Below are 57,671 nucleotides of genomic sequence, written 5' to 3'. Positions count from 1 at the left end.
CGGAAAGTAATCTTCCTTGGTGCGGGTATCGGAAAGATCCTGTGCCCAGCGCATAAAATGCGCGACGGAACGTTGCGGCCGGTAGCAATCGAATATCTTTAGTTTCATTCCCTGCTCAGCAACCCTGGCGGCTACGTTTTGTAAAGCCTGCCCTGCTTGTCTCTGCAAGATACATTTAGGGGCCAGGTACCCTTCTACGGGCATTCCGACAAAGTTATTGTCGGTATAGTAGCGAATATCATAAATGGCCTCAGGCAACACCTGGTTCATATCCATAAAATCATCAGGCATCGGCTCACAAGCTGCATAAAATGAGGTAATCAGCGTCACACCAGCAAATACTTTTTGCATCACACACCTATCCAGAACATGCCTACCAGAATATAGGCCACCAATGTCAGCGCACCACTAAACAGAGCATAAGGTAACTGCGTTTTAACGTGCTCAAGTAAGTCACAACCAGAGGCCAGACTGCTCACGGCAGTGGTATCGGAAATGGGCGAGCAATGATCACCAAAAACCCCGCCGCCAAGTATCGCGGCCATCACCAGTGACGGGGGCAGGCCAAGATTGAGCACCATTGGCATGCCAATCGGAATCAGGATGGCAAAGGTGCCCCAGGAGGTACCCGTCGTGAAGGAAATCAGTGCCCCGGCCAGAAACAGCAACGCCGGAATAATAAACAGCGGGAGTGATTCGGCAACAATGCCAGAGATGAAATCACCGGTACCCAATGCTCTTAAGCTGCCCCCCAGCGCCAGTGAGAACAGCAGAATAGCCACTAAAGGCAACAATTCACTCATGCCTTCAAAACCCACTTTAACCAGTTCTTTATGCTCAAATCGTTTCGAACCAATCATCATAAAATAAGCCAGCATACAGGCCAGAGTGGTGGCATAGAGCACCGACTTGGAACCATCCCCATCGGTAAGATTGCCATTCCCTGTCCAGTACATGAAACCGAGCATACCAATAACCATTGTCATCAATGGCAACACCATGTAGCGGGCTTTGGAAGCCTTATAATCTATCTCAGTATGACTGGCAGATTTGCTCAATGCCCGCTCTGACTCCTTCATCGGCCCGAAGACTTTACCGGTAATAATGGTAAACAACACAATAGCCAGGGTAATCAGGGCATAAAAGTTCAGCGCTATGGTTCCCACCAGGATAGACACCGCCGTTTGTTCGGTAGGATAAGTACCGAGCAAACCCAGTACATAAGCCCCCCAACCATTGAGCAGAATCAGAATACAGATAGGTGCACTGGTACTGTCTATGACATAGGCAAGGCGGGCCCTGCTCATTTTAAACTTGTCATACAGACCCCGTGATAAAATACCAGCGGTCAGTACACTCAGATTTGACTCAATAAAGACCACCACACCGGTGAAAAAAGACAACAAACCAACCTGGCGCTGGTTCCTGGCAACCCCTTTGTTAATCATTTTTTCGACTAACGCGGTAACGCCGCCTGAATGGCGCATATAGGCGAGCAGCGCTCCTACCATCAGTGAAAACACCAGCAGGCGTGTATTACCCGGTGAACTGAGAACTGAAATGATGCGCTCAACAGTCTGAAACGGGCTCTGTAAAACAGACACCGTCAGCCCGCTCTGACCTTGCAGCATCAGCAACAATTCAGAGCTGAACAGCGCGACAAGCAAAGCGAGGATCACCTCTTTTCGCCAGAAGACAACGATAATAGCCAGTGCGGGGGGAAGGAGCGTTAACCAGTCAGACAAGGGACACCTTTATTGTTATTAATCATTTACGGGTGATAATTATCATCAGAGACGTTCAGAACACCTTCTGCCCGGCTATCATCCGCAGAGTAAAGATTTTATATTCCATTAATCTAACATTTTTTCAATATAATATTCGAGTCAATCTCTGCCACTGGGATGAAAATCGCCCGCATGCCATCGATCAACTGGCCGGTTTGATATCCTCGAGACGATATTTGTCGATCAATGAGTACAGCGTAGGTCTGGTAATACCGAGCAACTCTGACGTGCGGGACATATTCTGACCAGCCAGGTGCCAGGCCTGACGAATGGCTTTACTCTCTGCTTCCTCACGCACCTCACGCAAATTCAGAGTTTGCATACCCACTTCACTATCATCGGAAAAAAGCCCCAGATCATCGGTCTGAATAACATTGCCTTCGGCCATAATCACCGCTGATTTAAGCTTGTTCTGCAGCTCACGAATATTGCCCGGCCAACGATGTTTGAGCATGGCATCGATAGCCGCTTCACTGAAACTCTTAACTTTAGAGTTATATTCTTCCTTGTAATCACTCAGAAAGGTTCTGGCTAAAAGAATAACATCGCTGCCCCGATCACGGAGCGGCGGAATATGAATAGTGATTTCACTGACCCGGTAATACAAATCCTCCCGGAAAGTTTGTTCCTGAACCATTGTTGAGAGGTCTCTGTGTGTGGCACAGATAACTCGCACATCAACCGGTATTTCATTGCGCCCGCCGACCCGCTCAACAACGCGTTCCTGCAAAAACCGCAACATCTTAGCCTGTAAGCCAATCGGCATATCACCAATTTCATCCAGGAATAAGGTTCCTCCCTGAGCAGTCTCTATCTTACCCGGAGTAGTTTTGTTCGCCCCGGTAAAAGCACCTTTCTCATAACCAAAGAGTTCACTCTCCAGCAGGTTTTCGGGGATAGATGCGCAGTTTATTGCCACAAACGGTTTATTACGACGGCCACTGTGATCGTGGATTGAACGAGCGAAAACCTCTTTACCTGTGCCACTCTCACCTAACAACAAGGCACTGATATCAGTCTGAGCAATTTTTTCCGCACGCCGGCTGGCCTGCTGAATACTGTCGCTATTGCCAATTATCTTACCCATGGCAGGCTGTGACTGGGCGAGCTGACGGTTCTCCAGTTCCAGGTTGTAAAGGTTCAGCGCCCGGCTGACCAGGATTTTGATCGTATCGGAGTCTATGGGTTTCTGATAGAAATCATAGGCTCCTATCTCAACCGCCTTCAGGGCATTTTCCTTGTCATTGTTGCCGGTTACGACGATAACTTTAGTCTGTGGGGCAATGCTGAGGATCTCTGTAAGTGCCTGCAATCCCTCTGAGGCATTGGCCGGATCCGGTGGCAAACCAAGATCCAGAGTCACCACTTTTGGTTCAAAGCGCCTGAGTTGGGTGATGGCAGACTGGCGATCATCAGCAAAAATCACTTCATACCCACTGAAGCTCCACTTCAGTTGCTTCTGAATTCCCATGTCATCGTCAACAACCAATATTTTTTCCATAACTGCACTTTCCTGTTGTTTTTCTTTTGTAGGGGAAAACCCGGCTACCAGATTATCATGTAACTCAAACTGCGCGAGTGATTCTTCTATGCTGGCTTTGCGCCATCGTCACGGGTGCAGCAAGTCTGGGAACAACAATAACCTGCGTTTCAGCATCCATCCCGTAAAGTCCCCAACATAGCTCCACTCAGGCGTTCAATGCCAATAACCTGTCAGTCATCACCATGACTATAATGGCAGATACAGGCTAAACAAAGCACCTTCACCTTCGCTACTGCTCACCTCAAGGCGGCCACCTAATTTCTCGATATAATTTTTCGCATCATAAGCCCCAATCCCCATCCCGGCATTACCTTTAGTGGTATCAAATGGCTTAAACAACCGATTAGCGATAAAATCAATACTCATACCACAACCATTATCCTCAATTTCTATCAGCGCAAAACCTGATTCCTGAGCCATCCCCACCCTAACGGTTACCTGACCATCATCCGCAGTCGCCTGCTGAGCATTACTGATTAAGTGATATAAGACATTGCTGAGCTTTTCTCCATCCACAGACAAACTGACCTCAGCCAGTGTTTGAATCTCCGGAGTCGGTTTGTACTGGTGGCATCGCTCGCTGATAACCTTATCAGTGAGTTCCACCAGGTCGATTGTTTTAGTCGGACTGGGCTGTGGCTCCTTTTTCTCTGTCAATTGCCGCAGCATTCTGTCCATCCGTGTTTTTGTATGATGCAATGTTTCGAAAGTATCCTCAATAAATTCAGGATTATCTTTATGTTGCTCGGCATTACAGAGAATGAGATCGATCTGAGCTAACACGTTTTTCAGATCATGGAGCACAAAAGCCGACATGCGATTAAATGCGGCAAACTGGGCGTTTTCAGCCAACTCCTGCGCGGCTTCGTAGTGGAACAGGTAATTAGCTACCTGAGCCGTCACGGCACTCAGGTAGTCTCTTAATTCCCAGTCAAGACGAACACGCTCGGCCAGACTGGTATGCAGTAATGCCATCCCCCACAACTTGTCATCCTGATAAATCGGAACCACCAACTGGAAATTGCACTGATTTAATATCGCATGGTTAATTTTCAGGCCCTCGTACAAAAAGGGTTTGTAACGCAGCTCTTCTATATCCACTAACCAGTGTTTGTGTTCTAAGAAAGGCTGTAATTGACTGAGCACGTCGCTCTCTACATTGGTGAGTTCCCGCTCTTCGGTACTGCTTACCACATCCAGTCTGGAGCCATTACATTTAAGTAAAAATCCACGGTCATAATTAATCGCCTGTAAAAAACAGCGAAGGCCTTTTTCAAATACCTTTGGCAGACTTTTCTCACTGGCATTGAGGCTCTCAGAAAGTTTAAGCCACTCTTCCCGATAATCGTATTTATTAGCGAAAAAGTGTTTAGTAATGAATACTTTAACCCTGGCACGAACGCTGTTCGATAACAACAACACGGCTAACAGTGTCAGCGACAAAAACAGTAGTACCAGTTGTACCGGGCCACTCCAGTCACCGCCCAGATAGCGTATGGCATAACCGGCCACCGCCATAACAAAAAGGTAGCCGCCAGCAGCCAGCAACAACGTACTGTGCAGCACGACATCTCGGGAGATAAAAATTTCTATTCCCCAGTGTTTAATCCTACGTATACCCACCACTAAAGCAGGCAACAACAAAGCATAGATATACCCCCGGGCTGACCAATACATGGGGTCCATCTGATTGACCATAGTGGCATCAGCAAACATGACAAAATCGTACAGACTGGTGGCCCCCAGGTAGATAACCAGAGGCTTGTAGTGCCAGCGTTGTTCACCTGACTGACGATAAAGGGTTTCGAGCAGAACAAGCACAACAAGGGCAATAACCGTGTGCAGTAAGAACTGCCATTTAAGGAGCACAGAAAACCATGGAAGCAGCAGTGCGAGCATTGGCAGAACAATCACCAGCATCGTCACCGGTTGTGTAATCAGCCCGCGAAACCGGGTCAACTCCCGCTTCAGTACTGAGCAGGTAAACAATAACCAGAGCAGGCCTTTGAGACTTTCCGCCTGCATCATCCATGCTGGCTGAATCATCTCCAATGCGAACGCCAGATTAGCCAGCGCCCACACCATATTAACGAATACAGCCAACATCAGCAGGCGTTTGGCCAGGCCAGGTTTTTTAACCGTAAAAAGTAACAGTAAAAGCAGCAGATTCCCTGCTAAAGTCAGCGCGTATCCGGCAGCAAACATCAGTATTTTCCCTCAGTTCTGGTCATGCCGTATAATGAAAGGCATAATAGCACAGTGAATTAGTCGAAAAATTTTACATTACCCATAAATAAAGATTTTCACAATGACATAAACCCTTTATTTTCATAAGGATAGATGTTTGGTCCGCTTTTTGCTTAACTAACGATAGTAAGTAAAATCTGACCGGTCATCGGTAAATATATTGGAAGTACATTATGGCAGAACAACAGAAGCAGTCGCAGAACGTTACCTCACAAAATGTGGGCAGCAGTCGCCGTAACTTTATCAAGGGAGTGGCGGTAAGCTCCGCGCTGATTACCACAATCACCAGCAAACCTGTTTGGGCCAGTCAGTGCTCAATTTCAGGTAACCTTTCGGGAAATGCATCTCATCACGATGAGAATGAAGTTTGTACTTTCTCCGCCTACAGCCCCGGCGGCTGGCTTAAAGGCAGAGCCGCTGGCTCAGGCCCCAATGCGAATCTCTGGGTTTATACCGGTGTTAGCAAATCAACATTAGTGAGCAGTATATTTCCAAACACTGATTTTACAGGCTCTATTGCAGAAGCCTTAACCGGCGGTCCTCATGGGTGGGAACGTCAGAGTGTTTGTGCCTGGCTGAATGCGGCGCTGTGGCAAACTGCAATGAATGAGTGTCAGAGTGATCCAAATTGTCAAATCGTTAACGATCTTGCTCCCGGCTTTTATTTCCCTATGACAACTGCACAAGTCGCGGGCGTCTACGCACGTGGAAAAGATGAGCTGATGATGACCGATTGGGAATCCGCTCAGAATATTGAATAAACGTGGTATTGAAACTATCTCATCAGTTTGCATACCGGCCCCTTCCAGAAGGGGCCGCGGTTTTTAATAACCTGGCCAGTACAACTCAGCTTATTGGTAAACCTTTCGACACGCTGTTAGCAATTTTAGCTGAATCTCGTGAATCGAATCGCCTTGTTAAAAAAGCTGACATATTAGCTGCGCTGTCTGTCGAACAGCCTCAGTTAGACGAATTCATTGAACAGGCAGTAGAACTGGGTATTATAGAAGTATCAACTATCACCCCTGCACAGTAAGCACCAGCAGATTGAGAGCATTAACTTGTATAATCACCGTCTTGCCATAGGTCCTTTCTCTTTTTCTCTGTCTACCAATATCCGTTCTGTAAGTCAGCAAATAGAACAGCTCTATGCTCATCACCTTTGTCACCCATGCCCTTCATATGTTGACTTCAATGTAAGAGTAAAAACCCCTCTGAGTCACCGGCGCTGGTTTCGCCCGCAAGTTGAATTTTTTATGGATGAAATCAATCCGTTTAAGCCACTTCCCAGGGATCAGGCCTACCCTATGCTGGAGTGGGGTATGAACTGGTGTATTGCCAACCATGCTCATCACTACTTAATCGAGCATGCCGGAGTAATAGAAAAAAACGGGCGGGTTATCATGATGCCTGCCACTCAGGGATCCGGAAAAAGTACACTGACCGCTGCAATGATGTTATCCGGGTGGCGGTTATTTTCAGATGAACTGGCACTACTGTCTTTGCAAGGCAATGAAGTAATACCGTTGGCACGCCCCATAAATATCAAAAATGATGCCATTGATATACTTCAGTCTCACTTTAGCCAGGCAGAATTCGGCGATATAGCCCACGACACACTCAAGGGTACTGTAGCGCTTATGAAGCCGGGCCAGGAAAGTGTTGCCAACATGCACCAAAAAGCACCTCTGCATTGTATCGTTTTTCCAACGTACAAGGCAGGTAGTGAAGCAAGGTTGTCTCCGTTGTCATCACTGGATAGCTTTCAACGGCTCATTGATAACAGCTTTAATTACAATGTGCTTGGAGCCGAAGGCTTTCATAAAGTAGCTGATATCTTACAATCTGTTCCCAGTTATGAGTTTGAGTACAGCCGGTTTGAAGATGCCAGCGACACCCTTGATAAACTGGTAGAAGATGCATGAGTCTGCTACTTGATACACTGAAAGCCCCCCACATTGTCGAAAATTTTAACGATGCTGACTGGCAGATACTTCTCAGCCAGGCCCGTATGGCAAATCTAATCGGACGACTGGCTTACAGGCTTTTTGACACTGAGAAAAGCAAAGACATACCAGAGTTTGTGCACTGGCAATTAATTTCAGCCCAGAAAGTCGCACTGCGGCAGATTCAGCAAGCCAGATGTGAGCTGTCTTCTCTGAGCAAACTACTGGATCAGCGCTGTCAACGATGGGTTTTGCTTAAAGGGGCTGCGTACATTGCCCGGGGACTGAGTGTTGCCGACGGCCGAAGTTTTTCTGACATCGATATCCTGGTGGATAAAACCAGTATCAAACGAGTAGAATTCAGCTTACTTGGTGAAGGCTGGCAGCGCACTCAGATTGACGATTACGATGATCGTTATTACCGGCAATGGATGCATGAAATCCCCCCTCTTAAACACAGTGAAAATCGCACAGTGCTTGATGTTCACCATAATATATTACCCCTGACCAACAGAGATTGTCCTGAACCAGAACGTTTTGAGACACAACGGGTTGAACTGGAAGATATCGGGACATTGTTAACACTAACGGCGGAAGACCTTGTCATTCACAGCGCCTGTCACCTGTTCACCGAGAGTGAATTTCATAACGGACTGAGAGATCTGTCCGATCTGGATATGCTGTTCCGGCATTTCAGCACTGCAAACGACCATTTCGTTGAAAGTGTCATCAGCAGGGCAGGCAAGTTAGGCCTCAGGGGATATGTGGATTTGGCTCTGTATTACTGCCAAAAGCTGCTTGATACACCGATAAATAAACAACAGCGCCCTCCAGGCGCTGTTCTGAACTTTGCTTTTCGGCATATATTCACTCCCAACCACAAGAGCTCTCGAACCTGGAAACGCCATATCGCCGCAACCATTTTGTACTGGCGCGGCCATCTGTTGCGTATGCCACTCAGACTTTTAATCCCGCATCTGATGAGAAAGTCATTTGCACGGTTACAACAAGAGAAACCCGTTTAATCGTTAAGTTCACTGAGTAACTTACGTAAATGCTCAACCGGAATAGCGTAGGATATACCGCTAGGCGCTGACAGCGCAGATTCTTTGCTTTGCGTCACAAAAACCTTATTGATAATCGCCACAACTTCACCCGTTGTAACATCATAGACAGGACTCCCGCTGTTTCCCGGGTATGCGGTAGCGTCCAGCTGATAAACGAGAAAAGGTTCCTTCATTCTCTTAATCATCTCAATACTCAGCTGTTGTGCGTTTGCACTAGGAGTTACCACTGGTGTGCTGGCCGCAATAAATCCTCTGTGTGTAGCAGGATACAAACCCAACACTGCACCGATTGGAAACCCGGTAAAGGCAATCTCTCTGCCATCCGGTAAACGTTTTGTCGGGGCCAGTTTAAATGGCTTAATCTGCTTTTTAACCCGCAACACGGCCAGATCATGGGCCGGGTTTGTAATCACAATGTCAGCTTCTAATACTTCAGGCCGCTCGCCCTGCCCGACAAAGACGACCCGCTTTTGCATAGACTCAGTATCCAGGGCACGCTCCACCACATGAAAGTTTGTAACAATATGCCTGCCATCGCCTACTGCAAATCCGGTACCCTGGAGAGTGTTTTTAGGTGCGCCCAGAGGATCGTGTACACCGATCCCCACTACCGATTCTTTTATTTCAGAGACGACAGCTTCAAAGCTTTGAGCTGATACAGGGCCAGCGAACATACTGAGCACCACCAGAGAAATAATTCTGAACATGGCAAATTTCCTTTTCTGACAAATAATTAAGTACGGGGCTAATTACCCGGAAGAAAAGTATCGCCTCTAATAAGCTGAACAACAACAATAGAATGAACATATCTGAAGGCGCTCCACCATTAGTGTACGCAATACAACTTTACGATGTCTGATTCTTTAACACTCTTGTTTTCCTCAACTTAACTTTTTCATATTTTTCATGCACTTAAAAAGTGGCAGGGTAATTGCTTTATCTATCCCGACGGGTGTAATGAAGTAACCCCAAAACAAACGAATTGACATGATTTCGAGGATTGAAACAATGAATAAATTACTTTTAAACAGTTTGGCAGGCGCGGCAATGGTCGCATCATCCGTCGCCAGTGCATCTATGGTCATCACATGGGATTATACAGTATCCAGTGATTGGACAGGGGCTAACTTTTCTGCCGGTAACGGCGACCAAGTGCAAAATGCCAGTGAAATCAGCTGGGGTGCAACGGGTGGTGACCACAATGACTCGGGCGCTGCCGCCGCTGACAGTCGCAGTGCTCTGGTGATTACAGATTCTCCATTTACCAGCACGGTAGATACCAACATGGGTAATGCACAGTCGTCTACTCTGACGCATTATAACAATGCTATCAGTGCTAATTATGCAACGCTTATCGATGCTACGCTGGAAACCAGCCTGACATTGACCCCCAATACCCCGGCCGGTTTAGCGTTGCCCACATTTACTACTGATTTCGTTATTGCATTTGAAGAGACAACAAATACCGCTCCCTGTGGTTTTGATGTTGATACTGTTTGCGATGACATTTTCACAATCGAGTTAGGTGATCTGATACAGTCTTTTGAATACGACGGCTTTATTTACACTGTATCTATCGGCTCAGCCGGTTTGGGCCCAATGGATGCAGCCACCTGTGCAGTCGTTGATAAAGATCCAGGTTGCGTCGGTTTCACTACTCCTGAAGGTCAGGCGACTCCTGCAAACTTCTTCTTCAACATCACCGCTCAGGAAATTCCAGAGCCAGCTTCTATTGCTGTTTTGGGTATGGGCCTGCTGATGTTAGGTGCGAGACGTTTCCGTAAGTAAACAACCCGCATCATAAGTGTTTAAAAAGTGCGGCCCATGGGTCGCACTTTTTGTTTGTATCTGAAAACATTTCCCGAAGATTTCCCATGACTGAATTTCTGCGCAGTACCGTGCATTTCTTTATTCAACCGCTCAACCTTTTCTTCACCCTGATCATCATTTCGCTACTGTTAAAGTTTTTATGCAAAGCCAGCAGGGCATGTTGGATGATTTCTTTTTTTGCATTCGCATTTATACTCTGGTGCAGTCTGCCGGTTACCAGCAATATAATGCTCAAACCTATTGAACGCAGCTACCCTGTCGTACAGGCCGGGGCTTCTGTATTGAAGCAGGCAGATGCCATTTTAGTACTGGGTTGTCGTCACTATGAAGATGCGTCCCTGCCTTTTGCGGACAGATGGCATCGTTGCTCATTGCTCAGAAACCTCCAGGCCATTCAGATTCACAGATATCATGAAAAACCTATTTATGTTTCAGGTGGCATACTGAAATACAGGAAAAACTCAGAAGCCAGCGCCAATGAAGCATTCTTCCTCGCCATGGGTATCTCGCCAACTGATATTATCAGCGTACCTTCTGGAACAAACACCGAAGAGGAAGCTATAGCGCTGAGCCCCTTTCTTAAAGGTAAAACGGTGGCACTGGTCACCTCTGCCAGCCACCAGATAAGAGCAAAATATTATCTGAATCAACAACACATCTCAGTCATTCCTGTACCTGTAGAGTTTCTCAGCACAACAGGAACAGATTGGGGATGGCCGAGTACCCTGGGCCTTGAACGCAGCCACAGGGCATTTTACGAATGGGCCGGTCTTACATACCAATATCTGAGCCAGTTGGCGGAATAGCAACTGGTATCATTTGCAGGTCCCCAACCTTTACGCAAATTGTTCTACTCCCTTGTACTTATCGGAAGATAAACCATAATTACCTGATTAATAAGATTATTTATAAGATTAATGATGACGAGTAATGCCAATCATCTTCCACAGGAAATCATTCCGATATTCTCTGGCGGTGGCACCAGATTACCAACGCATATTGGGATCCTGGCCGCTCTGAAAGATCTTGATATAGGCTTTAAGCACCTGGTAGGGGTATCAGGGGGCTCAATTGTTTCAGCACTGTACAGCACGGGTATGCCGCTGACAGAAATACACCAATTAGCACTGGATACAAACTTCAGACAATTCAGAGGTTTTTCTCTGATACGTTTACTCAGGGATGGGGGACTGAGCTCCGGAGATAAGTTTGAGCGATGGATGGATACACACCTTAAAGGAAAAACCTTCGAACAATTGGAAGTTGATCTGCATATTGTCGCGACCGATGTAAATGGCGGGGGGCCCGTCATTTTTAATCGGGACAACTCTCCCACCATGCGTGTGTCGAAGGCAGTAAGATTCTCTATGTCAATTCCACTGATATTCAGCTTCAAATCATATAAAGATCATTTACTGGTTGATGGAGCAATCCTCTCAGAAGACGCTCTCTTTCGGGATTGGGCTGGTGATGGCACACCATCAGTTTGCTTCAGGTTGAAGAGTGATAATCAATACAAGCCATTGATGAAACGCTCATGGGTTCCTTTAACTCAGTATATTCTGCTGTTAATACGTACCTTTATGACAGCCCTTTCAAGAGAATATGTTAATGCCAGCTACTGGCACAATACTGTGGTCATTAATACCGGTACACTGTCTGCCGTTGACTTCGATATGACGCCAGAACAAAAAAACACCTTGTTCGAAGTTGGCTACGAAACGGCAAAAAACATACTTCCAACCAAAATATCACCATTACTAAAAGTAAAAAACGCTTAACCATAAGTCTGTCATGCGTATTTTGTTCAGGCCGATGTCACAGTGTCAATCACACCATCTAAAACACACAAAAGTAGTTAAAAGGCTCGTTTATATCCGAAGAAACATCAACGTATGCCGCCCATCATTCAGATGCACTTCGTCGTTGCCGTCCAGGTCTTTGAGAATCTGGCTACGCTAACAATTACAACCAGAACATTTACAGCACCTGATGACAGGTTAGTCCAGAGGAATCCGTCGCTTTCGCCCCATAAAGGTACTCAAACTGTCCGGAAAGCGACGGTGCCGCAAGAGTGGTTGCCACAATACGACGTTAAGATAAACACGAATATTTGTGCTAAAACCTTATACAAATATCATTCTGGCGTTTTTTTAAATCTTTTTGATCAGCATCTTAACTAACCGTGTAGTAAGGCTATCAAACGAACGTAAAATAACCGAACAGACGAATTTCAGGTTTATTTGTGCATATCACGACTATTTCAGCAAATTTGTACAAATACCCTTGACGCACAGACAGGCTGGCATAAGATTTGAAGACCACTGGGAAAAGATAAGTATTAATGCCACCTATTAATTTAAGGAAAGCGACCAAAATGCCTCTGATAGGGCCAGTAGCCAGGGTTGCATTAAAATTCTTCGCCAACCGGGAAGCTGGCAATATTTCCGCGCATTTTGCTAAGTATCTTCGTCCTCGTTATGCGGGCACTCAGGAGTTAAGAGAAACATCATTCAGAATGCGTCATCAGGTGTATTGTGAAGAACTGAAATTTGAGCCTGAGAGAGCTTCGGGTATGGAAACCGACGACTTCGACCCCCACTCGCACCACTGCGTTATAGAACATAAGCCCAGCGGAAATTTTGCAGGTACGGTACGTATTGTCTACTCGGGCTCCGGGAATGAACTGCTGCCAATTGAAAAATATTGTGCCGAAGCCATCAGCTTAGCGGAACACGCGCCGTGGGATTTTCCTCGTGGTGAGATTTGTGAGATTTCTCGATTGGCAGTCCCCGATCAGTTCAGACGCCGTCAAATGGATAAATTTAAAGGTGCCGCTACAGGTGTCATCAATGAAGATAGCTATTCGGAAGCAGAGCTACGTTGTTTTCCTTTTATCGCAGTTGGCCTTTATATGGCGGCGGCATCTATCGCCCTTGAGCAGGGTATTAATCATTGTTTTGTGATGATGGAACCCAGACTGGCCAGAAGCTTGCGGTTGGTTGGCATTCCGTTTAAACAAATAGGCCCTGTTGTGGATTACCATGGCGAACGTGCGCCCTATTATATCAACCGACAAGTGCTTCTTGACAGCCTGCCTCCGGGTTTTAAAAAGCTACTGAAGTACGTTAAGGATGAAATTTCATCACAATTAGGTAATGCTCCCATCAATGCTTCAAAAGATCCAAAGAGCAAAGCATCGAATGTCGGAAAGGCTACCTCCTCTGTTAATTTTGCAATTTAAGCCTTCTTACCATGACAGATATTTACCAGCAGCTAGTGCAAGCAGGAATTATTTCTGAGGAAAGAATTCTCCATTCCGAGCAGGCAACGTCTGCTTACGGGAAAACCACATTTTCGCAACCCATCCATCTGGATGCAGCTGTAAAAGTCGTCAATAGCAATGAAGTCAGCAAGCTGATAAAACTTGCAAATACCCTAAGCTTTCACCTCTACCCGGTCAGTTCATCGAAAAACTGGGGCTATGGCTCGGTTTCTGACTTTGCTACTGACAATCCCAAAGTTGTCCTTGATCTCAGCCTCATGAACCAGATCTACCCCACTGACAAGGAGCTGGGACTTATTACAATTGAGCCCGGGGTGACGCAACAACAACTTTATGATTATCTGGAACAGCACCACTGGTCTTACATGACACCGGTAACCGGTGCCGGTCCAAACTGCAGCATCGTTGCCAATGCATTGGAGCGAGGTTATGGCATTACTCCACGAACAGATCATTTTGAGGCAGTCACCGCATTAAAGGCAGTTCTTCCACACCCTGAACTATGTGAACAACAATACCACTCTCCCATATCATCACTGGATCACAGTGATACAGATTTTATTGACAAGACCTATAAATGGAAACTTGGCCCCTACCTCGATGGTCTGATGACGCAAAGCAATCTTGGCGTCGTCACGCAGATGACTATCCGTCTCGGAAGAAAACCAAAAGCCTTTACGGCCTTCTATCTACGCTGCTTTGATGAAGATAATTTTGCTCCATTAACTCAGGGGATTCGCGACATACTCAGAGACTTAGAGGGGATTGTCGGCTCTATAAACCTGATGGATAAAAGGCGTCTTGTATCAATGGTGGCCGATAATCCCAATGGCACCGCTCACCAGGTCATGACAGACCAACAGGTCAATACATTAGCCAGACAAAATAATGTGCCAAACTGGTTAATAGTAGGGTCTGTATATGGGGAGCCCGGAGTGGTCAAAGCCGCTAAGAAGGTCATTCGGTCAAGATTAAAAGGATTGGGACAGTTACTTTACTCAGACAGCCTATTACTCAATATAGCCAGACAGGTAACAGATCGGGTGAGTATTGGCCCACTGAAAGATATTAAAAAGCAACTTAGCTCACTCGAGCTAGGTATGCAGATCATGCTCGGCCAACCTAATCAGGTTGCATTGCCCCTCGCCTACTGGCGCACTGGCAAGGTGGAACCAGGCAAATCATTACTGCCTGATCAGGATGGATGCGGACTTCTGTGGTATGCCCCGCTTATTCCCATGCACAGTGATAAAATGCGCGCGTTTGTAGAGTTCATTCGCACGACAACGCCACAATTTGGTATTGAACCACTGATCACTTTTACCAATCTCAAGCACGATTGTGTGGACTCAACGATTCCTATTGTCTTCAACCTCAAGGATTCGGAGAGTCGCGAGCAGGCCCATCAGTGTTTAAGTACGTTGGTTGAAGAAGGTCTGAAACAGGGGTTTGTCCCATACAGAATGAATATCCATCAGCAACAAAAACTACTGACCAAGACCCAGCAACATTGGCAAACTGTAGATAAGATAAAGCAGGCCCTTGATCCGAACAATGTTCTCTCACCCGGGCGATATAATCCGTAAAGGCAGAACCGCGGTCGAATAAATTCGACCCTACACCAGGTTCCCAGCGGGGCCTGTGTTTCCAATTAATGAAGCAAACTCAGGAGACAACAGCTACATTTGTAGGTCGGGTTTCAACCCGACGGCAGTGGAAGGGTAAGCAGATTGTCGGAATAAATTCTGACCTACACCGTCTCATCCCTGGACATCGCCGAAAAAAACGTTCCCGACATTTTCGGCATACGACCGCCATGGATGGCGGAAGTGCAGGTTATGCAGGAGCAGTTCACCTGCCGACCGCCAGGGATGGCGGAAGTGCAGGTGACGCAGGAGCAGTTCACCTGCCGACCGCCATGGATGGCGGAAGTGCAGGTTATGCAGGAGCAATTACCTGCCCGCCCATCCCTGGGCATAAAAAAAGCGCCTTACGGCGCTTTCTTAAATCTATCTTTTGTCTTACTAGGCGCGACGGCGACGTGCTGCAGCACCCAGACCAATCAGACCCAGAGCAAAGACAGCAAGCGTAGTCGGCTCAGGAACCTGAGAAACCTGACCATTACTGCTGGTTGAGTACCCATTACTACCAATCTGAGAAGAAGCTGTGTAGAAAATATCATACCAGCCATCATGGAAGTTAAGGGCTTCAACCACATCTGGGTTACCCACACCTTCAACAATATTCAGGTAAGAATCTACAAAACCGGCATCCAGGGTATCACTATCAAGATTGAAAGTTTCAAAAGTGAATGATGCCCAAAGATCACCGTTCTGAGCTTCGTCGTAACGCTGATAAGCGGTTGAGTTAGCCGGACCAAAGTCCAGGCTGTCATCAACATAAACGTTCAACCAGCTGTTAGACAGATCCCATTGGTTCTGACCGGTAGCAACCAGGCCACCAAAAGCAAAGGTCAGTTCACAAGAACCGAAACCGTCTGAACAGAACGTGCCAAAAATCTGGTCACGGCCATCATTAAACATCGAGAAACGACCCACGCCTGTTAATGAGGCACCAAAAGCGGGGGCAGTTGAAGCTGCACTACCAGCATTTACAGTTGAAACACCGCCAGCACTACCATAAGCACCGTTAGTGAACCACTGCTGGAAAGATACATCAGCAATATATGGGTTAGCTGGGGTTGACTCATCCCAGGTGATACCACCGGCGTCTATTGTTGAAGACACGGCAGAGAAACTAAGAGCGGCAAGCGATAATGCGCCAACGGCTTTAACGAACTTCTTCATAATTACATCCTACTAATCGTTATGAAACTGGCAAACTTAGTAAATGCACCTACTGTGCCAACTTTTAAAATAAAACTCAAAATATTGTTTTTAAAGAGTTTTATTCGTCAAAAAGCTTTACCCGATAGGTTGAAAAAACTCAATTTGTAAAAATCACTGACAGCTATTGGGAGCACAATCACCCCATACCACCTACCTTAACTTTCAATTGCTGCAGCCTTTGGCTCTGTGCCTCGCTCTGTGGTTCCAGCTTTTGTAAAATTCTGAACGCTGAGGTGGTATCCCCCTGTGCCACTAACACTTCCGCCAAATTCATTTGTATCTCTATATCACCGGTTAACTCACTGGCTGCTTCTTTTAACAGACGCTCTGCGTTCTGTAAGTCGCCGGTTTTATAATATGCCCAACCCAGAGTGTCTTTAACCTGAGGAATGTGCGGCGCAGCCTTTAAAGCCCGCTTGGCCAGCTCTAATGCTTGATCAAATTGCTGCTGCCTGATTTTAACATTTGCATAGTTATTCAGGCTGGGGAAGTGGTCAGGATAACGCTGCAGAAATTGTTGATACTTCCGCCCGGCCTGTGGATACATTTGATTATCACTATAGAATTCGGCCAACGTGTGATATTCCATCATCGGACTCTGTAATTTTGCAAACTCAGCCTCGAGAATTTCTGCCGCTTCCGTAAGTTTACCTGTATTTTGCAGTGCAATCGCCAGCAATGAAGCTGACTCAAAGCCAGGCCTGGCCTCGTAATACTCTCTGAGCTTCCGCTCTCCCTGCAAGTAACGTTTGTTGGACAACGCCAACTCTCCTTCAAGCCTCGCTAATAATGCGCCGTCGGCGTTGTTGTCACGGGCGTCCTCCAGGGATTGGCTCGCCTCCTCAAACTGTTCAGTTATTGTCAGATAGTTAACTTTCAGCAGTGCAAGCCGGGGACTATCCGGAAAATGTTCCAGCGCCTGTTTGACCAGTTCGAGCGCATTATCAAACTGCCCGGTTAATTCTTCTATGCCGATGCTACGTAACCATGCACCAAACAAATCCGGACTCACTTCGCGAATATCGGAAAAAATGCCTTTTGCTTTGTTGTACTGACGGGTCTGTATATAAGCATCCCCAAGAATTATCATACCTGCCGCCGGAAGCTTTTCACGCTCATTGCTCAGAATGTCGATTGCCTTCTCTGGTTGTTGAATGGTTCGCAGATATTCTGCCAGCACCAGTTTTGGCTCTAACAATTCAGGGTACCTGTCACTATGATATGTTAGCAAAGAGACGATTTCTTCAGGCTGCTCTAACTGGTGTTTGAGCCTTACCAGATCAGACAATGCCTGCAAATTGGCGGGCGCAAAAGTCAGAATGTGTTTGACGTAATCGAGTGATTTTTGCAGTTGCCCCTGCTGCTGATATAACTGCGCAAGGTAATGATTGGCACCAAGGTGCTGATCATCCTGTTTCAGAGCACCAAGCAGCGCTTGTTCTGCCGCCGCCAGGTCACCGAAATTCAGATACAGCACACCTTTTAGTGCCAGCCCGCTTGCCGCATCACTTTGCTGCCATTGTCCGGCAACATCCAGGGCTTTTGATAACTGCCCTTCATTCAGATAGGTTTCTGCCAACACCACCCATCCTTGTTGAAGACTGGCATCACCAGCCAGGGCAGCCTCTATATCGGCGATACCGGATTGGTCTTCACCGACCAGCTTTATTAAGCCTTCTGTCAATCTGAATTGCGCATTATCCTGATCAGCCTTACTGGCTTTGGAAAGATAATCGCCTGCCGTTGCAAGATCTCCTTGCTCTGCCATTTTCAGGCCGGCATTAGCAAAAAGACCGGCATCTGTTTCACTCAGTAAATTCAGTTCATCCAGAGTCATTTTGGCTTCATCCGTATAGCCAAGCATCAACTGCACCTGAGCCAGTAAACGATGCACATCATGCCCTTTGCCCAAACCCGCTGCCGCTCTTTTGAGATATCGGTATGCAGACTCAAACTGATTGAGTTTAAAAGCACTGATCCCCGCAATAATTTGCGACAATTTGATATCCATACCATTCTGGATTGCTTTCTCAGCAAAGGGCAAAGCGGTATCAAATTCCTGCTGAACGAAATGCAACTTTCCTTTTAGTAAGTTGACATAAGCGTTCTCTTTGCTCAGTCCTAGTAACCTGTTAAGGTTCTTCTCCGCCGGTTTAAACTGCCGCGCATTAATTTGCGCCTCAACCAGTTGAAACCGGACGGGATGAAGGTTAGGAATACGCTGTATTACATCGTTGTAGTGGATTGCAGCATCCTCATACCTTCCCTGCCGAAAAGCCACCAGCCCTTTTAAAAAGTCTTTCTCAACCTTTAGATCGCGTTCAGAAAAGCCAGCGATGGCAGACTCTGCGTCTTCGGGGTTACCTTCAACCAAAGCCCTGTAGGCTTGAGCGATGAGCAGATTATCGGAAGTCAGCGTATCAGGAAACGACAGCCATTCACTTTTTTCAGGACTTGAACGGAGAGAGGAAATGTATGCGAAAAGTGCTACGGTCTGAGCAGCAGGCTCTGAAATATCGGTCTGCTTTTCATGCAGCGTCATAACGCCAGCATAGTCACCCTGATAATAATAGGTTTGTATCAGTAATGGCACAGCTTTGCTTAATTCAGCCTGATGCTCCATAGCCCTGAGGAGCTCTTTCTGTGCAGCGACAAAATCATTCTGCTCAAAGTACAATTCACCTAACAGCAGCCTTGCCAACCCCAAATCCGGAGATTCAGACAGCGCATTTTTGAGTTCGACCACTGCTGCTTTGTTATTTCCATCGGCAATCTTGCTTTGTGCACTCGCCATGTACTCTTCTGTAGTTTTCTGGCTACAGGCAGAAAGGCTGAGAGTTAGTGCTAACGTAACAGCAGATAATCGGGCTTTATTCATGATTCTTCCTATCTATTCAAAAAAGACGGCCGCCTGGCCGCCTTCTGACATATGGGTTATTTTCTGCACCGCGCTAATTAAAAGCGACTAAACAGGCCCCGGGTATCGACAACAACTTTGGTATTAATATCATTATTGGTCAGCGCCTTAAAGGGTTTGTGATCGACCAGCACCACCAGCACATTGGCCTCCTCCAGCGCCTGGTGCAAACTCACCAAACGTACATTTTTATCTTTTAAGCATTCAGGCAATGAGTGAATATTGGGTTCCACGGCCAGCACTTCACCGATACCGGATTCAACCAGATCCGCAGTGATATCCAGTGCCGGACTTTCACGCAGATCATCAATATCGGCTTTAAAAGCCAGCCCCAGGCAGGCGATTACCGGGCGTTTAAATTCGTCGGCAGCGGCCTTAACCCGGCTGATGACATACTCTGGCTTATGATCGTTAATTTCACGGGCCGTACGAATAATCCGTGCCGATTCAGGTGCCGAATCAACAATAAACCAGGGGTCAACTGCAATACAATGGCCGCCAACGCCAGGCCCGGGTTTAAGGATATTCACTCTGGGGTGGCGGTTTGCCAGGGCAATCAACTCCCACACATCAATTTTCAATTCATCACAGATAATTGACAGCTCATTGGCAAAGGCAATATTCACATCACGAAAAGAATTTTCGGTTAGCTTAGCCATTTCCGCAGTGCGGGCGGTCGTTGGAATGCACTCGCCACGCACAAAGGTTTTATACAGTTCAATGGCTTTGTCACAGCATTTTGGTGTCAGACCACCAATAATACGATCGTTGGAAACAAGTTCTTCCAGCACCCTGCCGGGTAAAACACGCTCAGGGCAATGGGCAACATGAATGTTTGGTTCGGCATTTCCCTGATCAGGAAAATACAAATCCGGACGAAGCGCCTGTAACCATCCGGCAAGCTTCTCGGTGGCGCCAACCGGAGAGGTAGATTCGAGAATAATCAGGTTGCCTTTTTCAAGCACCGGCGCAATGGCTTCCGCCGCTTTCTCAATGTAACTAAGATCTGGCTGATGATTTTCCTTAAAAGGCGTCGGTACCGCTATCATAAAAGCATCAGCAGGCTCCGGGGTCATAGACGCCCGCAATTTACCCATGGTCACTGCGGCCTGCACCACCATATCCAGATCCGGCTCAACAATGTGCACTTTGCCCTGATTGATGGTATCCACCGCCTTTTGCGACACATCAACCCCTATCACTTCAATACCACGGGATGCAATCACTGCTGCAGTGGGTAAGCCAATATAGCCAAGGCCAATCACTGATACTTTTTTAAACGCCATAATCATCCTTATTTATTTTATTGTACGCGCCCCCGGCAGGGGTTTGACGATGCGATTCATTGTCTTTCCCGCATGTTGTTAGCGGGAATTGTGCTCCCTGTAGGCCGGAATTTATTCCGACAACTATGTCGCTTTCCGCTACATTTGTCGGGTTAAAACCCGACCTACAGGGTCTTTAAATACTCAGCAAAATCCGCCCCTAATTGTGGGTGACGAAGCGCATATTCTACGTTTGCCTTCATAATCCCCAGTTTACTGCCACAGTCATGACTTTTACCTTTCATATAATAAGCATCTACTTGTTCAATGTTCATCAAAGAGGCAATAGCATCGGTTAGCTGAACTTCATCACCGGCACCGGGAGGCGTATATTCAAGCTTGTTCCAGATGTTAGCCGACAACACATAACGCCCGACTACCGCCAGGTCAGAGGGAGCCTTGTCAGCATCAGGTTTCTCCACCATCTGAGAAATTGGAGCTGATTCACCAGGCTTTAAATCCCGGCCGTTTAAATCTACCACTCCAAATTGACTGATTTGTTCATGGGGTACCTTCTCCACCATAATCTGATTGACACCTGTTTGATTAAAGCGCCTTATCATCTCTGCCATGTTCTCTTTGTTCAGATCACTGGCTGTATCGTCGATCAACACATCGGGCAATACAACAGCGAAGGGGTTCTCACCAACCAAAGGGCGGGCGCATAAAATGGCATGGCCTAAGCCTTTCGCCACGCCTTGGCGTACATGCATAATAGTCACATCTTTGGGGCAGATGGACTGCACTTCATCCAGCAACTGGCGTTTAACGCGCTTCTCTAATGTGGCCTCCAGTTCAAAACTGGTATCAAAATGGTTTTCAATGCTGTTTTTACTGGCATGGGTTACCAGTACAATTTGTTTAATTCCGGCAGCGATACACTCTGCCACCACATATTGAATAAGCGGTTTATCCACTACCGGCAGCATTTCTTTAGGAATAGCTTTGGTGGCGGGCAGCATGCGGGTACCCAGGCCTGCAACCGGAATGACCGCCTTGGTGACATTATTCACAACACTTTACCTTCCAATGACTTACCCCGGCCAATGCCATAATAGGCAATTCCCATAGCAGCCAGTTGGTCCGGCTCAAAGAGGTTACGGCCGTCAAAAATCACCGGGGAGGTAAGTCTGTCTTTGATTAGTTCAAAATCCGGTGCCTTAAACATCTGCCACTCAGTGCATACCACCAACGCATCGGCTCCGGTAAGAGCACTTTCCTTAGTTCCAAGTAACTGCAGGTCGTCGCGGTGACCGTAAATGCGCTGTGTTTCATCCATAGCTTTAGGATCGAATGCCTGCACCTTCGCCCCCGCCTGCCAAAGCTTTTCCATTAATACCCGACTCGATGCCTCACGCATATCATCTGTATTGGGTTTAAATGAAAGGCCCCAAAGTGCGATGATTTTCCCGCTTAACTCACCGTTGAAGTGAAGATTAAGGTATTCAAACAACTTTTCTTTTTGTGCGTAGTTGACCGCCTCTACTGCCTGCAGAATTCTGGCCTGATAACCGGCGCTGTTAGCACTGCGCACAAGCGCCTGCACGTCTTTGGGGAAACAGGAGCCCCCATAACCACAGCCAGCATAAATAAACTGATATCCTATGCGGGCATCTGAACCAATACCACGTCGCACATTTTCAATATCTGCGCCAAAGCGCTCAGCCAGATTAGACATTTCATTCATAAAGCTGATTTTAGTGGCCAGCATGCAATTGGCAGCGTATTTCGTGAGCTCCGCACTGCGTATATCCATAACGATAATCTTGTCATGGTTTCGATTAAAAGGGGCATAGAGTTCACGCAGTGTCTTTTCGGCCACTTCAGAGTCCGTACCCAGAATAATACGATCCGGGCGCATGCAGTCACTTACAGCCGCCCCCTCTTTTAAAAACTCAGGGTTAGAGACGACATCAAAGCTTGCTTTCTGGCTGGCCTGCACTTTTATTAGTTTTTCTCTGACCTTATCCGCGGTACCTACCGGTACAGTAGATTTATTGATCACGATCTTATGCGACTGTGCATGCTCAGCCACAGAACCGGCCACTTCCAGTACATACTTAAGATCTGCCGAGCCATCTTCATCGGGCGGCGTACCAACGGCAATAAAAATTACATCGCCATGCTCAATGCCAGCTTTGGCATCGGAAGTAAATTTCAGGCGCCCGGCCCCAAGGTTAGTTTTCACCAGGGGTTCCAGGCCGGGCTCATAGATAGGTACGCCACCGCCATTTAAAAAATCGATTTTGTGCTGGTCAACGTCCACACATACGACTTTGTGGCCCACTTCAGCTAATACAGCACCCTGCACCAGCCCCACATACCCCACACCGAATACGGTGACTTTCATAATATTCCTCTGTACGACTGACGTTACATTCTGTTCAAATATTAGGTTATTTATTGCTGCTTAATAATATCTGCAATTCGCGCGCAGGCCTTGCCGTCACCATAAGGGTTATGGGCAACACTCATAGTACTGTAAGCGTCTTCACTATCCAGTAACCTGGTGGCCTCATCAACTATTAGCTGAGTATCAGTACCCACGAGTTTTACCGTACCAGCCGCCAGTGCCTCCGGGCGCTCTGTGGTATCCCGCATAACCAGCACAGGTTTACCCAATGATGGCGCCTCTTCCTGTATACCCCCGGAGTCGGTCAGTATCAGGTATGAGCGGCTCATCAGATATACAAACGGCAGGTAATCCTGTGGTGCAATCAGGTGCACATCTTTTGCGTTGCCGAGAATACGCTCAACCGGCTCTTTAACATTCGGATTAAGGTGAACCGGATAACAAACCTGTACATCATCTCTGTCAGACAAGGTTTTCAGCGCCTGACAAATCCGTTCAAAGCCACCACCAAAGCTTTCTCGTCTGTGCCCGGTAACCAGAATCAGCTTCTTATTCGTATCCAAAAAGTCGAACTGGCGGGCAAATGATTCACTTAAGCCAGCATCGCTTTCTATACGATTTACCACCTGCAGCAACGCATCAATAACGGTATTACCGGTGACATGCACGGTTTCTTCAGGCACATTTTCCGCCAGCAGGTTATCAGCAGAACCTTTGGTGGGTGCGAAGTGCAATGATGTCAGTGCGCCTGTGAGCTTACGATTACACTCTTCTGGCCAGGGGCTGTAAATATCGCCTGTGCGCAATCCTGCTTCCACATGGCCCACGGCAATCCGCTGATAAAATGCTGCAAGAGACGCGGCAAAGGTGGTTGTCGTATCGCCGTGAACTAATACCAGGTCAGGCCTGGCCTCAGTCAGTACCTGTTTCACCCCCAGTAAAGCGCGACTGGTAATATCGTACAAATCCTGCCCGGGCTGCATCAGATCCAAATCATAATCAGGTTTTAGTTCAAACAGTTGTAACACCTGATCCAACATTTGCCGGTGCTGCGCGGTGACGCAAACCTCTACCTCAAACTCCGGCCGCTTCTTCAGTTCCAGCACCAGCGGCGCCATTTTTATCGCTTCTGGCCGGGTGCCAAAAACCAACAGGATCTTTTTAAAACGCATAACTGTCCTTATTTTGTATACTGCAGTGCTGGAAGCAAATACATAAAAATAATATTTCACCAGCCTGGCGATGAAATATGTTCGGCCAAGAGCGTTGAACCAACAACCCCGGCCCAATAAATTGGGCCCTACAAAAGCACCATGTAGGGTCGAATTTATTCGACCAACAAAGCCAATAACCGAATACCCCGCAGCCCAATCAACTGAGCCCTACATTAACCTTGCCTAAACCTTTTCTTTTTGATCTCGCTGAGACGCGGAGCTCGCAGAGAATATCACTACCTAACCTCTTCTAACCCTCTGCGTCTTTGCGTCTCTGCGAGACCCATTCACTTACACTTTTTCTTCTACAAAGCTGCACAGACTACCGAAAGTTTCGAAGGTCTCGGCACTGATCTCATCATCATCCACCACAATCCCTAAATTCTCTTCGACAGCTGTCAATACTGACACCACAGCCATTGAATCAAACTCAGGAATGGCTCCGAGTAATGGCGTATCGGACTCAAACTCGGTGTCAGCGGGCATCTGCAACACCTCAATTAAAATATCTTTAACAACAGCGGGTACATTCATCGTCAAACTACCTGTATGATTTAATCTTTTTGATTGAATCCGCGCCCCATGGCCGGAAGAAAATCGCTTTATTGTTCCATTATTTAACGGTTTTAGAAACCGCTTTACCTGCATGAAGAGGGAATATTCAACTATGGTCACATTTTTTCATCAGCTCATCAGTATCCATGCTATCCGTATTCCGGAAAAATGTGCCCTGCGCTTTAAACAGCAGGACTACAGTTACCTTGGCCTTCAGCGTGAGGTTAACCATTTCGCCGCAGGCCTGACAGCTTTAGATTTAAAACGCCATGACCGGGTGGGTGTTTTTTTACCCAAGACGCCTGAAAATGTTATCAGCCTGTTTGGCACCAGCGCCGCCGGCGGCGTATTTGTTCCCATTAATCCGGTACTTAAAGCTCCTCAAGTGGAACATATTCTCAATGACTGTGATGTTAAAGTACTGGTGACCAGCTCTGACCGCCTCAAAAATCTGGCAGATATTATCGAGCAATGCCCGGCACTGGAGCATATTATACTCACCGATAAACTCTCTGAAAGCTGGCAGGGCCGGCCAAAACTGCAGTTACTGGCATCACTGCCGGACGATATCCGCCCCAGTCCTCCGGTAACAGATAAGGATATGGCGGCCATATTGTATACCTCCGGCAGCACCGGTAAACCCAAAGGGGTGGTGCTTTCGCACCGCAATCTGGTTTGCGGTGCACACAGCGTATCTGCGTATCTGGAAAACCGGCAAGATGATGTCATTCTGGCATTGCTGCCACTGAGTTTTGATTACGGTCTCAGCCAGTTGACCACCGCCTTTTTTGTTGGCGCGACAGCGGTAATCATGGACTTTTTGTTACCCAATGATGTGGTTAAAGCCGTTCAGCGCTTTGGTGTTACCGGCCTGGCCGCGGTACCGCCATTGTGGCAACAGTTACTCAAAGCGAGCTGGCCTGCGGAGGTGGGTGAGCAACTGCGCTATTTCACCAACTCTGGTGGCGCTATGCCAGGTGTAACCCTGGAAAAATTACGTCATACGTTCTCCAATGCCAGCCCCTATTTAATGTACGGACTTACAGAAGCTTTTCGCAGCACCTATCTGCCTCCGGAGCTGGTAGATACAAAACCGGGTTCTATGGGCAAGGCGATCCCCAATGCAGAAGTCATGGTGGTACGCCCGGATGGCACCGAATGTGACGCCGACGAACCGGGGGAGCTGGTTCATCGCGGCCCCCATGTCAGTCTGGGTTACTGGAATGCACCGGAGAAAACCGCAGAGCGTTTTAAGCCCGTGCCTAAACAGGTGAATGGGCTGGTACTGACAGAAATGGCGGTATATTCCGGTGACACAGTGAGAAAAGACAGCGAAGGCTTCTTATATTTTGTTGGCCGCAAGGATGAGATGATTAAAACTTCAGGCTATCGTGTCAGCCCTTCAGAAATCGAAGAGGCCTGCTATCAGGGAGCTGACGAAGTGGCAGAGGTAATTGCAACCGGCGTATCGGACCGGGAGCTGGGCCAGGCCATTGTCGTATACGCGGCACTTAAACAACCCGGATCCCTGGATGAAAAAGCCCTTCTGACCAAATGTAAGAAAAACTTACCCAATTTTATGCACCCTAAACATCTGGAAATTCGCGATAGCCTGCCCAGAAACCCCAATGGTAAAGTAGACAGAGCATTGCTGACACAACAGGCAAAGGAAACCTACACCCATGAATAAACCCGCGGTAACTCATCAGATAATGGATCAGTTTAGCCATCAGGCAGGCCAGTTGCTGGTTGGCGGTAAGACGCTGGATCAGATCGCTACTTTATTAGATAAAGAGGTGTTCTACGCTTACGACAAAATGGTGATACAGGCACAAATCGAGAAATTCAGAGCATATGTGCCCCACCCCATAAAGCTGCACTTTGCGATTAAGGCCAATCCCCTTCCTGCACTGGTGCACTATGTTGCCCCGCTGGTGGATGGCCTTGATGTGGCGTCACAAAAAGAGCTGCTTATTGCCCTGCAGAGCAGCATGCCAGCAGAAGAAATCAGTTTTGCCGGCCCGGCTAAAGGCGAACAGGAGATCCGTGCCGCCATCGTCGCTGGCGTTACCCTGAATATTGAATCTGAACTGGAACTTGAAAGGGCTGTAAAGGCCGGGCAATTGCTCAACCTCTTACCACGCATCGCCTTTCGGGTTAACCCTGCTTTTGAACTCAAAGCTTCCGGGATGAAAATGGCCGGTGGTGCCAAGCAGTTTGGCATCGATGAAGAACGCCTGATTGAGATGCTGCCAGAACTGGATTATAGCGAGATTGATTTTCAGGGCTTTCATATTTTCTGTGGTTCGCAAAATCTCAAACCTGAGGCCCTGACTGAAGCCCATACCCAGACTTTTGCTCTGGCTGAAAAGTTAGTTGGCCTGTGCCCTGTGCCGGTAAAGTCGATTAATCTGGGCGGTGGTTTCGGCATCCCCTACTTTGCCGGTGAACGCCGCCTTGATCTCAGCCCTATTGGTGAAAACCTTAAGTCCCTGCTTGGTGGTACACCTATCGATTTGGATACCACTGAACTGGTAATGGAGCTGGGCCGCTATTTAGTAGCCGAGGCAGGTGTTTATGCCTGTAAAGTGACAGATATCAAACCTTCACGTGGCCAGACTTTTGTTATGACCAATGGCGGGTTACACCATCATTTATCTAACTCGGGTAACTTTGGCCAGGTGATCCGCAAAAACTATCCGGTGGCCATCGGCAATAAGCTGGACCAGGACGCCAGCGTACAGGTAAATGTTGCAGGCCCCTTGTGTACTCCCTTAGATTCTCTTGCAGACCGGGTCTGGCTACCCCAGACCGAGGTTGGAGACTGGTTCGTGGTGTATCAATCGGGTGCCTACGGTGCCACCGCCAGCCCACAGGATTTTCTCGGCCATCCCCACGTGGCTGAGATTTTATTGTGATGCCGGTTAAGTGAACAGAAAAGTCTCAAGGTTGAAAAAAGCCGCCTGGTTCAGTGCGGCTTTTTTGCTGGTAGTGATCCTGCTACTTTGGTTCGCGCGCAGCACAACCTTTGCCTACGAATATGGTATCAAAGCCCAGCAGTACGTGACCATGAACATCCCCAAGAACTGGGGAGTCCGAAAGTCCTTTTTGAAATTCGCAGACAGCATACTTCAGTGGCGGCCTGTGCCTGATCGGGTTGAGTTTGACAGAGCCAGAAGCCCTGCCGGGGCCAGTGTTGATTACAAGCGCAGCAGCCTGTTTCTGCCTTCAACAGACAATGTACTGCATGTGACAGATAGTCAGGAATTGGTACAGGCGCTTCGAGATGCCAAAGCGGGTCAGTTAATTTTGCTTGCGCCTGGCCATTACTTAGTCGAACAGCGCACTATCAGAATCGGTCACAGCGGCGAACCCGGCTTTCCCGTAACCCTGGCTGCAGAACAGCCTGGACAGGCGGAAATCCGGCTTAACTCGCTGGAGGGCCTGTATATCAATAAACCCTATTGGGTGATTAAAAACCTGACATTCAGGGGTGTCTGTCGACGCCACAGTGCCTGTGAGCATGCGCTTCATCTGACCGGAAAGGCCGACCATATTGTAATTGAGAATAACCGCTTTATTGACTTTAACGCCCATCTCAAAAGTAATGGCAGGACGTCAGGGGGCACATTACATTTCCCGGATAATGTGACTGTCCGGCACAACGACTTTTACAACAACAGTATACGAGAGAGCCGCAACCCTGCTTCTCCCATTGACGTGGTGGGTGGGAATAACTGGCTTATCGAGGGCAATTATATTGCAGACTTCAGCCGCACAGTGAGAGGCAAACCCAGTGTTGTATATGGCGCCTACCTCAAAGGCGGCGGGAAAGACGGTGTTATTCGCAATAACGTGATTAACTGCGCCTGGAAATTACCTCATCAGTCAGTACTGGATCTCCGTGTCGCGCTGTCGTTGGGTAACGGTGGCACAGGCAAGCGGTTTTGTCAGTCAAAAGACTGTGCCTATGAACACAAAGGAGGCATCATTGAGCAGAACCTGCTGCTCAATTGTAGTAATGATGTGGCCATATATCTGAATAAAGCGACTCAGACTCGGATTCATAATAATGTGCTGCTAAATACCTTGGGCCTTGACGCCCGGTTCGCTGCAACTGATGTGGTATTGGAAAACAACCTGATTCAGGGGCGCATCAAAGCCAGAGACGATGCCAGGGTCGAGTCTTATGGTGATGAGACCTTGCCACCCGGTCGGGTATATTCAGACCTGCATCAACTTCCCCTGTAGGTTCCGGTAACACCCAAAGGCGAATAAATTCGCCCCTACAAAAACTGATAATGTAGGATAAGAAGTAGCCCTGTAGAGCCTAATTTATTGGGCTGAATCAACAAATCCCAGTAGCCTTTCGGGAACTTTGTTATTCTTCATTTTTTGCAAACATCTCACGAGACATGTGATGAACAGAATAATAACGCCTCTGCTTATGGGTTTGATTGCGATGGCAAGGCCGTCATGGGCTCTGCCACTGGATGAATCGGCCACATTTGCCTATGCCAGCCGTGATGCCAAACTATACTGGAATGATCAGGGCCTCATTCACCTGTTAGGTAATCAGGACAACCGCAGACTGCTGGAGTTTACGGTTGAGGATCAGAACCGTGCCAGACCTTTACTGTTAAAACTCCCCTTTTTGGATTACCAACAGCCACAAATAGTGCTACTGCTTCAGTCAACCGGGGGCAAAGGCACGGCAGACTTTTTCAGTAAAGAAGCCCCGGATCTTAAGGCCCCAAACCTGTTACTCTATACTGATGAGCAGGAACATTATATTGAGGCGAACATTGACACATTTTTGGGCCCGGCGATTCGCAAGCCTCAAGGCCAGGCACAGATATTTAAAGTGGGTGGTGAAAGACTGGGGCTGATCAGTTTCAAAATTCCCGAAGACATTCACATTGAAAATGTGCAACGAGCCGAATTACTGTTGCAACTCACAGATAAACAATATGGCAACAGCGAGATTAGCCTGACCCAATTAGCCATTCCTGAATCATACCAACAGGCAGAATCCGGGCTGGCCGCGCAATATCCCACTGACAAGAATATTAACCACCACCCAGGCGTCTATTACGCCGATAATTTTGACCGCGAGAGTTGGCTGGATACATTCTCTGAAGCGGTTGGTCAAAAAGACAGTCGCTGGTCGAATGCCGCTACGCTGGATTATGTCACCCACCAACACACTGAACATTTCCTGGATGACGATGGCCGTAGTGCCCTGGCGCGATTCGACACAGATAAGAACCTGGCACTGAATCTGGATTATTACTTTAAACGCCATCATGATCAGGAGCCTGAAGAAGCCTATTTTCGTTACTATTTAAAGCTTGCTCCCGGTGCCAATATCAGTGGCGGGGGAAAATTGCCCGGTTTTGGCGGAACCTACGGTAAGGCTGGCTGGGGAGGCCGCGGTAACGACGGATACCAGGGCTGGTCAGCCCGTGGTGCGTTTTTCGAAAGCATAGATAATGCCGATAGCCCGTGGCTCGGCCATATGCCCATCGGCAGTTATTTGTATGAGGCTGACAGCAGCAGTAAATATGGAAGTATTCTGCCCTGGGGCCATCCTCTGTCAACCATATCACCGGGGCGCTGGTACAGTATCGAGCAACATCTCAGGCTCAATACACCGGGCCAGTCAGATGGGTTACTGGAAGTCTGGGTTGATGGGGTGCAAATTCTGCACAAAACCGATTTAATGTTCCGTAAAACAGACGAATTAAAAATTGAAAAAATCTGGTTTAATTTTTACTTTGGCGGCGTCGACAAGCCGAAATATCCCTTTGATATGTACATAGACAATATCGTGATTGCATCAGAGTACATTGGCCCGGTGAAGCAGACCGAATAAATTCGTCCCTACAAGGAAGATTTCTTTGAGTAAGGAGTTACTCCTGTAGGGCCCAATTTATTGGGCCCACGCTAATCAGTGATGATGATGTTTATCAGGCAGCGACTGAATGTAAATCACCAGGTGGTCGATTTCTTCAGGCTTGAGGAAACCGCCCCATGGCGGCATCATCGGGCTCATGCCCACCTCTGCACCGCCTTTTTCGATCACTGCATGAATATCCTCGGCTGAGGTTTCAAAATGGTACATAGGTGAGGTCAGATCGGGCATTTCCACACCCAGCATGGATGAATCCGGCCCCTTACCATCACCTTTCACGCCATGACACCGGGCACAGTTAACCGCAAACAAGGCGGCTGTGGTTTCTTCATCATAATCCTTTGGCGCCTCGGTGCTTTCGTCTTCACGCTCTACCACATCGGCTTCTTCGGCTTTCACTAGCACCAGCACTTCACCACTTGGCTCAGAAGCCGCACCTAAGGTGGTCACCAGGATCTCACCGGATTCAACCTGTACCACCGAACTGACACCGCGCTGGGCATACTGGCTGGCCCTGGCAATCAGCTGTACCTCATCCACCTGGGGGTTGTCGGCATCCATCACAAAGATCTTGGCCGAATAATTATCGGCAAACACATACTTGCCTTTCAGTGACGCATACATATCGCCACGGGCCACCGCACCACCAATCACCGCGCGATCATAAGCGGTATGCTGATAGGTATACACCGGCCCCTGCATGGGAATGTCCAGCTCTTCCCACCCGGATTTGCCGGTAGGCTCACGACCCTCAATCACCGGGTACTGGTAATGCTTACCCTTTTCCACCCGATTAATCTCTTCCCAGATGGTGGATCCCACGTCACCCAACCAGAGATCATTCGTTTGTTCATCAAAGGTAAAACGGAAGGGATTGCGTAATCCCAGAGCCCAGAACTCTGAACGGATATCCTCTCTGTCTACGAAGGGATTGTCTGCGGGCACGTGATAGCCCTGAACCTCGCCGTGTTCAAAGGGTTCGGGAGGCAGATTGCCGGGCTGCATATCCACATCCAGTCGCAATATTCCGGCACGGAAAACGTCTGCAGAAGATTGAACGCCCTTAGGGCGCACTCCCTCACCTAAACCAATATACAAATAATTATCCGGGCCAAACTCAACCGAACCACCATTATGGAAACCATCGGCTATTCTCGGCAGGCTCAGAATCTTAAACTCGGAGGCCTTACGGTCGCTAAGGTCGCTTTCGCTTAAATCAAAACGGGACAGTTTGTTAAGCTGGCCTTTTTCCGGACGGGTATCGGTGTAATACAGGTACATAAACTGTTTATCATCGGCCTGATTAAACTGCGGATGGAAGGCCATACCAATGGCGCCGTTCTCCACTTCCACTTCACCTAACTGATCGCGGATATCCAGCACCAGTTCCTTATTGCCTCCATCAGGAAACGGCACCTTGTAGACGCGACCAACCCGTTCCAGTACATACAAACTGTCCGGATCCTGCGGCGCCTTTTTTACCAGCACCGGCTGTTCGAACACCAGTTCAGGATAAAGGTTCTTCAGCCCCCATTCGGATTCAGGGACCGGGTTGAAGAAAATACGGATCTGGGTAATACGGTTAGCGATATCCCGATCAGCGGTAAAGGCCACACCGAGCGCCAGTGGCACCAGAAAATACACAATAGCCAGCACACCGGGAATACTCACCAGGCGTTTTAACAGTGCCCAGACAGGCTGACCGATGGCAGCGCCGATAGCAGCCTTATCCCGCCACAGCACCATGGCCATCATGGCCAGCAGGTAAAACAGTGTCGACAACAGGCCAATGGCGGCAATTAACTGGGGATCATAATTGATCGTAGTGGCCAGGAAGCTGTACAACGAAGCCGTGGTATAGGCAAACAGGTAGAAAATATACTCGGTGCCGAAACGCCTGAGTGAAGCAAAACCATGACTTTTAAGGCTCAGCGTGCTGATCACAATCTGAATCAGATAAATCACCACAAAAATGCGCGTCAGGCTCCACATATCCGCCGTACTGACATACACCTCAGGCAGGCGCAATACAGCCTTGGGAATAAGGTTCATCTCCCGTGACAGGGCATAGCCAAGAACACAGGCCAGGGCAACCAGTACCAGTTGTATCAGTGCGACGAAGAGTTGATGTTTAAATGCAGATTGTTTCACAGTGTTCCTTCCTGGCTGACTCGCTTAACAGCCTGTAGCGATTAAATGGCGGTTAAAACAGTCAAAAATATGACTTTTTTATTCAGTTCTGTATATTGCCAACCTCTGCCTTACCTTTACAAGTGAATTTTCTTAAAAAACCAAAGGAGTAACCGGTGAAATTAACCCTTTTACCTCTGACTTTCGGCGCACTCGGCCTGATCGGCCTGAGCTCTGATACTTTCGCCAGTCAGCGTCATGGAGACAACATTGAATCCCTAACCGTGACCGGCACCCGGCTGCAACAAAATCAGTTGCAAACCAGTACCAGCATGAGCAGAACCCAGATTGAACGCATTAACCCGTTAAACACATTGGATTTGCTTAAACAGATCCCCAATCTGCTGATTTCCCGTGATGGCGTGGCCGGCCGCTCTCATATTGCCATTCGTGGCGGAGAATCAAATTTTACCCTGGTGATGATCGACGGTGTGACGGTTAATGATCCCACCAACAGCAGTGGCGGCGGTTTCGATTTCAGCCAGCTCGACCCGGCAGTGATTGAACGTATCGATGTCTATCGCGGTGGCACCAGCGCCATCTACGGTGGTGAGGCGGTCAGCGGGGTGATCCACTTTATTACTCGCCAGAGCGCCGCTAACAGCCTCAGCGTGGAAGCGGGCAGCGACAAACAACAGCGTGGCAACCTGACCTTGTCAACTCAGAGTAACCAGGATCTCAGCGCATTACTGAGCTTGTCAGCCAATCAGCAGCAAAGCTCAGATTTTGCCGAGATACAGCATCAACAGGCGCTGCTGAAACTCGGTGCCGATACCAAAAACAGCGAACATCAGTTGCTGTTAAGTGCAAGTAACACTGACCGACTGGCCTTTGCCGAAGACAGCGGCGGAGAGACATTTGCCATTCCCAGAGAAGCTGAAAGCCGCGACAGTAAACACGCTCTGGCCAGCTGGCTCAGCCAGTTTAACAGCAGCGACAACCTTAAGTGGACCAGCCGGATTTCCTGGACCCGCACCGAAGAGCAAACCGACAATCCCGGCATTGCTCCCGGTGTTATCGACGGCATTCCCGCCAGCTTGATTGAATCCGATTACCGCAAGCTGGATGGTGAAATTTATCTGAACTGGCAGTTGTCTGATACCTGGTCGGTGCTTGGCGGTGCCAGTGGCAAAAAAGCGATAGGCGAGAATCGCGGTACGCTGGATTTTGGTTTTCCCATGCCGGTGAACTTCAGACTGGAGCAGGAGAATTACAGCGCCTTTATGGAAACCAGTAAGCGCCTGGATGACCTGACCCTGGAACTGGGCCTGCGCTTTGATGCACCGCAGAGCTTCAACAGTGAGTTATCATCAAGGCTGAACCTGGCCTGGCAGCTTAACTCAAAGACCCGGCTTCACGCCGGTTACAGTGAGGGTTACAAATTGCCAAGCTTCTTTGCCCTGGCCCACCCTTTGGTAGGAAACCCTGAGCTGAAACCTGAACTGAGCGAGAACAGCGAAATCGGCATCCGCGTGCAGGGGCAAAGCGGTTACAGCGTGCAGATGAACCTGTTCTATAACAAGTTTGAAGATCTGGTGGATTTCGATGCCGAGCTGTTTACCAATGTTAATCGTTCAGAAGTGCATACATCCGGCATCGAATGGCGCGGCAGCGGGCAACTGAACGAGTGGCTCAGCGCCAGTCTGGATTTTGCCTACCTGGATATTGATGTCAAAGACACCGACAACCACCTGCGCCGCCGCCCGAAATGGTCAGGGGGTATTCAACTCAATGCACAGCTGGATAATTTCAGCATCACACTGTCTGCTGACTCCCGTGGTGAGTTTTACGACAGCTCCGTACCTACAGGTGAGATCCTGATGAACGGTTACACTGAAGTGGCCCTGGCTGCGCAGTGGCAACTGAGTGAAAAACTCAGCCTCAGCCTGAATCTGGATAATCTGCTGGATAAAGACTTCGAGCAATCGGTAGGCTTTATCGACCCGGGCCGCCAGGCCAGAGCGGGTATCCGCTACCAGATGTGAGCAACTGTAAGGCCCAATTTATTGGGCCTATGGCGTTATGCCCACCTCTGATGGTCGAATAAATTCCATCCTTCGGTTCGCGAGACAATACATCCCTGTATTCGCTTTCGACCCTACATGGAGGAACCTGATACAACATAGCAATATCGGGAATTTTAGAGTATATTTATACACATAATCTTATTATGAAACTTATTTTACACAGCATGGGCGCAAAGAAACTACTCGCCACATTGGGCTTGCTGATCAAAGAATACCGGGCCAGCGCTATGTCACAGGATGAGTTTGCTCAACGGCTGGGCGTGTCCCGTAAAACAGTTTCGAACATGGAGCAGGGCAAAGCGGTTAACAGTGAAATACTGTTCGACGCCCTGTCGTTGTTAAAGCTTGATCAGCCATTGTTATCAGAGTTAGGGAAACTGCGCCTGCCTGATCCCAAGCTGCGTCACCGCAAAAGTGATCAACGAGTTCTGGATAATGACTTCTGAAGCCTACGTGTATATTGATGGCATAGAGGATCAACCGCTGATTTGCGGCATTGTTGCACTCAACCACAATAATACCGTCGCGCAATTCCGATATGGCAAATCCTATCTCAATCATGCAAAGGCTTTTGCCATTGATCCCGTTAATCTGCCGCTATCTGAGGATGTCTTTGTTACACGCAGGCATGGCGGCATGTTTGGCGCTCTGCTTGATGCCGGCGCAGACGCCTGGGGCAAGAAGCTTATCCTTTCGCTGCACAAAACCAAGCCCCAAAACACCATTGAGTTTCTGCTATCCGGCAGTGCGATGGGTGTCGGGGCAATCACACTCAGCCTGTCGAGAAACAGCTGTAAACCAAAGCGCTCTTTAGCCAGAATTGGCCAGATCAACGATCTGCTGCGTGGAAAAAATGCCATTCTTAATGATCAGGCCGTATCACCAGAAGCCAAGAAAGCGTTTCAGCATGGCGAAAGTATGGGCGGCGCCCGCCCCAAAGCGGTGGTTAACGACGGTGAGAGAGAATATCTGGTCAAGTTCAACCGCAAAGACGATCTCTTTAATCATGCACGGGTTGAGCACGCCAGCATGTTATTGCTGCGGGAACTGACAGACAATGTCGCCAACACTAAGACACTGCGTGTTGACGATGAGGATGTATTGCTGGTCGAGCGCTTTGACAGACGAGGCAGTATTCCATCCTGTGCATTTATAAGCGCCCGGACATTACTTGATATTGACGTTGTGAACCCGGGACTGGCAGCCTCGACATACACTTACGGTGAAATAGCTGACTTTCTGCGCAGAGAGAGCGACAGGGCCTCTGACAGTAAAGAGCTGTTTACCCGAATGTGTTTTAACGCGCTCATTGGCAACACCGATGATCACGTTCGCAACCACGGTCTGATAATGCCCTTCGGCTCCCGGGGCTGGCACTTGTCACCCGCCTACGATGTGCTGCCGATCAGTAGTTCCCGTCAACACGGTCTTGGCCTGGGCAACTTTGGACGCGAAGCCACTGTAGAAAACCTGCTGTCTCAACATCGTCGGTTTGGCCTTTCTGTTGCAAAAGCCAAGTCCATTTTCAATGATGTATCTGATGTTACCCTGACGTGGCCGGAGGCATTTTCCGCATCCGGGGTAACAGACGAGGATATTGAGAGGCTAAGAGGCGTAATACCGGTACCGTCTAACCTCTTTTAGTCGACTAAATTCGACTCTACAGGGGAGATTCTCCTTGGGTAACGGTTTACACCAGCCCCTGTAGATGCCCAATTTATTGGGCCAATGGCGTCAATCTCACCTTTGCCTGTCGAATAAATTCGACCCCACGCCGGATGAAACTGGCTACGAAATTAAAACAACGCAATCAAATTTTTCTCGAAGGTCTTTACTTCAGGGCTGTCACAGGAAAACTTGCTAAACATCTGCGCAACGCCATTTAGCGATAACTTCCTCAAGTCCTCTCCGCTCTGGCTTGCGAGAAACCCGGTAATATTAGCCGCTACGCCCTCTGGCTGCATTTTCCCGACTTGCCGGAATACATCCGAAAACTCCGAGTTAACCTGGTATTTTGTTTTTGTCGTGCCACCATAATGCCGTGCAATTTCCGCTCCCAGCAAATTAGTCACCACCATGTCCGGCTGGTAACCCGTCACATAGAATACAGCTGGAGATTCTGACAAGCATCGACGATAGTGTTTCTCGTATTCAAACAGATATTTTGCCGCAACTGAGTCTTCTATTCTGACCTGTTTATACAAATCAGCCATGGCATCGGTCATCTTATTTCCATAACTGCCGAAGAATGCCTTTAACCCGGCCGCCTGCTTACCGGTATATGATCGGTTGATGCGCTGTACTACTGATCTATCGCCTTGATATACCGCATTTAAAAACGTCGCTCCGGGTATTCCATCGAATGGCCCCCTGACTTTTGGTAGTGGCATTGGGTCACCGACTGGCTTGCTGGCATAAGCTCGCTCGCCTGATTTGGACTGTCGGGCAGCTGTCCTATATTCACTTTCCTTTTTTAATCTGGCCCACTCGCGCTGTTTGGCTTCGGCTTCTTGTATCCTTATCTGCTCAGCCTTTTTGGCTAATAGCTCAGCTGACTCCCGCATCCTCTGATCATGCTGCTTTTCCAGGTTTTCATCCGGCACTTTTCCGGCGATCATCAGGGCTTTTGTCACCTCGTCGGGTAGCGCAAAACTCTGCCCTTGGTCAGACTCAAGTAATGACATCAGGTAAGGGGTCGGTTTTGCCCGATGGAACACAGCCTGAAATTGTTTGATACCTTTGCGGCCTTCGGGGCGAACTTCTGGCCCGATCCTGAGCAGTGTATTGCTTGTATCCATCGACATTATCGGCTGCTTGGGGAACTCAAAGTTAAACAGGTCACTGCTGCATCTTCTTTTCAATTGTTCGAAACCGTGCAACATCGCCACACCATTTTTATCTTGCATATACACGCTGTAGAAACAGGCTTCGGATATTGTCAGGTAACCCAGAATATAACTACGATCATTAGACTTAGCCGACCAAAGCGCTAATGCCGCTTGCTCTATGTTTTCATCAGGCTTTTTTCCATCACTAAACCTGATAAACCCCTCCCATGAACCAATAAACTCTGGACTGTATTTAGAGGCCGGAAATTGCATAGCGAAAATATCATTGAAGCGCTGGTAAGCATTTTGTCTCGCGACCAGCAATTTTGACGCTATCTGTGAGAGCGTATGAGAATCACCATGCTTATTATAAACATCTTGTAAATGCCACATTTCCCCGGTAAGTACCTGCTGATGAACCAAAGAAATATCCTGATCCGCCAGCACCACTTCCCTGGCATCGATGGCTTTAGGTCGCCAGGTAATTTTCAGGTTATCCTCCGCACTGATATCAAAATGCCCGGCAGGCAAGATGTCACATTCAGGATCATCAGAAATATACTTTAAATCGCTGCCAGCCCCATCCTGAGAATAGAGGGAACTTTTACATTTCCCATAACCACGGACAGTGAGCTGATCTGCGTAGACATAAACATGATTAGGTGATGCGTAGCCGGCCGGAAACAAAAACCTTAGCAAAGTTGTATTCATCGCGCCGCTCCACTGCTTGGGCTTGCGCTTGTCCTCGCTGGTAACGGTCTCAATTAATTTTAATCGCTCAGAGAATCGGTTTTCAGGTTGCCTGGTGAGAAAGCTTTTTTCCGGGTTGATCAATTGGCTGAGGTGACTTCCTTCTACTTTTAGTTTGTTTCCTGTAGGCGTCAGTCCCAGCGCGTAAGTTATCCTCTGATGCTGACATCCATCTGAAACACCTGTTAAAGCGCCCTTCTCAAGCAGATCTACGCGCGCCGGGGTATTATTGCCTGGCGCTGAAATCTGCCCCTCAACAGCAAAAATACAGCCATCATCCTCATAAAAGACTTGGCCTTTCACTTTCCCATCCGCTGCCTGCTCCAGTGACAGGGCAATAGACTTCTGCAAAGATTTTGCCCCGTAGGTCTGAATTTCACCCTCCCAGTTCCCTGACACATCAACCTTCTGAGCGCCAGAACAGACAAACGACACCATCAACAAGCATAGCGCACCATAACCCACCAAATACCTTCCGGCCCCCATGAAAACCTCCTTTTAAATATTTCATCCAATAATACATAGTTTTGCTGGTATGTATTTCAGAAATACACAGCAAACTTGAGCAAGGTAGACTCCCGTGGCGAGTCCTACGACAGCTCCGTACCTACAGGTGAGATCCTGATGAACGGTTACACTGAAGTGGCCCTGGCTGCGCAGTGGCAACTGAGTGAAAAACTCAGCCTGAGCCTGAATCTGGATAATCTGCTGGATAAAGACTTCGAGCAATCGGTAGGCTTTATCGACCCGGGCCGCCAGGCCAGAGCGGGCATCCGCTACCAGATGTGAATAAAAGGCCCATGCCTATTGTGGTATGGGCTATCTGCCAAGTCCTGATTTCAGTTTATCCCATTGCGCCTGTGATCGTAGCAACCCTTCGTTATTCGCCCGAATTATTGTCTCGATAGTTTGCTCGTTCAAAGGATGACCAAAGTGATCAGGCTCGCCTGTTTTCATGCGCTGTAATATTAAATCCCCCACCTCTGATTTATAGTGGGCGGGCTCCCAATAAAAATCCATTTCCTGGTGTGGCGTAGGTACAGGCACCGGCTCCAGCGAGAACTGACTAAAGCCACTGAAATCCCAGATATCTATTGACTCGTTATGGCTTTTCAAAGCCGCAAGGTAAGTTTTCCATTTCATAAAGTCCTGCCAGTAGCCTTTTTCTGACAGCACCTGAAGGTAGGAGTAATGATAAGGGCTGGTAAAAATAGTCAGGCGGATGTCAGCATCATTCAGAGCGCTGATAAAAGTGCGCAGCTTCGAAAATTCTTTTGAGTACCCTTGTTCGCTTTCTGGCTCAAATACCAGGTTTTCCTGATCGAGCCGCTGCTCAATCTCATCTAACTTCTGGTTAAACAATGGGATAACGCCCTCCAGCCGTACAATCTGACGATACTCCTGAGCCGTATTAAATCCCTTAGAGGTTATGCTGCTAACCTGAGAATTTTGCGAAATAAGGGTTCTGATGGTCGCTGAGAGTGCATCCAGAGATAAGGTCATTGCCATCTTTTCCTTCAGCATAAACCATTCAGTCTGCTCGCTGTTCTCTGAACTCAGATAAGGTAATCGGCTGTTATAGTCAGCCTTTGCAGAAGACGGCACATTCGGCGATTTAATCGACAGGAAGTCCAGAAAATCCACACTCAAAATCACCTCTTTTACCGTTTTATTGGCATGAATTACATTCAGTCCATAATCCAGTTGCATCGACAAGCTCGCACCTGGCATGCCCAAATTGTAAACCTGCCTGGTCTTAAACAATTCATGTTCAGGATCTATCCCCATCTCAATTCTGGAGTTTCCCAGCAGTAACACCTGCGGAGCCGCTTCCACACTGCGATAGGCTTTAGAAACCCTTGAGCGGTTCCCGGCCTCAGGCTTAGTCGCATTAACGCCCTGATAAACCGGCGACCAATACATTCCGAAAGGATCAACGACCCAATTGATTACCCCTATAGAGGCTAAAACAAACGAGAACGAAAGCGCAAAAACCAGAATATACCTCATCGATAATCCTCAGAACTGGAAGTACAAAAATTCACTGACCTGTGAAAGTGTCAGTACCGCCAGCGCCGCCATCGCTCCCGTTGCGGCAGCCCAATACCAGGTCACTCTGAAGCCATTTCCTTGCATAACTGACATCAGTGGCCAGAAGGTTGCCGATCTCGCGTAACACAATGAGCTCAGAGACCCCTGATAACGGGCAAATAAATCCTGAACATTAGGCAGCAAAACTACTGCAAACAGCAATACGACGTTCCACAGCCAGGTCTTCATAAAGATCTCTCCTCCACCATTTGGCGTTGAAATGCCGAGGGAATAAAGCAGATCGGTTAACCCCAGCCTGACCGCTATGCCATTGGGTATAGCGATTCCATTCATACCCGCCATGCTTTGCAACATACCGGTTGCGCCATCTAAGGTTACGGCCCTGAAAAATACCCAGCCGATAACAACGCATAACATAGTCAGCATCCAGGAGACAAAAACGTAAAAACCCGCCTTACGGACCCCCTCAGAAAAGTTAGCAGTCACTCGCTGCCAGCCATGATTGATAGCAAGATAGAATCCGTGTAACGCACCCCATATCACAAAATTCCAGCCAGCTCCGTGCCACAAGCCGCCTAACAGCATGGTAATAAACAAGTTTGTGTAGCGCTTTGTTTCGCCCTTTCGGTTCCCACCCAGCGGAATATAGATATAGTCTCTGAGAAAGCGCGACAGGGTAATATGCCAGCGCCGCCAGAACTCAGAGATACTGGCCGATTTATATGGCGAGTAAAAGTTAAGGGGCAATATGATACCAAACATTCTTGCCAGGCCAATTGCCATGTCTGAATAGCCGGAAAAATCAAAGTACAACTGAAAGGTATAGGCCAGCGCGCCGCCCCAGGCGGTGAAGAAATCCACTGTCTGCCCCGCATCTACCTGTGCAAAAACAGGATTAGCATAGACAGCAACACCGTCAGCAAGCACGGTCTTCTTGAACAAACCAATAGCGAAGATACTGATCCCAACCACAAAGTGATTTACCTCAAAGCGATACCGCTCGTTGCGCATAAACTGAGGCAGCATCTCTTTATGATGAACGATAGGGCCGGCAATCAGTTGAGGGAAAAAGCACACAAACAGTGCATAGTGAATAAATGAATACTCTCGGGTGATCCCCTTATAGGAGTCCACCAGATAGGCAATTTGTTGGAAGGTAAAAAAGGAAATAGCCAGAGGCAAGAGTATTTGCCCCAGATCCCAGGACGTATCAAAAGTGGCATTGATATTAAAAACAATAAATCCGGCGTACTTATAGTAAGCAATTAACGCCAGATTAACCGCCACACCCACTGTCAGTAAGGTTTTACTGCCAGAGTTACCGAGCCGCTGACCCAGCTTAAAGTTAAACACCATGGAGAACAGCAACAGCAGCAGGTAGACAGGATTCCACCAGGAATAGAAGAACAAAGAGCAAACAACCAGTACACCTATCGCCGCCTCGTTTCCCCAGCGCCTGGCGCAGAAGAAAAATGCCAATAATGTCAGAGGTAGGAAGGCAAACAAAAATTCCGGGGAATTAAACAGCATGGATTAATCCTTTTTTCATGTGGCTGTCAGGTACTGATTTTCAGATATAATAATTACTTCTTATTCAACAGGCTACAGACAAAATCACAGGAAAGCTTTTCCACTTCGCGTTTAAACTCTGAAGCGGAAAAGGTATGGTCGGCCTGTTCCAGCCGGTGAATTTGGCATTTGTCACCGTTAATGGCTGGCCAGCCCTTGTTACCCACTGCCTGTTGCTCAAATTCCCTGGCGGTGAGATCTACCCCGCTTAAAATCAGACAGATTTGCCCGTCAAACTTGCCAATGCCCGCTTGCATCCGCTGCTGATAACTGCCCTGCTGCTGTTCGCCTGTTGACATTGAGTCCTGCACAAAGCCTCTGGCGTCTTTAATACTGCCGCCAAGGTTTACCTTGCCGCCGAGCAGTTTCTTCCAGAAATCCTTTGATAGCAGCCGCTGCAAATAATAATGCCTGACCATAGTCTTGCCCATAGCCGCTTCGCTGCGAAGCCAGGGGTTGAGCAATACCAGCCCCTTAACTCTGCTGTCTTTGTGGGCGTAAATCATTGCCGCCGAGGCCGCGTCACACAGGCCCCAGATGACTATCTGAGTTAGACCGGTTTGTGTACAAAAAGCATCAACGGCCACTTTAATATCATCACAAATGCCCTCAAAGGATTGCTTTTCACCTTCACTGTCACCCATGCCCCGGTAATCAAAGCGCATGGAAGCAATATCCTGCGCGGCCAGCGCTCTGGATAACTGCACAAACTGACGGTGACTGCCCACACGATACTGGGGCCCCCCCACCACAAGCAGTACGCCGGTTGAATGACATTCCTGTGGCTGATGGACAATGCCCAAAAGCTGCTGATCATTAAGCTCAAAACTGATGGCTTTTTCCATTAGCCCTGCACTCCTTTTAAACTCATCGGGTACAAAGGTGGAACATCGAAGGTTTCCGGGATCTGCCAGAACGCCGGGCAAGGAACCGCCTGAATCGGCAGGCTCTCTTCGGGCCACTCTGCGGTTAAACGCGCTATCACCGGAGTGAGCTTATCCGTGCCCAGTTCCAGCCAGGTAACAGGTGACTGTGCGTCCGTCTCTGCTTTAAGCTGTTCAATAGAAGCCAGCAATGTTTCATTTAGCGGGTATCCGGCGACTTCAACGGTTTCACCTTCCTTTATCCGCTGCCGCCAGTTTACCTTCTCGGCGCTGCCCTGCATCATGCTATTGGCTTGTTTCAGACGCAGAAACTGGCTGGCCAGTAATTTACCACCGGTCACCGGCTTCCACAGCAACTGGTTTTTCACCGGCAGTGCCTGATGTAACGGCTGCTGAAAGTGTAATTGCATCAGTGCGCCAAAACGCACGCCCCACAGGCTAATCTGTTCAACGCCCTGAGCCAGCAACCACTGCCCTGCGGCAATGATATCCTGCAGCCAGATATCAGTACTGACCTGATTAATCTCCCCTTCGCTATCGCCGGTGCCTGAATAATCCAGCAGACATACGGGCAAGCCCTGAGCGGCGAAATATTGCGCCTGTTTTGCCATCACTGCTCTTGCAAGGTTCATTTCCTCAAATAACGGCGGCAGGCACAGAATTGCCTGCTTCGCAGGCAGCGTACCGCTACGGGTCAACAGCACTTTACCTGCTGATGAGGGGATAAAATGACCAGATAGATTCATAAAGGCGAACGAGAGTCACTGAAGTCGAAAGTTGGCTTTCCTCTCTCGCCAATACTTAATGCCAGATAAGGTATTCTCGTCGCTACTGTAATTTGAAAACTCCAGATTTTCAGAAATATCGCAGTACTAAGACATTTGGCACCCAATTTTTCATGAGTCGTTACAGAGGTGCGGTTGTAGGCTGAAATTCGGCTTAAGGTTGATTGGTAGCCCTCTGTTCTTAAATCATTTGAAGCTCTTTGCCAGGTATATAAGAAAAGTCGACCAAGACGATATTTAGGGATCACATAGACATCAAAATCCCAAACCTGCTGGGGCCCTAGCCTAATACGGTAGTTCACCTCATCTTCGTCAAATACTCCGCAAGCAAACCAGGCACATGAGGCAAGTTCGCCGTTTTTCTTTCCCAGCAAACATCGGGTACTACCATTAAATCGATCTTTCAACTTCTCCTCTGGACGAGGCAATACTATGAGAAAATCGCTATAACGGTCGAGCCATTCGAACGTAAAGCCATTTATTCGCTGCGCCTCCGGTCGCTCCAGGGCTTGCTCATAAAAATGGTAGATATAAAGTCCAGATGAGCCGCCCAGTCTGGTCAGAACAAGATGAGACAGATATGCCGTCGCGACCAGGAACCCAAACTCTTGATAGGTATTTTTTAGCTTACGAATTACTGATGGCATCCGTAACCCCGAATCTGATTTATCACCAGTCGCGCCATGAATCTTGACGGATTTCTATCCCAGGGAGTGAAACGCTTCAGAAGCCAGGGTGACGTTTGATGATCTGAGGTTCCCCAATTGGTGACTACAGCTGAATGAAATCCAGCCTGCTTGACATATTCCACTGTGTCTTCGTCCAGATCCTTACCCAACATTCCGTTTGGATATGCAAAATGGTGGATTTCACTGCCTGTCCAGTCCTGCAATTGCGCTTTACTGTTCTCAATCTCCCATTTTTGCTCTTCGGGAGACAAAACCTTTAATATCGGATGATTAACGGTATGGGCGCCGATGGCTATTCCTTTGTCAGATAGCATTCTTATCTGCTCGGGAGTCATCATCAATGGAGGTTCTTCATCAAGAGAGTTATGCCGATACAAAGACTCTATTTTGGCAAGTCGCTCCTGAACCGGTTGATACTTTAACTTTTGCAGCCAGAATTCAGCCAAATGTCGGCGCTGCGCGAAGTCTTCCAGCGCTACTTCTTCGCCATCAAGGGTGAGACAATTGCACTTTGGGTCACTAAAGAGATAGATCACCCGATCATTCCACATGTTAACGCCTTCGCTAAACGCGGTCGCAACATATACTGTTGCCGGAATTTTATGTTTACGCAGAATGGGCTCCGCAACTGTAAGATTGTTCGAATATCCATCATCAAAAGTGACGCATACAGCATTGTCCGGCAGTGCATTGCTCTTCAGACCATGAAGAGCCTGATCAAGAGAGATTGGTGTGAAATACCGGGCGAGTACGGCCATTTGTTGGTCAAATTTTTCCGCCATAGGTAAATCAGGACGCATAGGATCAGGTTTCTCCAGCACCTGATGATAAATTAGGATTGATAACTTTCCTTTTCCCAATAACTTTCCCGCTAGGGACAAACCCAAGCCAATCATACTCATTCTTCCATGTAAGTCATTTAGGGGACCAAAACATTCTTAGTCTGGTCAAATAGAGATTAACCCAAAAAATGCAGGACTTGTTCATTATTCCACCAAAAATTTTAATGAATTTCACTTTGATGATCTTAATCTGGCAGAGTAGTACTAATCGACAACCAATGCTCTGTTGACTAACACACCATTAAGTATGGGTGCTGATAGCCTTAACGTTTTGACAATAAACGTTTCCTGATATCTGAGAGGTAGTTATAAAAAATATTGATCATGCCAATGGACCTTCGCTTATTACAGACTTGTACTCCGTAGAGCTTCTGACACTTATTCATCCAATCTTGTTTGTACGGATCGTCTCCGGTTAAAAAGTCGATCTTTGTCACTCTATCGTTTGCGATTACATACTCAAATATTGCCGCAGACAAAACCGTGCCAACACTCAGGTGGGTATACTGTTCATCATAGGCTAGCTTATAAATGTATGCGGTTCTATCATTCACAAACCATAGTTGGACTGCCACAGGTTTCTCAAAATGATACACAAATCCGAACCGCAGCTCTCCCTGGGACTTCTGATACCGGCAAATTTGATCAATAAATTCTGTACTGGCTTCTCTCTGCTTCCAACTCTTCGCATACACTTGGTGATAATCGTTAAGCAGCATCTCCAGGTCACTGTCCATAGTATCGGTTAAAACAACTTTATACTCTCCCAACTTCTCAAGCTTTCTACGCTTTCTTTTAATCGTATTTTTAAGCCGACTGGAGCGTTGAGCCCAGAATGAGTCAACCCCCTCGATATCATCATGGAACCAGTTCACCGAGTAATAATAGATATAGCTTTTGAAACCGGCACTATCAAAAGCTGATTTCCATAGGAGGGCCTGTTCGTGTGTTAGGGGGCAGATATTGATCAGATCAAATTTATCAAAAAAACCGGACGCAACTGCAACGACCTCTTTGCAGTCGGGTGTTTCCTCTTCCTCAGTGCATAATCCAAACATCGGCGAGTAATAATTACTCATACTATAGAGATGTTTTATCTTAAATAGTTTGTAGTCCTGTTCCAGTTGCTTAAATGGCAATAGTGCGAATTCGCCGTTACTGTACTGATACTCTACAATCTTGCTGGCGCCGGGCTGCCCCGCGTACTGTTCATATATGCGAAACCACTCAGATCTAATAAAAAGAGGAACCTGAGATAAACCTTTATCAGACACTGCTCGCTCGAAATCGAATTCATCAAAACCCGAGAAAACCTTATAAGTAGCAGTCAATTTACAGTCCCATCATCTTAATAAACTAGTAACGAACGAAATTCAGCTGCTCTGTGCAATCATCTACTGGTTGGCCAAACCAACCACTATTTCTTTCCGCAAAACGAGAAGAACGAATAACACCATCTCTCAACAACACCCTCAAAGCCCCCTGCTGGTCAGCCACAACTCCAGCACCACCATAATCCAGATCAGCTCGCCATAGTAGTTTGCATGGCCGGATTGATAAGTGCTTAAGGCTGTATCAATAAATTCAGGCCGGAAAATCTGTCTTTCCCGCAGTCGTTTAAGACTGTCGTTGGTGATTTTCTGCAAGGTGGGTTGTTCTTTCATCCACACCCCGAATGGCAGGCCGAAGCCATGCTTGGATTTACTCAGGGTTTCATCGGCCAGAAAACCACGGAAGGTATTCTTATAAAAATCTCTCAGCCTGTTACCGGGCAATTTAACACTGGCAGGCACAGTACAACTGAAATCCACCACTTCTTTTTCCAGCAGCGGATAACGCACTTCCACACCGGCTTTGCGGCACATTCTGGACACTTTAACCAGATCGTTGTCTGCCAGGGTGAATTTCCAGTCCAGGTACATCATCTGCTCAACGGCGTCATCACAGCGGCATTGCTGATAACGATCGCGCTTGGCCTTGGCTGGCTCTTCGGTATCAATGCTGGCCAGAAAATCTTCCCGGAACATGGTTTTCAGATCAAAGCGATTCAGGAAGTTGTAGGTATCCATACGATCCGGAAGCGGGATATTGGCCTGATCCACATAACTGAGACCTTTTTTCAGTACAGGCAGCTTACCAAGAGGGGTATTGAGTAACATTTCAAGGGGCTTTTGTACTACCCCGGGCACCTGGGAATAGGCTTCGAATACCTTCTGCTTGGCATAACGTTCATTGCCGCCAAACAGCTCATCACCACCATCCCCGGCGAGCATGACTTCGGTGCCACTTTCTTTAGCCACTTTAGCGCAGATATAGGCCGCCATCGCCGATGAGTTACCAAATGGCTCATCGTAATAACCTGCCACTTCGACAAAGTTATCGACAATCTCCTGCGGCTGCAGGTAGTGCACCTGGTGGTTGGTCTTAAACTTTTCTGCGGTTATTTTTGCGTACTCGGTTTCATCATAACCCTTAGCATCAAACCCAATGGAAATAGTCGGTGCCCCTGGCTGATGTTTGGCAAACATTCCGGCCACAGTAGAGCTGTCGAGCCCACCACTTAAAAAGGCGGCTGATTTTGGGGCGATATTGCGCTTAACAGCAAGTTCAATCACCTCGCGGCACTGAGCCATCAAAGCCTCAGTACTTTGATCGGAGTAATTGTATGCAGGCTGATACAGATTAGATTCCTGCATCTCCCCCGATGCCTGAACACACAGCTCGGTGCCGGGTTTGAGTTTCTGGGCACTGCGATAAATGGATCGCGAAGCAGGGATACAATGATAGAAACAATAATTAAACAGCGCCTGAGGGTTAAGCTCCAGACTCTCGTCCTCCAGCTCAGGCTCAATCAACTTAAGGGAATCGGTGACCCAATATTGTTCTGCATGTTGGGCAAGATACACCGGCACGCTACCCACATGGTCGGTCACCAACCGCAGGGCACCGGTTTGTTTATCCAGTATCACCAGCGCAAAGAAACCGGCAATCTCAGCATAAAAATCAGCGCCTTTTTCGGCCAGGCACTCCAGCAGCCACTGAGCAGGCTGTTTAAGGCCGTAATCCTGGTTATAGGGGCGCAATCTGCCCAGCACACAAACCAGGTGCTGATCATTTTCAGCCACCGATAAACCATGCTCGGCAACCAGGGTAAGCTTGCAGGCTTTATCGCCTGTGCGGGTTACCTCGATACGCTGGCTTGCGGTGTGATTCTGTGCCGGTTCTGAGCTGCTTTCCAGTTTCCACATAATTCCTTGCTTTCCTTAACCTTTTAGCCTGATAAAACAGCACCATGATACAAAAAGTGGGGTCAGAGTAAACTTAATTAAAAACCGATGTGACCAGCGCCAGTCTGTTTTGATGATTTAAGTTTACTCTGACCCTACTTATGCCTTGTTTTGTTGGACTAAAGTCCAACCTACAGGGGGGGGTTAAATAGGAGTTACGCCAACCCTTGTAGGACCCAATTTATTGGGCCAAAGACGTACGGTGCGTGCCTGCCAACAGACCCGCAACACTCAAATCTTCATCTAAATCAGGCCAGTGAATACCCTCACCATCTCCTAGTAACTGCCAGTTTGCAAGTTGCTCTGCTGAGGCGGAGGATAGCAGGGGGAACCAGATTAATGGTGCAGATAAAGTACGACCATCTGCCAGTTCAACAACAATAGCTACACTGGTGAATTCTACATTAACTGCCTGAGGGTGCAGTTCAACCGCTAAAGTACTCATTCCAGGCCTCCGTAAAGGTATCTTTATTTTTTACAACCAGCTCTTCAAGCTTCCTGAGTTCTTTGGGTGCAAAACGTATTGAGCTGGCCAATGCAACAGGCTTCAGCCAGAACTTAGCCAACATCCTATCTCGCTGGATATGTATATGGGCCGGTTCACCACTTTCATTGCTATAAAAGAAGAATCTGTATGGGCCAATACGCATTACTGTTGGCATGGGTTAATTATTCATCCTTTATTTCCGTTGTCCAGCATGAACCCGATAATACCCGTCATCCTCACCTGCTCGTCATCCTGGCGAACGTCAGGATCTCTTGTAGGGACCAATTTATTGGGCTAGTAACGTTAGGCCTACCTCTAAAAGTCGAATAAATTCCATCCTTCGGTTCGCGAGACAATACATCCTTGTATTCGCTTTCGACCCTACATCAAATAAATTCCATCCTTCGGTGTGCGAAACAAACCCACCCTGTCTTCGCTTTCGACCCCACAGATACAAAATCCTTCTTATCAATACCGCCAGGGCAGGATGCCGTAGATAGCGTCAATCATGCCTTCGGGTGCCTCATGTATACTAAGTACTTGCTTATTACGCATATCATAAGCAACCACAATTGAATTATTGCCGGAGCTGTACCTGAAGTTACCTTTTGATAAATACTTCAGCTTGGATTTGAAGTTGGTTTTTCTCAGTTTTGAGAAACCAATATAAAAAATATCCTCTTCAATCAACAAGCCTCTGCACCAACCATTGGGTCTATTCCTGTGGGCTTTGAATGGGTCATGCTTTTCGGTCACTGTCCTTGTTTCTGGCTCACACACTACCAATGTTCCATCGACCCTGGTAAATACAAGTTTGTCTCCCCACCAAAGTCCATCATGAACACTAATTGCTCCCCCATCACTGATATCTATAGAATCATTAACATCTGACAGACAAACTGCGTCTCCCTGAGTACATCTCGTCACCCAAAGCTTGCCCTCAAGCTTAAACACATAGTTAGGATGACTATGATGTGGCTTGGTCGAATGAACCTTTCTGTAATCTGTAGTCGGACTAAACCTGTGCCAGGGATCAAGGCCCTCAGTATTAAGAATTCCCTGTACTTTGCCACTACGCTTATCCAATAACACAACATTGTCGAGCCCGGTAGACGTTACCGCCAGATCATCACCAAATACGTGTACAGAGTGAACATTCTGAAAGCAAGGGTGAGAAAAGACCGCCTGAATTTCAAGGTCTGGTAAGGAATATTTATATATCTCAGTGTCAGTCGGCAACCAGAGAACATCCCCCTCAAGACAGGCCGCAGTATATTGCAGGTTAGGGTGCTCATCAGGATAATGGGCCCCACCTTCCTTTTTACTTAACACCTCAGTGAAGTGCCCAGTACTAAGATCGAGAGACACCATTATCGATTTTTCGTAGTATTTACCATCCCCTAATTCGAAACCATTGGGTCTCAACCCGGCGCCAGTAATCAGAACCTTATCAACTGCCACAGCTTTTCCTTTTATTCTTTTTCTAATTCATCAAGTTTGTTAAGTAACCCCGGCAATGGATAACCCGCCTCATAGGCAATGTTGGCATGTTTGCGAGCTATATCCGGCAGTTTAAGATCCACCAGAACTAAGCCAAGATTATAATGAGCTTCTATATATTCAGGTTTTAATTCAATTGTTCTTTGCAACAAGGATCTAGCCCTGTCTAAGCGATTGTTCCTGAACTCATGGATCCCCCAAACCATCAAGGTTTCCGCTCTTCCAGGAAACACCCTATCGGCTCTCTCAAAAAAACAGTCTGCTTTAAACTGGGGTTTTTTATAGTTGCGACTGTTTTGCAGAGTAGGTGAATTATTGTAACGCTTTTCATACCGCGAATATGCGTCCAGACCGCCGGGATGGTTGGGGATGGAGTTCAATACGAATAGTATATCACCCGGAAGGGCTGTCGTTGTGCCTTTCTGGAGAGATCTTACCTCTGGTGTAAAGTGATAATGCTCAACAAAATACAACAGGCTCTTCCCGCGCCCCTGTGTTGCAACTCTCGTTTCATTGTCATAGTAATCATATGGTTTGCCCCGCTTCCATTCCAAATTAAAACAGGATGCACTGACCATACTGGACGCTAACAGCAAAGGTAAAATTAACAGGCTGAACCGGCCATAGCAGAATTTCATCTAAATCTCGCTTACCCACGTAATAAGAGTAGGATACTAAATTATACCGGGGGCTTAGACCACCCATATAGCAAGATTTTAAACTTATAGTCTTCTATACTCTTTGCTATCAGGGTCATTGTCACAGATTAGTCAAAAAGTTAGTCTCGATCTCAAAGTATTCATCGTTTGGAGCCATTTATGGAACCGATTCTCCGGCCACTTGTTATCGGCCTCAGCAGTTTATCACTTATGTTCAGTAGTAACTTATCCGCTCAAAACGATGAGTTTGGCTGGCAACCTATCGCCAACACCGAGCTCCAGGATTATTGTCCGCCCTCTGGGCTGTATGACTATAGCTTCAGTTATTACTGTAAGAATGTCATCTATGCTTGGAATAGTGGTGCACTGGATCAAAGTTCCGGCAAAATGTTTATCTGGGGAGGAGGACATACCGATTATTATGGCAATGAGCTTTATCAGTTCGATGCCATAAATCAGGAAATGTTACGCCTGACAGAACCAGCAGCAGTCGCAGACCCTTATGCAAAACCAGCACAGAGCGAATTGGAGCCCTTCAATGGCTCTCAGCCGAACTCCCGGCATACATATGATGGTCTGACTTTCCTTCAGAACGAAAAAATATTGTGGGCATTTTCTGGTGCACTGGCGGGTCGCAACTCCCCACTATTGGATAATCTGACCTGGTTGTATTTTCCCCACGAGAACAGATGGAAGCTGGATCCCGCTAAAGGCGACATTCCTGATGGGTCGTTTGGAGTAGTATCAGCTTATGACAGCGAGACAGGAAAAGTCTTTCTGCATAACAGAGAAGCGCTATACAGCTACGAATATCACCCAGATGGTGGCACATATAAGCAGCTCAACAACAGTGGCAGTCTCGGCCTGGGCTTAAATGGCGCGATTGATCCTGTTAACCGGCTGTTTTTAATTATCGGTGACGGTCAGCAATATATCTATGAGCTGACTGAAGAGTCTGGATACCGGCGCATTGCTGCGCCCCTTAAAGGTGATGCCGATTTTATTAAAAAACATGATGCACCGGGCCTGACTTATAACAGCAAGGACGGCCACTTTTATGCCTGGCCCGGCAATGGCAAGCTGTACCGCTTTAATTCTGAAGATATGTCCTGGCAAAGCCTGGCCCTGTCAAACGATCCCGGACCTCAGGCAAGCAAGGGCACTTTTGGCCGTTTCGCCTATCTGAAATCCATTGACAGCTTTGTTTTGGTACACAGCCCGGTACAAAATGCCTATCTGTTGAAATTACCAGAGGGAGAAGACACCGAGGCTCCCTCCACCCCGGCTAATTTTAACGCCGAATACCCCTACCCTGGTGCAGTGTCGGTAACCTGGCAGCCCAGCGAGGATAACTATGGTGTCGCCGGTTATAAGGTGATGGTCAACGATAAGCAGGTTGTCGAGCAACTTGGTACAGAATATAAATCCATGGCTTATGAGCCTGGTGAAACCTTGAAGGTTCAGGTGCAGGCCTTTGATTCGGCTGGCAACCTCAGCCCGCTCTCTGCTCCCAAGAATATCACTCTGCTTGCCAGTCAGGCGAAAATGCGCCTGGGAGATTGTTCAAAAGAGCCTCGCCTCTCTGAACGGGACGATATTGTATTTTGCGAACCCTGGGAAGATGAGAACTGGTGGCAGACAGGCAAATACCTTCGCGACCCCATAGTAGATGATCCGCGCCCGATGCGGGAAAGCTCAGTGGCTTATGCCGAGCTTACTGATGAAAACTGTATTGATGGCAAATGCCTGAAAGTAAAGATGGAAAAAGACAAAAACTGGGCCCTTAGTGCTTTCTGGCCCCTAAAAAATGCCAACCTGGCCCCTGATAACCTGTATATGCGCTACTACCTCAAGTTAAGCGATGACTGGGATATCAATATGTGCAAAGCCAATGGCGATATATCCGGCGCCGGGGGTAAATTTCCGGGCCTTGCCGATGTACGCACCTGGGCTGACCCCGTTGGCCAGTGCGGTAATGGTGGTGCCTCGGGCGATGGTATTAACTGCTGGTCGATGCGCCTGAATTATCGTAACTGTGAGAGTAATGACGGCGAAGCCTGCGCCACCAAACCGGAAGCCGCCATGCGCCTGGGCTCTTACCTCTATCACCCGCTACAGCCAGGCAGTACCGGCAGTGCGGCCCATTGGGATGGTGATGACTGGAGTCAGGCCAAAGCCGGGGAGTGCGACAGCAAACCCGGCAACCTATTCTGTGGTAAAGGCGACGGCGGCGTGCTGGAACGTGGAGTCTGGTATCAGATTGAGATGCAGGTGGGCATGAACACACCTGGTGAAGCCGATGGTGTAATTCGCGGCTGGGTCAATGGCCAGCTTAGTTACGAAAAAACCAATATGGTTTTCCGTAATGAGGGCCATGACTTCCTGCACAATCGCCTGGCCTGGTTCAATATCTTTAAAGGTGGCCTGGACGGCAACTGCAGTACCTCCCATGTGTATCTGGATCAGATGGTCATAGCTTTGGACCAACCCATTGGCGGAGTAGACAGCTCCACTGAACTGCCCCCCACTATGAGTTTAACCGTAACGCCTGAACAGCCCACCGAAAATGAACCTGTTACCGTGGCATGGTCGAGTGACAATGCCGAAAACTGCCGGGCCACTGGTATCTGGGAAGGGCATAAAAATACCCAGGGCGAGGAAGTTATTGGCCCCTTCACCGAATCCGGAATTGTCAGACTGGATTGTGAAGGCAGTGGCGGCAAAGTAGCCCGTCAGGCAACGGTATTGGTTAACGGCAACCCCATTGAAGAAGACCGGACCGATATCAACATATCCCGCCCCTCGGGTTTACAGGTCACAGAACTGACCGATACCTTTTTGAAGCTGGAGTGGGACGAAGCTCCTGAACAGGAAGAGATAGAAACCTATCGGGTGCTACTGAACAATGTGCTGTTGGATGAAGTAACCGAGCCCTATCTGACAGTGCAGAACCTGGTGCCCGGTGTGACGCTGGAATACCGGGTGCAGGCGGTCAATAGTAAAGGCTTTATGTCGGCACCATCAGAACCACTGAGCGTTGACGTGCCGGATAATCGAGAGGATAAGAGCAAGATTACCCTTTACCCTTCATCGGATACCTATCTGGCACGCTCTACCTTTAAATCTTTAGGTAAAAGCACTCAGCTGTCGCTTTCAGGCGCGCGCAATATACTGCTCAAGTTCCCGGTGGAATTGTTAGGTACCGACAGAGTCAGATTCCGCAAAGCAATCCTGACACTGACTCCAAAAGCTCAGTATGGTAATTCACTGGCTGAATTACACCTGGTTGCCAAAGACTGGCATGAACTTCAGGCGAGCCGCGACTATGCTGACCGCAGCGCCAAACGCAAATGGGTGCGTGAAATTGGTGACTGGCTGGACAAAAATGGTGATTTACACGGTGATGAGCCAAGGGCCTTAATCGATCTGCCCGATACCAACGCCACCGAGCCAGTGCAAATCGATATCACCTGGACAGTGCGAGGCTGGTTGAGTGATACAGACAATCACGGCATCCTGCTGAAAATACGCGACGGTCGTTCCCATTACTTCCACAGCAAAGAATCAGCAGCTCCTGATACCTGGCCAAAACTGGATATTGAGTTATATTAGGGCGCTTATATAGCGGCAACGCTGGTGCGTTGCCGCTATATTTTACTGTGGATCTACAGCGTTAAATCTTTCAGAAACCTGACTGGCAAGCTGATAGAGGTTTGTACCATGTGAGCCTTTAAAGAGTATTGCATCGTCTGCCTGTAACAGCTTATCCAGAATCTCTTCGGCCTGGTCGACACCCTCACAACAAAAACTATTACCTTCTGGCTGAACCTCCCGGAAACCTCTGATGTACGCTCCGGCGTAGTCGCCACAGGCGATAAACTGATTAGCCACCGCACCAACCTGTTTACCTGTCTCATAGTGCAAGGCTTCACTTTGCTCTCCTAATTCCAGCATATCGCTTAATACAACAACTCTACGCCGGTCTGAGGCCACCGAAGCAAACGTTTCCAGTGCCGCCTTAACTGAGAGCGGATTAGCGTTAAAGGCATCGTTCAGAATTAACGTATTGGAGGAGCCCTTCTGGATCGTGCCCCGATCCGGTCTGGGCTGCACATTTTGCAGCACTGTCTGCATCTTCGCTCTGTCTACTCCGGCAACAAGACCGGCACACCAGGATGCCATAACACTGTATAAGTGATAACGGTTAGTCACATAAGGAAAATGCATCTGCACCTGCCCTTCTGGATCAGATAACAGCGCCTCGATGCCCTCTACGGATTGAGTGACTATCTTCATATATACATCGGCCTTTTCATCAAAACCAAATAACAGCGTCTTACCCTGATGCAAGTTCTGCATCTCCCGTACCCGGCTGTCATCGGCGCACAAAATGGCCACACCGTTTTCTGGCAAGGCAGAAACGATACGACTTTTTTCTTCAGCTACCGCTTCAATGCTGCCCAGCGTTTCCAAATGGCCCGGCGCGACAGTGGTAACGATAGACATGCTGGGGCTGAAAACCGTCACCTGCTTTCTTATTTGCCCCGGCAGCATTGCCCCCACCTCAAGCACCAGATACTGCTCTTTTTCACGGCCGGAAAAAAGCCAGTAAGTGGTAACAAGCAAAGCCTTAATCAAGGCTGTATAGCTTTTGACATTGGGCCTGTTAATGATAGTGGATGGGACACCTGTGCGATTGTTAGCGTTACCTGAGGTAGCTCTGACATTGAAGCCCTCACTCAGAACTAAGGCTACATATTCTTTAGTCGTTGTTTTCCCCACACTTCCGGTGATAGCTATGACTTTCCTCGGAAAGTGTTTGAGCTCCAGCCAGGCCATTTTCCTTAGCATTAGTGCCATTGTCTCAATCTTTAGCTCATTAAGCCTTGTTCTGATATTCAACATTCAACTATCTCATTTATAAAGGCTTTTTTCAGGACGGTAGAATACAAGTATTACAGTCGATTTTCACTATAAAACGGTGCCAGCTGGAGATGCCTCTGAGAATTTGGTTGCGTTTATAACCCAAAACTGACAATTTATGGCGTTTGGTACTAGTATATCTGGGCCGTAACTTCAACCTTCAAGCACTCATCACGGATGCAGTATAGTGTTCAAATCGAAAATTGATAAAATTAGTCAACTCAACGCCATGGCTTCATTGGTAAGAGATGCTCATAGTAAGAACTACTTATCTCAACTTGTTGATATTATAAAGCTGTATCAGCTGAATCCCACGTGCAATATCTGGGACTATTATCGGCATCGTATATATGCATCGCAGAGAGGTTCTGAAATATACAAAAACGTATTAAGTAGAGATAGCCAGGAAACTCTGAGCAGAAGCCTCAACCCCCGACATGCAGTATCAATTGCCTGGGATAAGATGCTTTTTACAATCTTAGCCAACACTTATCAGATACCAACCCCAAAACTCTATGCCGTATACAAACCAGACGGAAATTTCGCTGATTTTATAGAAAGAAAATTAACTAGCATTGAAGAAGTAAAATCATTTTTTTCTGGTGCCACATATCCTATTTTTGCAAAGCCTGTAAAAGGGAACTTGGGAACTGGCGCAATCTGTATAAGCGATTATTGCAGAGAAACAGACACTATCAAAAAGGCTGATGGCAATGAATTATCTTTTGAGGAGTTCTTACAAAAGACAATAAATCATAAAGCCAAGCGATATGTTAAAAAGGCAGGCTATCTGTTTCAGCAATCTGTCATCCAACACGACGAAATCACTGAGTTTACCGGCTCCACAACGCCATCTGGTTTCAGATTTGTAGTTTTAAATATGGCTGATGGGCCCAAAATACATAGAGTAATCTGGAAAATTGTTTCAAAAGGAAACATCAATGACAATTTCAATGTCGGTAAAACAGGCAACCTGATTGTCAATGTATGTCCTGAGACAGGCTCGCTATCAGATGCGGTAACGGCGTGCTGGCCTTTTGCAGAATACAAATCCGCACACGAAGTGACAAAAAGAAAGTTTAAAGATTTCAACATACCAATCTGGGAAAGTATCGCCTCTTCGGTTAAAAGAGCTTCTGGATTTTTCACTGATATTAAGATTTTGCATTGGGACATCATAGTTACAAATGATGGCCCAGTTATGCTTGAACTTAATGATATAGGTGGGACAGATATATTGCAGATGCATGAAAAGGGGCTTATTGACGAAACCCTTAGAGCCTTCCTAAGAAAAGAAGGTAATCTGGAAATGAATACTAAACTGAAAAAAATGCTCCTTAGATAGAGACTGTAAAAATATCTGTGT

General features: G+C 47.7%; 45 protein-coding genes (1 of these 45 running past the window's edge). 18 read left to right on the top strand and 27 right to left on the bottom strand.

The features are described 5' to 3' along the window. The 4 genes from CDA54_RS15695 to prsK form a co-directional block, all read right to left on the bottom strand. On the bottom strand, nt 1-351 hold the 5' portion of the coding sequence (locus CDA54_RS15695; RefSeq protein ID WP_099035987.1) for a M15 family metallopeptidase. It extends 324 nt beyond the left edge of the window; only the first 351 of its 675 coding nucleotides appear in the window; its start codon is at nt 349-351; the stop codon falls past the left edge of the window. Then, nucleotides 351-1,745: a Na+/H+ antiporter NhaC family protein gene (locus CDA54_RS15690; RefSeq protein ID WP_099035986.1), complete on the bottom strand. Its 1,395-nt coding sequence runs from the start codon at nt 1,743-1,745 to the stop codon at nt 351-353. Before CDA54_RS15690 ends, CDA54_RS15695 begins: the two co-directional genes overlap by 1 nt. Nucleotides 1,746-1,929: 184 nt before the next feature. Continuing rightward, nucleotides 1,930-3,288, bottom strand: coding sequence for a PEP-CTERM-box response regulator transcription factor (gene prsR, locus CDA54_RS15685; RefSeq protein ID WP_099035985.1), 1,359 nt, complete (start codon nt 3,286-3,288; stop codon nt 1,930-1,932). Between the two features lie 228 nt (nt 3,289-3,516). Next, nucleotides 3,517-5,538, bottom strand: a complete 2,022-nt coding sequence (gene prsK, locus CDA54_RS15680) for an XrtA/PEP-CTERM system histidine kinase PrsK (protein WP_099035984.1) — start codon at nt 5,536-5,538, stop codon at nt 3,517-3,519. Nucleotides 5,539-5,750: 212 nt separating this feature from the next. On the opposite strand from prsK, the gene CDA54_RS15675 reads away from it, so the two are divergent. The 3 genes from CDA54_RS15675 (at nt 5,751) to CDA54_RS15660 (ending at nt 8,548) form a co-directional block, all read left to right on the top strand. Next, nucleotides 5,751-6,338, top strand: a complete 588-nt coding sequence (locus CDA54_RS15675) for a twin-arginine translocation signal domain-containing protein (protein ID WP_099035983.1) — start codon at nt 5,751-5,753, stop codon at nt 6,336-6,338. A gap of 300 nt (nt 6,339-6,638) precedes the next feature. Further along, nucleotides 6,639-7,502 (top strand): HprK-related kinase A, encoded by an 864-nt coding sequence (locus CDA54_RS15665; RefSeq protein ID WP_229748181.1) that lies wholly within the window; start codon nt 6,639-6,641, stop codon nt 7,500-7,502. Continuing rightward, entirely contained in the window at nt 7,499-8,548 is a 1,050-nt protein-coding gene (locus CDA54_RS15660; RefSeq protein WP_099035981.1) for a nucleotidyltransferase domain-containing protein, read from the top strand. The genes CDA54_RS15665 and CDA54_RS15660 overlap by 4 nt, the downstream gene beginning before the upstream one ends. Here CDA54_RS15660 and CDA54_RS15655 read toward each other — a convergent pair. Next, entirely contained in the window at nt 8,545-9,297 is a 753-nt protein-coding gene (locus tag CDA54_RS15655) for a S1 family peptidase (RefSeq protein WP_099035980.1), read from the bottom strand. The genes CDA54_RS15660 and CDA54_RS15655 overlap by 4 nt on opposite strands. Before the next feature lie 301 nt (nt 9,298-9,598). On the opposite strand from CDA54_RS15655, the gene CDA54_RS15650 reads away from it, so the two are divergent. From CDA54_RS15650 to CDA54_RS15625, 5 genes are all read left to right on the top strand, one after another. Beyond that, nucleotides 9,599-10,378 (top strand): THxN family PEP-CTERM protein, encoded by a 780-nt coding sequence (locus CDA54_RS15650; protein WP_099035979.1) that lies wholly within the window; start codon nt 9,599-9,601, stop codon nt 10,376-10,378. An 86-nt stretch (nt 10,379-10,464) separates the two neighbouring features. Further along, entirely contained in the window at nt 10,465-11,226 is a 762-nt protein-coding gene (locus CDA54_RS15645; protein WP_099035978.1) for a YdcF family protein, read from the top strand. 114 nt (nt 11,227-11,340) lie between these two features. Beyond that, nucleotides 11,341-12,201 (top strand): patatin-like phospholipase family protein, encoded by an 861-nt coding sequence (locus CDA54_RS15640; RefSeq protein ID WP_099035977.1) that lies wholly within the window; start codon nt 11,341-11,343, stop codon nt 12,199-12,201. Nucleotides 12,202-12,764: 563 nt separating this feature from the next. After that, entirely contained in the window at nt 12,765-13,664 is a 900-nt protein-coding gene (locus CDA54_RS15630) for a PEP-CTERM/exosortase system-associated acyltransferase (protein WP_099035975.1), read from the top strand. 11 nt (nt 13,665-13,675) lie between these two features. Continuing rightward, complete coding sequence (locus CDA54_RS15625) at nt 13,676-15,292, top strand: FAD-binding oxidoreductase (protein WP_099035974.1); 1,617 nt, start codon at nt 13,676-13,678, stop codon at nt 15,290-15,292. Between the two features lie 438 nt (nt 15,293-15,730). On the opposite strand, the gene CDA54_RS15620 is transcribed toward CDA54_RS15625, so the two are convergent. From CDA54_RS15620 to CDA54_RS15590, 7 genes are all read right to left on the bottom strand, one after another. Beyond that, nucleotides 15,731-16,513 (bottom strand): PEP-CTERM sorting domain-containing protein, encoded by a 783-nt coding sequence (locus CDA54_RS15620; RefSeq protein ID WP_099035973.1) that lies wholly within the window; start codon nt 16,511-16,513, stop codon nt 15,731-15,733. Between the two features lie 178 nt (nt 16,514-16,691). Then, nucleotides 16,692-19,433, bottom strand: a complete 2,742-nt coding sequence (prsT, locus tag CDA54_RS15615) for an XrtA/PEP-CTERM system TPR-repeat protein PrsT (protein ID WP_099035972.1) — start codon at nt 19,431-19,433, stop codon at nt 16,692-16,694. Nucleotides 19,434-19,510: 77 nt separating this feature from the next. After that, the gene (gene wecC / locus CDA54_RS15610) at nt 19,511-20,758 is read right to left on the bottom strand and encodes a UDP-N-acetyl-D-mannosamine dehydrogenase (RefSeq protein WP_180237243.1); all 1,248 of its coding nucleotides are present in this window, start codon (nt 20,756-20,758) and stop codon (nt 19,511-19,513) included. Between the two features lie 164 nt (nt 20,759-20,922). Continuing rightward, complete coding sequence (gene galU / locus CDA54_RS15605) at nt 20,923-21,810, bottom strand: UTP--glucose-1-phosphate uridylyltransferase GalU (protein WP_099035970.1); 888 nt, start codon at nt 21,808-21,810, stop codon at nt 20,923-20,925. Then, the gene (locus CDA54_RS15600; RefSeq protein ID WP_099035969.1) at nt 21,807-23,147 is read right to left on the bottom strand and encodes a UDP-glucose dehydrogenase family protein; all 1,341 of its coding nucleotides are present in this window, start codon (nt 23,145-23,147) and stop codon (nt 21,807-21,809) included. The genes galU and CDA54_RS15600 overlap by 4 nt, the downstream gene beginning before the upstream one ends. A 50-nt stretch (nt 23,148-23,197) precedes the next feature. Further along, nucleotides 23,198-24,322: a non-hydrolyzing UDP-N-acetylglucosamine 2-epimerase gene (gene wecB / locus CDA54_RS15595; protein WP_099035968.1), complete on the bottom strand. Its 1,125-nt coding sequence runs from the start codon at nt 24,320-24,322 to the stop codon at nt 23,198-23,200. Nucleotides 24,323-24,655: 333 nt separating this feature from the next. Continuing rightward, nucleotides 24,656-24,898, bottom strand: a complete 243-nt coding sequence (locus CDA54_RS15590) for an acyl carrier protein (protein ID WP_099035967.1) — start codon at nt 24,896-24,898, stop codon at nt 24,656-24,658. A gap of 133 nt (nt 24,899-25,031) precedes the next feature. Between CDA54_RS15590 and CDA54_RS15585 the strand changes: the two genes are divergently transcribed. The 4 genes from CDA54_RS15585 to CDA54_RS15570 all read left to right on the top strand — a co-directional run bounded on the left by CDA54_RS15585 (nt 25,032) and on the right by CDA54_RS15570 (nt 30,794). Then, nucleotides 25,032-26,609, top strand: coding sequence for an acyl-CoA ligase (AMP-forming), exosortase A system-associated (locus tag CDA54_RS15585; protein ID WP_099035966.1), 1,578 nt, complete (start codon nt 25,032-25,034; stop codon nt 26,607-26,609). After that, nucleotides 26,602-27,837, top strand: a complete 1,236-nt coding sequence (locus tag CDA54_RS15580) for a pyridoxal-dependent decarboxylase, exosortase A system-associated (RefSeq protein ID WP_099035965.1) — start codon at nt 26,602-26,604, stop codon at nt 27,835-27,837. Before CDA54_RS15585 ends, CDA54_RS15580 begins: the two co-directional genes overlap by 8 nt. A 10-nt stretch (nt 27,838-27,847) precedes the next feature. Next, nucleotides 27,848-29,170 carry a chondroitinase-B domain-containing protein gene (locus CDA54_RS15575; protein ID WP_143452315.1) on the top strand — a complete coding sequence of 441 codons (1,323 nt, stop codon included), beginning with the start codon at nt 27,848-27,850 and terminating at the stop codon, nt 29,168-29,170. 169 nt (nt 29,171-29,339) lie between these two features. After that, entirely contained in the window at nt 29,340-30,794 is a 1,455-nt protein-coding gene (locus CDA54_RS15570; RefSeq protein WP_143452314.1) for a polysaccharide lyase, read from the top strand. Nucleotides 30,795-30,869: 75 nt separating this feature from the next. Here CDA54_RS15570 and CDA54_RS15565 read toward each other — a convergent pair whose 3' ends face one another. After that, nucleotides 30,870-32,984: a PQQ-dependent sugar dehydrogenase gene (locus tag CDA54_RS15565; protein ID WP_229748183.1), complete on the bottom strand. Its 2,115-nt coding sequence runs from the start codon at nt 32,982-32,984 to the stop codon at nt 30,870-30,872. 155 nt (nt 32,985-33,139) lie between these two features. Here CDA54_RS15565 and CDA54_RS15560 point away from each other — a divergent pair, with 155 nt between their 5' ends. From CDA54_RS15560 to CDA54_RS15550, 3 genes are all read left to right on the top strand, one after another. Beyond that, a complete protein-coding gene (locus CDA54_RS15560) occupies nt 33,140-35,008 on the top strand; it encodes a TonB-dependent receptor plug domain-containing protein (RefSeq protein WP_099035962.1) in 1,869 nt (622 codons plus the stop codon). Between the two features lie 185 nt (nt 35,009-35,193). Beyond that, on the top strand, nt 35,194-35,496 hold the full coding sequence (locus CDA54_RS15555; RefSeq protein WP_099035961.1) for a helix-turn-helix transcriptional regulator: 303 nt from the start codon (nt 35,194-35,196) through the stop codon (nt 35,494-35,496). Then, nucleotides 35,486-36,694, top strand: coding sequence for a type II toxin-antitoxin system HipA family toxin (locus tag CDA54_RS15550; protein ID WP_099035960.1), 1,209 nt, complete (start codon nt 35,486-35,488; stop codon nt 36,692-36,694). Before CDA54_RS15555 ends, CDA54_RS15550 begins: the two co-directional genes overlap by 11 nt. A 152-nt stretch (nt 36,695-36,846) precedes the next feature. Here the strand turns inward: CDA54_RS15550 and CDA54_RS15545 are convergent, their stop codons facing one another. Next, entirely contained in the window at nt 36,847-39,114 is a 2,268-nt protein-coding gene (locus CDA54_RS15545) for a hypothetical protein (protein WP_099035959.1), read from the bottom strand. 75 nt (nt 39,115-39,189) lie between these two features. On the opposite strand from CDA54_RS15545, the gene CDA54_RS19495 reads away from it, so the two are divergent. Beyond that, nucleotides 39,190-39,417, top strand: coding sequence for a TonB-dependent receptor (locus tag CDA54_RS19495; protein WP_143452313.1), 228 nt, complete (start codon nt 39,190-39,192; stop codon nt 39,415-39,417). 30 nt (nt 39,418-39,447) lie between these two features. On the opposite strand, the gene CDA54_RS15540 is transcribed toward CDA54_RS19495, so the two are convergent. The 12 genes from CDA54_RS15540 to CDA54_RS15485 all read right to left on the bottom strand — a co-directional run bounded on the left by CDA54_RS15540 (nt 39,448) and on the right by CDA54_RS15485 (nt 51,361). Beyond that, nucleotides 39,448-40,638, bottom strand: a complete 1,191-nt coding sequence (locus CDA54_RS15540; protein WP_099035958.1) for a hypothetical protein — start codon at nt 40,636-40,638, stop codon at nt 39,448-39,450. Between the two features lie 9 nt (nt 40,639-40,647). Next, entirely contained in the window at nt 40,648-42,210 is a 1,563-nt protein-coding gene (locus CDA54_RS15535) for an MBOAT family O-acyltransferase (RefSeq protein WP_099035957.1), read from the bottom strand. Between the two features lie 53 nt (nt 42,211-42,263). After that, on the bottom strand, nt 42,264-43,094 hold the full coding sequence (locus CDA54_RS15530; protein ID WP_099035956.1) for a hydrolase 1, exosortase A system-associated: 831 nt from the start codon (nt 43,092-43,094) through the stop codon (nt 42,264-42,266). Then, nucleotides 43,094-43,837: an alpha/beta hydrolase family protein gene (locus tag CDA54_RS15525; RefSeq protein WP_143452312.1), complete on the bottom strand. Its 744-nt coding sequence runs from the start codon at nt 43,835-43,837 to the stop codon at nt 43,094-43,096. The genes CDA54_RS15530 and CDA54_RS15525 overlap by 1 nt, the downstream gene beginning before the upstream one ends. Nucleotides 43,838-43,875: 38 nt before the next feature. Continuing rightward, nucleotides 43,876-44,565 (bottom strand): hypothetical protein, encoded by a 690-nt coding sequence (locus CDA54_RS15520; RefSeq protein ID WP_099035954.1) that lies wholly within the window; start codon nt 44,563-44,565, stop codon nt 43,876-43,878. Then, entirely contained in the window at nt 44,553-45,503 is a 951-nt protein-coding gene (locus tag CDA54_RS15515) for a polysaccharide deacetylase family protein (protein ID WP_099035953.1), read from the bottom strand. The genes CDA54_RS15520 and CDA54_RS15515 overlap by 13 nt, the downstream gene beginning before the upstream one ends. A gap of 209 nt (nt 45,504-45,712) precedes the next feature. Beyond that, on the bottom strand, nt 45,713-46,780 hold the full coding sequence (locus CDA54_RS15510) for a GNAT family N-acetyltransferase (RefSeq protein ID WP_099035952.1): 1,068 nt from the start codon (nt 46,778-46,780) through the stop codon (nt 45,713-45,715). A gap of 141 nt (nt 46,781-46,921) precedes the next feature. Beyond that, nucleotides 46,922-48,697 carry an asparagine synthetase B family protein gene (locus CDA54_RS15505; RefSeq protein ID WP_099035951.1) on the bottom strand — a complete coding sequence of 592 codons (1,776 nt, stop codon included), beginning with the start codon at nt 48,695-48,697 and terminating at the stop codon, nt 46,922-46,924. Between the two features lie 220 nt (nt 48,698-48,917). After that, complete coding sequence (locus CDA54_RS15500) at nt 48,918-49,181, bottom strand: DUF2442 domain-containing protein (RefSeq protein ID WP_099035950.1); 264 nt, start codon at nt 49,179-49,181, stop codon at nt 48,918-48,920. Further along, complete coding sequence (locus CDA54_RS15495) at nt 49,162-49,398, bottom strand: DUF4160 domain-containing protein (protein WP_099035949.1); 237 nt, start codon at nt 49,396-49,398, stop codon at nt 49,162-49,164. The genes CDA54_RS15500 and CDA54_RS15495 overlap by 20 nt, the downstream gene beginning before the upstream one ends. A 293-nt stretch (nt 49,399-49,691) precedes the next feature. Then, nucleotides 49,692-50,684, bottom strand: a complete 993-nt coding sequence (locus CDA54_RS15490; protein ID WP_099035948.1) for a hypothetical protein — start codon at nt 50,682-50,684, stop codon at nt 49,692-49,694. 11 nt (nt 50,685-50,695) lie between these two features. Further along, nucleotides 50,696-51,361: a tetratricopeptide repeat protein gene (locus tag CDA54_RS15485; protein ID WP_099035947.1), complete on the bottom strand. Its 666-nt coding sequence runs from the start codon at nt 51,359-51,361 to the stop codon at nt 50,696-50,698. Between the two features lie 231 nt (nt 51,362-51,592). Between CDA54_RS15485 and CDA54_RS15480 the strand changes: the two genes are divergently transcribed. Beyond that, nucleotides 51,593-54,994, top strand: coding sequence for a fibronectin type III domain-containing protein (locus CDA54_RS15480; RefSeq protein ID WP_180237242.1), 3,402 nt, complete (start codon nt 51,593-51,595; stop codon nt 54,992-54,994). 42 nt (nt 54,995-55,036) lie between these two features. Here CDA54_RS15480 and CDA54_RS15475 read toward each other — a convergent pair whose 3' ends face one another. Next, nucleotides 55,037-56,287, bottom strand: a complete 1,251-nt coding sequence (locus CDA54_RS15475) for a UDP-N-acetylmuramoyl-tripeptide--D-alanyl-D-alanine ligase (RefSeq protein WP_099035945.1) — start codon at nt 56,285-56,287, stop codon at nt 55,037-55,039. 205 nt (nt 56,288-56,492) lie between these two features. Here CDA54_RS15475 and CDA54_RS15470 point away from each other — a divergent pair, with 205 nt between their 5' ends. Next, entirely contained in the window at nt 56,493-57,650 is a 1,158-nt protein-coding gene (locus CDA54_RS15470) for a sugar-transfer associated ATP-grasp domain-containing protein (protein ID WP_099035944.1), read from the top strand. Nucleotides 57,651-57,671 lie beyond the last annotated feature (21 nt).

Source organism: Lacimicrobium alkaliphilum, from assembly GCF_002591895.1.
GTDB lineage: Bacteria > Pseudomonadota > Gammaproteobacteria > Enterobacterales > Alteromonadaceae > Lacimicrobium > Lacimicrobium alkaliphilum.
This window is presented reverse-complemented; position numbering and strand designations above follow the sequence as displayed.

Excerpts from the sequence above, each read along its gene's own strand:
- prsT (WP_099035972.1), bottom strand. The coding sequence starts at position 19,433 with ATGAATAAAGCCCGATTATCTGCTGTTACGTTAGCACTAACTCTCAGC.
- CDA54_RS15585 (WP_099035966.1), top strand. The coding sequence starts at position 25,032 with ATGGTCACATTTTTTCATCAGCTCATCAGTATCCATGCTATCCGTATT.
- CDA54_RS15480 (WP_180237242.1), top strand. The coding sequence starts at position 51,593 with ATGTTCAGTAGTAACTTATCCGCTCAAAACGATGAGTTTGGCTGGCAA.
- CDA54_RS15640 (WP_099035977.1), top strand. The coding sequence starts at position 11,341 with ATGACGAGTAATGCCAATCATCTTCCACAGGAAATCATTCCGATATTC.
- prsR (WP_099035985.1), bottom strand. The coding sequence starts at position 3,288 with ATGGAAAAAATATTGGTTGTTGACGATGACATGGGAATTCAGAAGCAA.
- CDA54_RS15570 (WP_143452314.1), top strand. The coding sequence starts at position 29,340 with ATGAACAGAATAATAACGCCTCTGCTTATGGGTTTGATTGCGATGGCA.
- CDA54_RS15475 (WP_099035945.1), bottom strand. The coding sequence starts at position 56,287 with ATGTTGAATATCAGAACAAGGCTTAATGAGCTAAAGATTGAGACAATG.
- CDA54_RS15500 (WP_099035950.1), bottom strand. The coding sequence starts at position 49,181 with ATGAGTACTTTAGCGGTTGAACTGCACCCTCAGGCAGTTAATGTAGAA.
- CDA54_RS15675 (WP_099035983.1), top strand. The coding sequence starts at position 5,751 with ATGGCAGAACAACAGAAGCAGTCGCAGAACGTTACCTCACAAAATGTG.
- wecC (WP_180237243.1), bottom strand. The coding sequence starts at position 20,758 with ATGGCGTTTAAAAAAGTATCAGTGATTGGCCTTGGCTATATTGGCTTA.
- CDA54_RS15530 (WP_099035956.1), bottom strand. The coding sequence starts at position 43,094 with ATGGAAAAAGCCATCAGTTTTGAGCTTAATGATCAGCAGCTTTTGGGC.
- CDA54_RS15625 (WP_099035974.1), top strand. The coding sequence starts at position 13,676 with ATGACAGATATTTACCAGCAGCTAGTGCAAGCAGGAATTATTTCTGAG.
- CDA54_RS15495 (WP_099035949.1), bottom strand. The coding sequence starts at position 49,398 with ATGCCAACAGTAATGCGTATTGGCCCATACAGATTCTTCTTTTATAGC.
- CDA54_RS15650 (WP_099035979.1), top strand. The coding sequence starts at position 9,599 with ATGAATAAATTACTTTTAAACAGTTTGGCAGGCGCGGCAATGGTCGCA.
- CDA54_RS15630 (WP_099035975.1), top strand. The coding sequence starts at position 12,765 with ATGCCACCTATTAATTTAAGGAAAGCGACCAAAATGCCTCTGATAGGG.
- CDA54_RS15550 (WP_099035960.1), top strand. The coding sequence starts at position 35,486 with ATGACTTCTGAAGCCTACGTGTATATTGATGGCATAGAGGATCAACCG.
- CDA54_RS15645 (WP_099035978.1), top strand. The coding sequence starts at position 10,465 with ATGACTGAATTTCTGCGCAGTACCGTGCATTTCTTTATTCAACCGCTC.
- CDA54_RS15660 (WP_099035981.1), top strand. The coding sequence starts at position 7,499 with ATGAGTCTGCTACTTGATACACTGAAAGCCCCCCACATTGTCGAAAAT.
- CDA54_RS15520 (WP_099035954.1), bottom strand. The coding sequence starts at position 44,565 with ATGCCATCAGTAATTCGTAAGCTAAAAAATACCTATCAAGAGTTTGGG.
- CDA54_RS15655 (WP_099035980.1), bottom strand. The coding sequence starts at position 9,297 with ATGTTCAGAATTATTTCTCTGGTGGTGCTCAGTATGTTCGCTGGCCCT.
- CDA54_RS15540 (WP_099035958.1), bottom strand. The coding sequence starts at position 40,638 with ATGAGGTATATTCTGGTTTTTGCGCTTTCGTTCTCGTTTGTTTTAGCC.
- CDA54_RS15600 (WP_099035969.1), bottom strand. The coding sequence starts at position 23,147 with ATGAAAGTCACCGTATTCGGTGTGGGGTATGTGGGGCTGGTGCAGGGT.
- CDA54_RS15590 (WP_099035967.1), bottom strand. The coding sequence starts at position 24,898 with ATGAATGTACCCGCTGTTGTTAAAGATATTTTAATTGAGGTGTTGCAG.
- CDA54_RS15555 (WP_099035961.1), top strand. The coding sequence starts at position 35,194 with ATGAAACTTATTTTACACAGCATGGGCGCAAAGAAACTACTCGCCACA.
- CDA54_RS15515 (WP_099035953.1), bottom strand. The coding sequence starts at position 45,503 with ATGATTGGCTTGGGTTTGTCCCTAGCGGGAAAGTTATTGGGAAAAGGA.
- CDA54_RS15580 (WP_099035965.1), top strand. The coding sequence starts at position 26,602 with ATGAATAAACCCGCGGTAACTCATCAGATAATGGATCAGTTTAGCCAT.
- CDA54_RS15545 (WP_099035959.1), bottom strand. The coding sequence starts at position 39,114 with ATGGGGGCCGGAAGGTATTTGGTGGGTTATGGTGCGCTATGCTTGTTG.
- CDA54_RS15620 (WP_099035973.1), bottom strand. The coding sequence starts at position 16,513 with ATGAAGAAGTTCGTTAAAGCCGTTGGCGCATTATCGCTTGCCGCTCTT.
- CDA54_RS15485 (WP_099035947.1), bottom strand. The coding sequence starts at position 51,361 with ATGAAATTCTGCTATGGCCGGTTCAGCCTGTTAATTTTACCTTTGCTG.
- wecB (WP_099035968.1), bottom strand. The coding sequence starts at position 24,322 with ATGCGTTTTAAAAAGATCCTGTTGGTTTTTGGCACCCGGCCAGAAGCG.
- CDA54_RS15505 (WP_099035951.1), bottom strand. The coding sequence starts at position 48,697 with ATGTGGAAACTGGAAAGCAGCTCAGAACCGGCACAGAATCACACCGCA.
- CDA54_RS15535 (WP_099035957.1), bottom strand. The coding sequence starts at position 42,210 with ATGCTGTTTAATTCCCCGGAATTTTTGTTTGCCTTCCTACCTCTGACA.